Source organism: Rhizobium sp. Root708 (assembly GCF_001429725.1).
In the GTDB taxonomy this organism is placed as follows: Bacteria; Pseudomonadota; Alphaproteobacteria; order Rhizobiales; family Rhizobiaceae; genus Rhizobium.
Genome location: NZ_LMHV01000008.1, coordinates 57,672 through 115,342, shown reverse-complemented (window position 1 = coordinate 115,342; position 57,671 = coordinate 57,672). Strand labels below are relative to the sequence as shown.

The window sequence follows — 57,671 nt, the reverse complement described above, 5'->3', positions numbered from 1 at the left end:
GATATCTTTTCGAATGAACCCTTGATCGGCGGCCGCCGTTAACAGGCTGTCGGCGGCGGTCCGTAGAACACCGCTGCCCTCGGCAAAAAGGGACGCGTTGGACGCCATCAGGATCTTGAGGCTGTTTGCCATGCCGCGCTTTGCGGCGATGTAATCGACAAACCGGCGCATCCACTCTTCGAGCGCGACGTCTGGCCTCCTGTCCGCGGCCAACTCCTGTGCTGCGGCCGCGAGGCTCTCCAGCTCGCGGCGATAGACAACCTCGACCAGGTGTTCGCGTGTTGGAAAATGCCGATAGAGCGTGCCGATGCCGACCCCCGCCCGCCGGGCGATGTCCTCGAGAGAAGCTTCCACACCACTGTTCGCGAAAGCAGCTGCCGCAGTCTCGACGAGCTTTTCGCGGTTGCGCCGCGCATCCGCGCGCAAAGGTGCTGCTCCTCCTGCTTCCGGCCGGGCTGACGGCAAAACAAGCTCCAAACGCATTCGGCCCTTGACGCAAGGCGACAAGTGACTAGATTAAACGGAGGCGCCTCCGTTTGTGCGGCGCCTTACATTTCTTAATCCAGGTGGGGAAAAATGTCATGTCGAAACGCGGCCCGACACCGCACCCGTTGCGTCAGATAGCGCAGCTGGTTCCGATGACCACCTTTCAACACTCCCAGTATCCATTCTCGTGACGACGGCAGGAGCTCAAATCATGACACAACCCGTCCATCTCTCTCTCGATATCAACGCGCAGCGGCATGAACTCGACGTCGAGCCGCGCGTCACCCTGCTCGACGCGCTACGTGAAGAACTCGGCCTGACCGGCACCAAAAAGGGCTGTGACCACGGACAATGCGGGGCCTGCACCGTTCACATCGACGGCAAGCGCGTACTCGCCTGTCTGACGCTGGCCGCCCAAGCGGAGGGCAAAGCGATTACGACGATCGAGGGTCTTTCAACGAGCGGCGGCGAACTCCATCCGGTGCAGCAGGCCTTCCTCGACCATGATGCCTTTCAATGCGGCTACTGCACGCCGGGCCAGATCATGTCGGCCGTTGCATGCATCCGCGAAGGGCGCACGGGCTCGGACGAGGAGATCCGCGAATACATGGCCGGCAATCTCTGTCGGTGCGGAGCCTACAACCATATCGTCGCGGCGGTGCGCGACGCTGCGGAGGCGCCGCGATGAAGCATTTCGATTATATCCGGGCCGCGTCGCTCGACGATGCTCGCCAGCGCGCCATGCAGTCCGGCGCGATGTTGCTCGCCGGCGGAACGACGCTTCTTGATCTCGCCAAGTGCGGTGTCGCAGAGCCGGAGGTCGTGGTTGACATCAGCCACATTTCGGGGCTGTCGCAGATCTCCGCCGATGAAAACGGCGTCACGATCGGCGCGCTCGCGCGGATGGAGGAGGTTGCCGGCAGCCCAGGCATCAAGACTGATTATCCGGCGGTTTCGCAGTCTCTCTCCCTGGCGGCATCGCCGCAGTTGCGCAACATGGCGACGATCGGCGGCAATCTCCTGCAGAGGACCCGCTGTCCCTATTTTCGGGATCCCGGAACCTTCGACGCCTGCAACAAGCGAAACCCGGGCTCCGGCTGCTCGGCGATCGGGGGGGTGACGCGCAATCATGCCGTGCTCGGAACAAGTCCAGCCTGCATCGCATCCTACCCGGGAGATCTTGCCGTCGCTCTGGTCGCGCTCGACGCGACCGTCTGCCTCGGTGAACGCAGGGTAAGCGCTGACGACTTCTTCCTGCTCCCCGGCGATACCCCCGAACGAGAAACGGTGTTGGAGCGGGGCGAGATGGTGACGGCCATCCTTATCCCGTCGTCACCGGTCGCCAAGAACTCGACCTATCTCAAGATCCGTGACCGGCAATCCTACGAGTTCGCCGCGGCAAGCGCTGCCGTAGGATTGGAACTGGAGGCGGATCGCAGGACGATCAAGGACATTCGCGTTGCCCTCGGTGGTGTTGCCACCAGGCCCTGGCGTGCGCGGTCGGTCGAAGAGGCGCTGATCGGGAAGACAATCGACGTTGCCACAGTCGAGACGGCGAGCCGCCTTGCGGTGGAAGGCGCGGTCTCTTCCGGGGGCAACCAGTACAAGATCGAACTGGCACCGCGCGTCGTGACGCGTGCCATTCTGACGATGGGAGGTCTCCTATGACCATCATAGAACCACGGGGCAAGCGTGGCGACGCTTCCGACGGCACGATCGGCGGTCGACTGTCGCGCTTTGACGGAAAGCTGAAGATCACCGGTGGGGCAACCTACGCATTGGAACAGCCGGTTGAAGGGCTGGCCTATGCCGTGTTGGTGCAAAGCCGCATCGCTGCGGGACGCGTTGCCGGGATCGACATCGGCAAGGCGCAGGCGGCACCCGGCGTGCTGATGGTCATGACGCCAGATGTCGACCTCGGCTTGATGGTCGCGTCCGACTGGTACGGAAACAGGCCCGACAATCAACCGTTCCGGCCTCTGTCGCGTGAAATCAGCTTCAACGGTCAGGCTGTCGCGGCTGTCGTGGCGGAAACTCTCGAGCAGGCGACGGAGGCGGCACGGCTCGTCGAGATCAGCTATGAGGCCGGCATAGCGATCGTCGATCTCGATGACCCCAATGTCGGTGAAGCGAAGCCGCTTGACGCACTTGCTGTAAGCTGGGGCGATGCCGAGGCGGCGCTTGCGGAGTCAGCAGTACGTGTGGAAGGGCAATATCGAACGCCGCGCGAATATCACGTGGCGATCGAGCCGCATGGCCTGACCGCTCAATGGGATGGCGACCAGCTCACCGTTTGGGAGCCGAGCCAGTGGACCCACGGAATGGCCCGGACCTATGCCGAATGGTATGGATTGCCCGTCGAGAATGTGCGGATCGTCTCTCCATTCATCGGCGGCGGCTTCGGCTCCAAGGCGACAGCCTATGCCTACGGGGCTGTCGCAACGGCGGCGGCCCGCATGCTCGGGAGGCCGGTCAAGCTTGCCGTGGCGCGCTCGCAAAGCTTTACAGCATTCGGCGGCCGCGCCGCGACGCGCCAGACGATCGCTCTTGGCGCCGATGCCGATGGCAAGCTGCAATCGATCGTGCAATCCGGGGTGAGCGAGACTGCGACCTACGCGGATTTCCCGGAGCAGACGAATGCGGCCACGCCGCTGATGTATGCCGTCAAGAACTTCAGCGCGAAGCATGGGTTGGTTGCGGTCAACACCGTCGTCCCGGGCGCTCTTCGTGCGCCTGGCAAAAATCCAAGCACTTTCGGACTTGAATGCGCGATGGATGAGCTCGCTTATGCGACCGGCATCGATCCCGTCGAGCTTCGGCTTCGCAATTACGCAGAGCGCGATCCGCAATCCGGCAAGCCTTGGTCGACGCGTCGGCTGAGGGAGGCGCTCGCCGAGGGAGGCGAGGCTTTCGGATGGCCGCGGCGCAGCCTCGCGCCACGTTCGATGCGCGATGGCCGACGCCTGATCGGTTGGGGCGTGGCTTGCGGCACTTTCCCGGTTCTGCGTGCTTCCAGCGAGGCGCTGATCCGGATACTCGCGGACGGCACGGTCGATGTCGTCAGCGGTGCCATCGATATGGGCCAAGGCACTTATACCATCCTTGCCCAGACGGCAGCCGAGGTGCTCGGCGTGCCCGTGGAGCAGGTGAACGTGCATCTTGGTGACTCGTCTCTGCCGGGGGCGACCGTTGCCGGCGGTTCGATGCTGGCCGGTGCCATCACCGGCGCGGTTCACAAAGCGGCATCGGCGGCGCGTGACGAGCTTATCCAGCTTGCCCTGAACGATGGCGCATCGCCGTTTCGCGATACGGGTGCCAATACGCTTGTCGTTGCGGAGGGGCGTCTCTCCATACCGCGCGATGGCGGCTTGTCTCTCTCAATCGCTGAACTCATGACGGCGCTCGGTCGCGACAATCTCGAAGTACGGCGCAATACGCTACCGGAGGGAGAACAGGGTCCCGACAGCCATCGCAAGGCATGGACCACCATGGGCAGCATAAAAGGGCCAACGGCGGGCGAGTATTCCATGCACAGTTGGTGCGCGCATTTCGTTGAAGTGCAGGTGGACGAGGACTTCGGAACGGTCCGCGTCGCCCGCGTCGTGTCGGCCTTCGATTGCGGGAGGATCTACAATCCGAAGCTTGCCGAAAGCCAATGGCGCGGCGGCATCATCATGGGGATCGGGCAGGCGCTGCTCGAAGAAGGGATTGTCGACCGCCGCAATGGCCGCGTGATGAACAACAATCTCGGTGACTACCTCGTCGCAACAAACGCCGATATTCCGCCAATCGAGGTTATTTCGGTTGGTGTTCCCGACGCCAACGCCTCCGTGCTCGGCGGAAAGGGTGTCGGCGAGGTCGGCATCGTGGGTGTCGCGCCAGCCATCGCCAACGCCGTTTTTCACGCGACCGGCAAGCGGGTGCGCGATCTGCCGATCACCCTGGAGAAGCTGCTCTGATGCACTGGGCGCCCGTGACCCTCGCGGGCGTCCTATTCATCAAGGTTTGAATATGACAGGGCGGGCGTTCTGGAACGTCGGACGGCCGCGCCGGCATCCCCAGAGTGGACGTGCGTTCTCCCTGATGGCGTCCTCGGGCGTACGGCAGTCGAGAAGGATAATGTCGGCGCTCTGACCCTGCCGGATACCATGTGGCTTGCCCATCAGCTGGGCGGCTGACGACCCGATCATATCGAAAACGAGCCGCAGGTCGGCTGCGCGTGAGATCTGCAAAACATTGGCGTAAAGATTAGCCATTCGGACCAACGATGCGTCGCCATAAGGCGTGAAGGGGTTCAGAATGTTGTTGCTGGCGATCGAGGTGACGACGCCGTGATGGGCAAGGACGTGCGCCGGTGCCACGCCGCGCGGGACCAGCCGGTCATGATCTCTGCCGTTCAGAAAAAGGTCCGTCGACGGCAGGACCGTGACCGCGATGCCGGCTTCCGCCAGCCGCTCAGCCAGCGCAACCACGCCGTCGGGAGCAAGCGCGGATATGCTCGTCATATGCCCAAGCGAGACACGCCCCTGCCAACCACGAGCTATCGTTTCCTCCACGACGGCCGAGAGATTGCTTCTCTCGGGATAAAGGTCGAAGTCGAGATGAAAGTCCGCGGCGACGTCGTGCTTCTCCGCGAGATCGAAGATCATCGCGATGTGCCCACGCGGATCGCGATCGATGTATGGCGCCCCTCCAACGAGGTCGGCGCCATTGGATAGAGCATGATCGATCATCGACAGCGTCTCCGGCTCGTTCGTCAGGCCGTCCTGAGCAAAAGCGCAAATCTCGATATCGATCGCAAAGGCATAGTCCCGGCGGATGCGCTTGATGGCCTCAAAGGACCGCAGCTCGGCACGCGGGTCGATTTCAACGAATGTCCGCATTCGCATCGTGCCGTTGGTGATCGCCTTCTTGACGACTTCAGCGGCGCGATCATAGACATCCCGCTCCGAAAAGGCCGCCTTCGCCCGGGCCGTTTCCTGCACGGCTTCCGCCAGCGTGCCGTGACAGATCGTGCAGCGACCGAGAATGCCGGCCTTATCAAGGTGAATGTGGCTTTCGACCAGCCCGCCGCAGGCGAGTGCTCCCTGCGCGTCCACGGTCTCGACAGTGTCACAGCGAAGGTTCGTCTCGACGGCGGCAATCGTGCCTTCACGGATCGCAATGTCGAAAAGCCGATCGCTGCCGTCGAGACGGGCGTTGCGGATCAGCAGGTCAATGCCGTGCTCGTTCATTCAGATGCCGATTGCTCCACCGTCGCTTCGTGGGTCATGCGCGCCATCGATCATGCCATCGGCGCGGATGCGGATGACGCCGGCTTGGCCAGCCAGTTGACTGAGCACATCAATCATCGCCACTTCATGACCGAGCGAGGTAAGGGCAGCAGCAACGTCCTCTCCCACGTTCTTCTCGATCTTCAGGCTGTCCCGACTGTCGGAGAACGTTCGTCCGAGCAGGAAACGCGGATGCGACAATGCTTCGAGCGGGCCGAAATCGTGGTCTAGCAGCAGGCTCAGCAGCAATGCCAACGTTTGCGGTTGGCCATCGGCGCCCTGTGTGCCGTAGAGGAGATGCGGACGCCCGTCCTTGAGCGCGATGCCGGGGTTCAGCGTATAAAACGGCCGCTTGCCGGCTTGCAGGCAATTCGGGCTCATCGGGTCAAGGCTGAAGGCGGCACCCCGGTTCTGCCAAAGGATGCCGGTGTCACCGACAACGACGCCACTACCCCAGTCATAGTAGATGCTCTGCAACATCGCCACGCTGCGGCCCTCGCGGTCCGTTGCCGCCAGGAAGGCGGTGTCGGCGCGCGAGAGCGGTTGCGGCCAGGCCAGTGCACGTCGGGGGTCGATGGCGCCTGCCTTCTCGCCGAGACGAGCGGCCGAAAGCAATGCTGCAACATCGATCTGCATCGAAGCGGGGTCTGCAATGGCTGGCCGGTCCATGAAAGCTTGTTTTACCGCTTCGACCACGTGGTGATAAAAATCGGCACTGCGTGGATCGAATTTATTTATCCCGACGCGTGCAAGGATGCCCATGATGGAGAGGGTGGTAACGCCCTGCGTCGGTGGCGGTGGCGCGAATAGCGTCACGTCTCGATAATCGAGGGCGACGGGCTGCTCGACCTGCGTGGCGGTGTCCGCCAGATCTTCAAGCGTCAGCGGGGATCCAACGGCTGCGAACCCGGCGGCAAGACGTCGTGCGAGATCTCCGTCGTAAAATGTACGTGCACCCTGATCGGCTATGTCACGGAGCGTGCGGGCGAGATTTGGTTGACGTTGTATCCCTTGGCCGACGAAAGCCTCCGCAAAACCGGGCCAACTGTCGCGTTCTCCGTTGCGGAACCGATGCCAGAACGCCTGCGAAGGACTGACCGGGAACCCTTCATCAGCGAGAATGATCGCGTCTTCCAACAGCGCTGCGAGGCTTCCCTGACCTTGCCAGTTCTGTGCCGAGTAGTTCAGCACCTGTTGCCAACTGTCGACGAGGCATGCCGTCGTCAGCGTCGATTGCGGGCCGCGTGTCGGGATCGACGCTACGTCGCCGGTGGCAGCTCGCGCCGCCTGCCCGATTCCAAGGAAGGCCTTCGTGTTGCCGGAGCGATCAGCAACCAGCCAGACAGCGTCCCCGCCGAGGCCGCAAAAGTGCGGATAGACGACGCTCAACGCAGCGCCGGCCGCGACGATTGCTTCAATAGCGTTACCGCCGGCCTCAAGCACCTTGGCGCCGGCGCGCGCCGAGAGCCAATGTGGGGAGGTAACCATGCCCGCCCCCGCGATTGCCGCGGAGGACGGGGTTTGCGTGCTAGCGTCCATCATTGTCTGATAACGGCTGCGTTCTCAGCGACCAGCCGCCCCCCCTTGAACACCTTGCGAGGCTTCGGAACGGCAACAACGGCTTCCGGAACATGCACGGCCTGGAGCGTGACGAAATCCGCCTTAGCCCCAACGGCTATGCCATATCCTTCCAGCCGAAGCGCGCGGGCACCCGAATAGGTCACAGTATCGAAAGCGGCTTCCAGTTCGTCATCGGTGTAGAAGCCCGAGCGATATCCGATCATCATCGCACGCCCGAGCATGTCGCCATCTCCATATGGCCACCAGGAATCGCGAATGTTGTCGCTTCCGCTGAAGACGGTAACGCCGGCGTTGCGCAGCAGCGCGACCGGCGGAAAATTGTGGTTTCCGGGTGCATTGGTCATGATTGCGACGCCACTTTTGGCAATCAGTTCCGCGGCCTTGCGTGCCTGGTCCGGCGCCAGGTCGCCGAGACCGTAGGCGTGGCTGATCGCAACGTGCCCGGCCATCCCAAGCGCCTTTGTTCGACGGCAGATCTCCTCGATCGTGAAAAGACCGAGCGTGCCGGCGTCATGCAGATGGATGTCGATATCGACCCCATGTTTTTCGGCCACGCCGAAGACCACATCGAGGTGTGCGGAAGCGTCGCGATCGAAACTCGCCGGATCAAGTCCGCCGACAAGATCAGCCCCGAGCTTGATCGCTTCGTCCAACAGTTCCGGTGTGCCCGGACTTTTCAGGATGCCGCTTTGCGGAAAGGCAACGAGCTGAATGTCGATCAGATCGCGGTACTCCTCGCGAACCGCAAGAATCGTCTCAAGCGATTTCAGTCCAACGGAGCCATCCACCATCACGTGGCTGCGCATCTGCGTCGAACCGTTTGCAATGCATAGATCGAGTTGATTGCGCGCACGCACGGCCATTGGCGCGGACCGGGCCATGTTCTCGGCCTGAAATGCCGCGCGCTCATGCACGTCAAAGCCATTGGTACAGGGCTTGTGCGGTATCCAGGCGTCACCATAGAAGCTGGTGTCGAGGTGGATGTGCCCCTCGACGAAACCCGGCACGATGAGCGCCTTGTCGAGATCGACCGCCTGGCCTAATGCGGTGGCGGAGCCGGCCGGGACGATCGCGGTAAAACTTCCTTCCGTGACAACCAGATCGACGTGCGATCCGTCGGCGAGTCTTGCGTTGGTGAAAATTGTCTCGCGGGTCATCTCTTTTCCTTCATTGCGTCGCACTGCTGGGAACGACGACGCATACCGCTGCCATATGCAAGCTCGATTGCGGTTGACGCATCGTTGCGCACGGCAAGCGGTTCTGGTTTCAGCATTGCAAGATGGATGCCAAACGCCGCTGTCGCCGAGATTGCGCGATCGGATGGCCGTAAACGGCCCTTTTGCGCGAACAAGGCACGCTTGGACGCTCATCGTTGCAAGACGAGGAGATAGATCATGTCTACAAGATAGGCAATATTATGTATACAAGATGCAAAAAGCGGCAGTTAGTTGCTGCCGCCACCATATCGGGAGAGGACCGTCGCTAGATCAGGCGCGTCCTTGCCCTTGTCGTCCAGCAACGCCCTCGCTTCAACCGAGGCCAAGTGCTCGTCCATCAATCCTTCGGCGCGCGTGATATCTCCATCTCGCAATGCGAAAACAAGATTGGAGTGCTCGCTGATGGCACAGGCGCTGGAATGCGGCCTGCCGTAGAGTGAGAGGATCAGGGAGCAGCGGGACACTAGTTCCAGCAAATAGCGTTCCAGCAAACTATTGCCGGCGAGCGCTGCCAATTTGAGATGGAACTCACCCGCGAGCCGCATCGATAGCCTGATGTCGCCGGTTGCCTGCGCGCGTTCTTCCTCCTGGATATGGCTGCGCAAGGCGTTCTCAATGCTGGGAGACCATCTGGAGGTTACGGTCTTGATGACCTCACGCTCGAGGGCGCGTCGGACCGCGAACACCTCGCGGGCTTCGTCCAGGCTCGGCTGTGCCACGGTTGCCGTGCGCTTGTGAAATGTATCTACCAAACCCTGCGCCTGAAGTTTAGCGAGAACGGCTCGCACAAGGGTGCGGCTCATGGCAAAGTGCCGCCCGATCTCGTCTTCCGGGAGCTTTGTGCCAGCCTTCAGCGCCTGTTCGATGATGGCACGTCGAAGTGCGAGATAGGCGGCTTCGACGCGGTCGGAATTTGAGGACATGTCATTGCCTGCTTCGGGTATACGTCAGTTTGTGTTTCTGCATACCATGAAGCGGCATGGCGGCCCAGATGTCGCGCCTGGTCTGAACCCGGCAGTTATCTCTGTTCGAGCTTGCTCAGGCTGGACGATGCCACGGCGAGAACGATGATCGTGCCGACGAGAATTTCACGCACGTAGGAATCGACGCTCATCTGGGTGAGGCCGTTATCGAGCACACCGAGAATGAGTACCCCGAAAAACGTCGCAAGCACGCGCGGCTCACCCTCTTCACTCATCGTCATGCCCAGGAACACGGCGGCAATTGCCGAGAGCATCAGGCCGCTGCCCTGTGTCGGATTGGCTGACGCGACACGGCTGGCATACATCAGGCCGGCTGCCGCCGCCCCGAGCCCGGTCAGCCCAAAAGCCGAGAAGCGGAGGAAGCGGACTCTCACTCCCGCCAACCGGGCAGCTTCGGTGTTGCCGCCGATCGCGTACAGCCGGCGACCGTAGACCGTGTGCTCGAGGAGAAGCCACACGACGAGCAAAACGATCAGCGCGAGAAATGTCAGATAGGGCAGAGAAACCCATTGCTCACCGGCGGGAAACAGCGGAATCCCGCTGCGGGCAAAGCCGCTGAAACTTGACGGAATATCGGTGCCGAAGATGGTTTTGCCGCCGCTGATCAGGAATGCGAAGCCGGAGAATATCGTAAGCGTTCCCAAGGTCGCGACAAAGGGGAGAATGCCGACGTAGCTGACAAGCGCACCATTGATCAGGCCACCGAGCACGCCGACGCCGAGGGCCAGGATGATAGCGGCCGGCACCGGTACGCCGGCCTTGAAGGCAAGCGCCGCGACGATCCCGGAAAGACTGGCCATCGAGCCGACAGACAGATCGAAGTCACCCATCGCCATCACGATCGTCATGGTGAAGGCGGTAACGGCAAGCATGGAAACCTGCTGCGATATGTTCAGCCAGTTGCGCGCCGTCATGAACGTATCGGGGATGTTTATCCAGAAGAACAGGATGACGGCGATGATGCCGATCAGGGTTCCATATCTGCGAATAGTGCGGATCACTTTAATGTCCTCGGGAAAATCAGGCGGGTTCGCCGAACGAGAGCGCCAGCAATCTCGTCTGGGTGAGGCCATCGGTTGGCACGATGGCGACTTGGCGTCCTTCGCGCATGACAAGAATGCGATCGGTCATCCCGATCAGTTCCGACAAGTCGGAGGAAGCGAGCAGAATGCCAACGCCGCTCGCAGCGAGTTCTCTGACGAGCGTGTGAATATCGAATTTTGCCGCGACGTCGACGCCGCGTGTCGGTTCGTCCAACAGGAGGACACGCGGGGCGCCGAGAATGGCGCGCGCCAGCACGACCTTTTGCTGGTTGCCACCGGAAAGCTGGAAGACGGGCTGCTTGGCGCCAGTGGACTTGAGTTTCACGCGTGAGGCAATATCGGCGGATTTCTTGAGTTCGGCGCGGCGGTTGCGCAGGATGCCTGCCCGGCTAAGCGTTCTGAGATGGGCAAGAACCGTATTGTCGGCTACTGAGCCTCGCGGCAGCAGACCTTCACGCCGCCGTTCACGCGGGACATAGGCAATTCCATCTGCCCAGCGCGTGGCTGGCGTGCCGCCCGCAAGAGGCCGGCCGTCAAGTTCGATGCCGCCGCCGGTGCGCTTGTCCGCTCCGATCACAAGGCGCAGGATGTCGCTCTGGCCGGCGCCCGACAGACCGGTGATGCCGAGAATCTCGCCGGCATGCAGGTCAAACGAGATATCGTGAGCAGACGACGAACTCGCGGCAGCAAGGCGTAACGCGGTACCCGATGTCGCGGTGGCTTGGCGCGGGGGATAGGCGTCGGCGATCTGGCGGCCCGTCATCATCTCGATCATCTCGGCCTTGGAGATGCCGGAGATGGCACGGGTGGCCACGGTTTCTCCATCGCGCAACACGCTCACCCTGTCGGCGATTCGCATCACTTCGTCCATCCTGTGGGAGACATAGACGATGCTGCGTCCTCTTGCCGTCAGTCCGGCAATGACTTTGAACAGTCGTTCAGACTCCTCGCTAGTGAGCGCTGCGGTCGGCTCGTCCATGACGTAAACTCGCGCGGCTTCACCATCCTCGTCCAGGAAGGCCGCAGCGATCTTGACCAGTATCTGGTCGCCGAGCGAGAGACGCGCCATCTTTCGATTGGGAACGATGTGGCCGATATCCAATGCGTCGAGGGCCTTGGATGCTTGCCTGTTGAGTTCTCGCCAGTCGGCAAAAATGCCGAACCTGCGGGGATACGGCCTGCCCAGGAAAAGGTTCTCGGCGACCGACAGCTCGGGAATGACGCTCAATTCTTGATGGATGAAGCGAAGCCCGAGACGGCGTGATTGGGAGGGATGCTCGATCGAGACCTCTGCGCCATCCACAAAAATCGCGCCGCCGTCGGGCCTTGTCGCGCCGGCTAGGATGCGGATCAGTGTGGATTTGCCCGCGCCGTTCTCACCCATCAACGCATGGACCTCGCCACGGGCAATGGCGAGGGATCCGTCCTTCAAAGCAGGGACACCCGCATAGCTCTTGGAAAGCTTGCGGGTCTCGAGAACTGGAGCGTTCATTCCTTGGCGTTTGCCGAGGTAACGAGCTTCGTCGGTACGTAGATCACGCTCTGCTTGATCTTTTCGCCGGCCAAGTGGCGCTTCACCGCGTCTGCGGTGGCGCGGCCGATGCCCTTGAAATCCTGAGCCATCGAGGCTTCGAAATTGCTTCCCTTGGCGATCGCGTCGCGGGCCTGCGGGTTTGCGTCGATACCGGTGATCACGATGCCTTCATCCTGGCGACCGGCTGCTTCGATTGCCTGCAATGCACCGAGAGCAGGCTGGTCCCAAGCGGCCCATACCGCCGAGATCGATCCCTTTTCGGGATGGGCTGTCAGGATGGCTTCCATCTTGGCGCGCGAGTCGGCGATGCCGCCGTCCGAGACGTCAGGCGTCACGCGCTCGACGACCTTGATGTCAGGATTGTTCTTGAAGATCGTGTCCGCGATCACGCCGCGCGCCTGAACCGGCGGAAAGGCGTCGAAAACGAACATCACGACGTTGCCCTTGCCATTGATACGGTTCGCCGTGTAGGCGGCGGTATCGGCGGCCATCGCGTAACCGTTCGAGGTAACGTTCGTCACCAAAAGCGGGCTGGCTCCAGCGTCCATCCCGAAGACCGGTATTCCATCAGACTTGGCGGTTTCAAGGCCGGCGGCAACCTGCGCCGGATCGACGTTGATGACGATCGCGTCAACCTTCTGCGTGCTCACATCCTCGATGCGGCTGATCGCTGCGGCGACATCGCCTTTCGTGTCGATGACGTTCACGTCCCAACCGTTGGCCTTCGCTTCTTCCTGGAACGCCTCGACGTAAAACTGCGTGCCCGGTTGAGAGAGATAAGGCGTGATCACGGCGATCTTGCCAGCCGCGTTGGCTGCGTCAGCCATGAAGAGTGCAGCAAGAGCTCCCGCCACAGCACCGATTTTCGAAATGGAAGTCATCCAGGTCCCCGCCCATATCTTTTGATTTCTCTAATAGGTGCGGGACGTTAGCCGAGCTCGATGTTCATTTCAATAGAGTGACACAGTCGGCTTGTCGCAGATTGTCATCGACATCTTGCGCAGCTAAGGATGGGCCATTTCAGACGGTGCGGACGGAGACAGTTGTGAGCGGGCCAATGCTGATCGGTATCGACGTGGGAACGACGGCCGTAAAGGCTGCGCGCTTCGACATGCGTGGCAATGTCGAACGCAGCTACGCCAGGCATTACCCAACAAGGCGCCAGGCGCCCCACGCCGTCGAACAGGACCCCGACGACTGGATGGTGCACGTCCAGGCAGCGTTGCAGGAATTGAGCGACGGGCTTGCGCCCGGACAATTGCAGGCGATCGGTCTGTGTTCCCACGTCAATAGCCACGTGTTCGTCGCCGCTGACGGCGAGGTGCTGATGCCTGCAATCATCTGGCAGGATGGTCGTTGTGCCGAGGTGGCAGCTGAACTCGATGCGCAGGTCACCGAGCAGGACAAGATCAAGTGGTGGGGAGCACCGCTGCCTGTTGACGCCAGCCATGTCCTTTCGCGGATGGAATGGGTGAAACGCTACCGCCCCGACGTTTGGCAAAAAACCCGCTGGGTGATGTCGCCAAAGGATTACTGCATCCTGCAGCTGACCGGAAAAGCTGTCGCCGACCCGATGACGTCTTTCGGCGTCGTTGATCGGGATCTGCGATACATCGATAGCCTGATTGGCCTCGTTGACGGAGCAGCCGAACGTCTGGCGCCGATCTCCGCGTTCACATCGATCGCTGGACGCATCAAGCCGGGGATGCCGGCCTCGGGTACCCCGATGGCCGTTGCGACCATGGATGCGTGGTCCGGATTGTTTGGATGCGGCGCGATCCGGGAGGGGGACGGCTTCTATCTCAGCGGGACCAGCGAGGTCCTCGGCATCATTTCAGGGGAAAGGAACCCGGAGCCGGGTGTCATTGCCTTTCCTCGCTGCGAAGCGATAACGCTCCATGCCGCGCCGACCCAGGCCGGTGGCGCATCCATGGCATGGCTTTCAACCTTGCTCGGACGATCGCCAACCGAACTCTCGGCTTTGGCGGCGCAGGTGGACAGGCACCAGATGATGCCGGTGTTTCTTCCGCACTTGCAGGGCGAACGGGCGCCCGTATGGAATATCCACGCGCGCGCGTCCTTCTCCGGTATAGATTCGGCCATGGGACCGGCGGAGTTCACTGTTTCCATGATGGAGGGGGTAGCATTTTCGGTGCGAATGGCGCTCGACAGTCTGCAGCGATCGGCGGGTGTCGTGCCTCAGATTCTGAGTTCTGCGGGCGGTGGCATGGGATCGGATGTCTGGTGCCAGATCCGGGCGGATGTTCTCGGGAAACCCCTGCATCGACGCAAGAATCTGGATGCCGGTGTCCTAGGCGCCGCGGTCCTTGCCGGCGCCGCTGCCTCGGTGTTTCCGTCGTTGGCCGATGCAGCCGCTCAACTTGTCGTGACCGAACGCACATTCGAGCCGAACCCGTCGCTCGCTGAGCGCTATGCCTACGGCTACGAAAAGTATCGCGAACTTTACCGCCAGCTTGAAGCGTTCAACCGCGATCTGGTCTTGCGATCGCAGTAGCAAGGGCCGATCGCCATCAGCTAGTTTGTGCGTGCGAAGGTTCGCGACGCTTTAGGAGCGCTGCACGGATCAAGTCCGCCTTGCTTGGCGCGGCGATGACCACGGAGGCCCCGGCCGACTCCGGCGCTTCCTTGCCCTCCCGCTTCAGGAGCGTCAGGAAACTCTCCTGCGCGGCGAGGCGATCCTGGTCCGAAATTTCCCCGACGGGCCGTCCATCGACGTCGTGGCGCATCGCATCGGGCTGGGCGCTGGCAAGATAATAGCGCTTGGAATGCAGGTAGCTGCCCATCGCTTTCCGCAGGATTGTGGTGCCCATGCCCGGCTTCAGCAACGGCCGTATCTCGTGCCAGATTCCGACAGCAAGTGGACGAACCGGGTCGCCCGGTGCCTTGGGCAGGATCTCAAGCGGACTGACGAGCAGCGCATTGATCGCATCTGCGCGTCGGACATCGATGTCGCCGGCCGCGATCGGCCCACGGCTGTTTGTCCAGAGTTTTGCCATTACAATCTCCTTGGGAGGGATTTGTTTATCGTCGTTTTATGAAGCGATTTTGACGACATCGTGTGCTGTTCCAATGGCTGCGAGAGCAGAGTGCTATAAGGCGAAGATCAAAACATGGGGATGACAGGCAGGCGTTGCCACAATCAATCTGCCGATCATGTATGCTGTGGTCATCGCAGACCAGCAAGAGACTCGCATGGCAGGCATGAGTTCGGCGCCGCAGCTCGATATGTTCGAAGCCGCGAATGAGGTATCCCTGAAGGTCAATCGGGCCGCTCGAGGTCGTCAGGAGCGGGCCGGTAGCTTGAGCGAGGACGAGATGGTTCGTCACCTCGAGAAGACGGGCCAGTTTCGCATTCTCAGAAAGCTTGTACCGCGCACCATCGCGCCGGTCAGAAGGCCGGAGTTCCCACGGGTTGGCGTGATCGTCGATACGGAGACGACCGGCCTTAGTCATCGGCAGGATCAGGTCATCGAGATCGGTGCTGTCAGCTTCACTTATGACGACGCCGGCCGCATCGGCGATGTCATCGGCCTTTACGGTGGGCTGCAGCAGCCGGACAGTTCTATTCCTCCTGAGATAACCCGCCTGACCGGAATTTCCGATACGATGGTCGAGGGGCAGGCGATCGACCTCGATCTTCTCGATCAGCTGATTGAACCGGCCGATCTCGTCATCGCGCACAATGCACGCTTTGATCGTCCGTTCTGCGAAGCGCTTTCACCCATCTTCAAAGACAAGCCTTGGGCATGCTCTGTATCGGAGATCGACTGGAGCGGACGAAGCTTCGAAGGCACGAAGCTTGGCTATCTGATTGGGCAGGCGGGCTATTTCCATGACGGGCATCGTGCGGTTGACGACTGTTTTGCCTTGCTCGCCGTTCTCGATACACAGGACGGCGAAGAGGAACTTCCCTTTGCGGAACTTTACCAGACCAGTCAGCGATCGCGCGCCCGAGTCTTTGCCGAACACAGCCCCTTCGAGATGAAGGATAACCTCAAGGCGAGAGGTTATCGCTGGTCGGACGGCAGCGATGGTCGCCCGAAGTCGTGGTGGATCGAGGTAGACGAGGAAAGCCTCGCCGACGAGCTCGACTATCTGAGGTCCGAGATCTATCGATGGCACGAGGCTGATCCGCCGGTGAAGCGCCTCACCGCCTTCGACCGCTTCCGGGCGTAAAGCGGTTCACCTGCTACTTCGTGAGCCTGATTTTACGGCCATCAGCGATCGCGCGGATATTCAGATAGTTCTCCACCTGAGGCTTGCTGGCCGTCAGGGGAATATGCCTCGTTTCGGTTATGGCGAGAACGGCGCATCCCGCGGCTTCTCCGGCCGAGATCCCGACATCGGCGTCCTCGAATACCAGGCAACGCGCCGGGCTCACGGACAGCAACTTCGTTGCCGCGAGATAGCAGTCCGGTGCGGGCTTCCCGACTGAAATGTCTTCCGCTGAAATCATCAGGTGCGGGTTCGGCAGGCCTGCTGCTGCAATCCGTCGAAGCGCCAGCGCTTTGGGAGCGGAGGTCACGACCGCCCAGCGCTCCGGAGGAAGCTGCGAAAGAAACTCCCGCGCGCCCGGAATGGGAACGACGCCGTCCACGTCGACGATCTCCATCGCCGTTATCTCTGCCCCTTCCGCGTCCGGATCAATACCCGGCAGGTTTAGGTCCCGGACCGTGTCGTTTGCTCTGCGGCCGTGATAATTCGGCGTCGGGATACCGTGCTTTTGGGCCCAGTTGCCCCAGACGCGCTCCGAAGGAGCGGCGGAATTCAGGATGGTGCCGTCCATGTCGAACAGAAACGCTTCGAACGACGTCGCAAAAAGCCCGTCCATTTGTCCTCGCATGATTTGGTTTGAGCTTCGTTTGGCATTGTCCCGCGGCTTATGCAACCGCGCTGCCTGAAGCGCTGGAAGCGTCAGCCGCCCCCAGTGGAATTACATGGATCACCCTCACGCGCTCACGAACAGAGGCGCAATCTGGATGACCGTGTTTGCCGAGCTACCGGTGTCGATGATCTCGAAGACTGCATCGAGCATGCCTTGCACATCCTGCCGCACCATCTCGATGTCGCCGCCGAGCAGCGCCGCGAAGGGGTCCCAGTCGAAGCAGCCGATGACGGGCGTGCGGTTGTCGTAGTGATGCGACGTCTTGATCCAGCGCATGACGCCTTCCAGCGAGATGGTGGAGTTGACGAACATGCCTCGCGGCAGCTCTCTTTCCGAGGCGGCGAGGGCGGCGAGCGAACTCTCGGCTTTCTCCGGGGCATAACCGCAGGCGAGGATGTGACGCTCGTCGACCGCGATTCCGAGATCTTCGTGAGCCGCACGAAATCCACGTACACGCTCCAGCGTATTGTGATCGCTCCCGCGTCCACCGACGAAAAGCAGCGGCGAGGTTGAACCAAACTTGCGCTGGTAGCTCAACAGCACGCGCCGCGTCAGTTCGCGGGAGCCACCAAAATTATCGGATATGACGGAGACGGCTTTAGCGCCCGGCAGGTCGAGATTGAGGCTGTGTGCTCCGGCCGCGTTGCAGATGTCGGTGATACGATCGGGGTCGGTGGCACCGGTCGAGATTAGCCATTCCACCTGATAGGAGAGCATGGTTCTCGCAGCCTCGACTTCCAGTTCCGGATCGCGGCGTGTGCAGGTAATGATTGGAAACAGGCCGCGCGAACGTGCCATGTTCTCGAAGGTCTCGACGATCGAGCCAAAATAGCGGTTATCGTACTTCGGCACGATCATCCCGATGATCTTCGATCTGTCGCGCCGCAGCAGGCTGGCCTGCATGTTCAGCGCATAGCCCTGTTCTTCCGCAATTTTCGTGATCTTGTCAGCCAACTGGACGCTGATACGGCGCTTTTTCCAGTTGCCGTTCAGAACCGCGCTGACGGCGCTGGCGGATGTGCCGGCCAACTCCGCCAGATCGTAGATCGTCGTCTTTTTTGTCTGCCTGTCCTGATTCACGAATTTCTCCTTATTGCACCAGCTTGACATCAATCGAGAGAAGTGACAATTGTTGCTTCATCGATTGAGCAATGTTGCGCAATCGATGAAGTTGGTTGACCGTGGAGGGTCGACCGGGGAGGCATCCAGGTGCAGGCCACGAATCGACCATGCTGCTTACCCGGCATCGGAAGAGGTCTGTGTGCGCATCGCCGACGAAAGGCGGGCGCGGACTTGGGCATAAACCGGAGAGCATCTCTCAGCACGGGTTTGCGCTCACTAAGGAGGAGACAATGAGAATTCATTCCATGCTTTTGCTGTCGGCTGCCGCGGCGGCCATGTTTGCGGGATCGGCCCTTGCCGACGACGCTGCGACGGTCGCGTTCCTGATGCCCGACCAGGCCTCGACGCGCTATGAGCAGCACGATTATCCGGGCTTCAAGGCGGAGATGGCGAAGCTGTGCGCCGGCTGCACCGTGATTTACCAGAACGCCAATGCCGACGCGGCTCTACAGCAGCAACAGTTCAACTCGGTCATCGCACAGGGCGCCAAGGTGATCGTGCTCGATCCAGTCGACTCCGCAGCTGCCGCTGGTCTGGTGGAGATCGCCCATTCGCAGGACGTGAAGGTCGTCGCTTACGACCGCCCGATCCCCGACAAGGCCGCCGACTACTACGTTTCCTTCGATAACGAAGGTATCGGCTACGCCATTGCCAAGTCTCTCGTCGATCATCTGAAGGCTGGCGGCGTTGCCGAAGGGGCCGGCGTCCTCGAGGTCAACGGTTCTCCAACCGATGCCGCAGCGGGTCTGATCCGCGACGGGATCCATCGTGGGTTGAAGGATTCCGGCTACAAGACGCTTGCCGAATTCGACACTCCTGAATGGGCACCGCCGAAAGCACAGGAATGGGCTGCCGGGCAGATCACGCGATTTGGCGCCGATATCAAGGGCGTCGTTGCGGCGAACGACGGTACGGGTGGCGGCGTTATCGCGGCGTTCAAGGCTGCCGGCGTGAAGCCGGTGCCGCCGGTGACCGGCAACGACGCGACGATCGCAGCACTTCAGCTGGTCATCTCCGGGGACCAGTACAACACGATTTCGAAGCCTTCGGAAATCGTGGCTGCGGCAGCCGCCAAGGTTGCGGTCCAGCTGGCCAAGGGCGAAACGCCAGCACCGAAGACCACGCTCTACAATACGCCCTCGGAACTGTTCGTCCCGGCCGTCGTGACGGCCGAGAACATCAAGGCTGAAATCTTCGACAAGAAGATCCAGACGCCGGAGGAAATCTGCACCGGCGAATACGCCGACGGTTGCAAGAAACTCGGCATTACCAAGTAATACCTCCCAAGGTACTGGGCCGGAACCATCCCGGCCCGGTACACCCTCACTGCTCAGAAGAGTGCAAAGCCATGGTAAGAGAACAAAGTTCACTTCCGGAGAAAGGTAGCCCGATCCTCCGGCTGCGGCATGTTTCGAAAAATTTCGGCGCTGTCTCGGCGCTCACCGATATCGAGCTAGACGTTCACGCTGGTGAAGTCGTGGCTCTCGTGGGCGACAACGGAGCTGGGAAATCCACGCTCGTGAAGGTTCTTGCTGGCGTCCATCAGCCAAGCTCCGGATCCATCGAATTCTGCGGGCAAGAAGTTTCACTCGACAATCCAAGCCGTGCGCTCGAACTCGGAATCGCGACGGTGTTTCAGGACCTGGCGCTTTGCGAGAACCTCGACGTCGTCGCCAATCTGTTTCTTGGTCATGAGATGTCGCCATGGAACCTCGACGAGGTCGCCATGGAGGTGCGGGCATGGACACTGCTGAGGGAGCTTGCGGCGCGCATTCCTTCCGTGCGCGAGCCTATCGCTTCCCTTTCGGGCGGCCAGCGGCAGACCGTCGCGATCGCCCGGTCGCTTCTGCTTGACCCGAAGATCATCATGCTCGACGAGCCAACGGCAGCCCTTGGCGTCGCCCAGACGGCTGAGGTCCTCAACCTTATCGAGCGCGTTCGAGAGCGAGGCCTGGGCGTCATCATCATCAGTCACAACATGGAGGACGTGCGCGCCGTTGCCGACCGCGTCGTCGTCCTGCGGCTGGGGCGCAACAATGGCGTCTTCAGTCCTGATGCATCGAACCAGGAACTTGTGGCCGCGATCACCGGCGCGACGGAGAACTCGGTTTCCCGTCGTCTTGATCGCAAATCGAACCAGAACAACGAGATAGGCGGGAGACCCGCATGAGCCAGAAAATGCCCAAGGATTTGCCGAGCCAGGCGAAGGCTGGCCAGACGCTCGACCGAAGCGATGAGCGCGTCAAGCACAATGACAGTATCGGCGGCGTGGTCAGCGCCTTCGCGGATCGCGTTCGTGCCGGTGACCTCGGCATGCTGCCGGTTGCCGTCGGACTGGTCGTTATTTCGACGGTCTTCAGCGTTCTAAATCCGATCTTTCTTGCCCCGAACAATCTCGTCAACCTGCTCTTCGATTGCGCCACTGTCGGCATCATATCGCTGGGGATCGTGTGTGTTCTGCTTCTGGGCGAGATCGATCTTTCGGTAGGCTCGATGAGCGGTCTGGCATCGGCCATGGTCGGGGTGCTGTGGGTGAACTCCGGTTTGCCGATTGCCGTTGCTATTGTTGCCGCTCTGGCAACCGGTGCGGTCGTTGGCGCGCTCTACGCGGCCCTTTACAATCGTCTCGGCATGCCGAGCTTCGTTGCAACGCTGGCCGGCCTCCTGGCTTTGCTCGGTCTGCAGCTTTACATCCTCGGCCCGACCGGCAGCATCAACCTCCCCTATGCGTCGCCGCTCGTGCGCTTCGGCCAGATCATGGTCATGCCCGATTGGCTTTCCTATGTGTTCGCGCTGCTGCCCGGTCTGCTGATGATCACCGTCGGTGCCGTCGTTGCGCGCCGGCGCAAGGCAGTCAACCTGTCCTCGCAGCCGCTCGGCCTTCTCACCGCGAAAGCCGCAGTCCTCACCCTCGCGCTTGAGTTTGCGGCCTACTACCTCAATCTCGGCCGCGGCGTGCCGTGGATGTTCGGTCTCTTTGTCGCGCTCGCCGTTGTTCTCAACTACGCGCTGACCCGGACAAAGTGGGGCCGCTCCATGTTCGCAGTCGGCGGAAACCGCGAGGCGGCTCGCCGTTCCGGCATCAATGTCCGTCGGATCTACATGAGCGCTTTCGTTCTCTGCTCTACGCTGGCAACGCTCGGTGGCATTCTCTCAGCCTCACGGCTTGCCTCGTCCAGCCAGCAGGCAGGCACGGGAGACGTGAACCTCAACGCCATCGCAGCAGCCGTCATCGGCGGAACCAGCCTTTTCGGTGGCCGGGGAAGTGCATACTCCGCACTGCTCGGCATCATCGTCATCCAGGCTATTTCCAACGGCCTGACGCTCTTAAATCTCAGCTCGTCCCTGCGCTACATGATCACCGGTGCTGTTCTTGCGATCGCGGTTATCGTCGACTCGCTGGCCCGCCGCTCTCGCGTCAGCCACGGCCGCGCCTGAAAAACGAACTGGAGAATTACTCATGGCAGACATCATGAAGGGCAAGGTTGCCGCGATAACCGGCGCCGCATCGGGCATCGGTCTGGAGTGCGCCCGCACTCTGATCGCCGAGGGCGCGACGGTGGTTCTGATCGATCGTGCGAAGGACAGGCTCGAGGCGCTCTGCAACGAACTTGGCGAACGCGCCAAACCGCTGGTCGTTGATCTGCTCAACGGTGCGGAAGTCTCCGGCATGCTGCCGTCGATACTGGAGCTGGCGGGTCGCCTGGACATCTTCCACGCGAACGCAGGCGCCTACATCGGCGGCGCTGTAGCGGAAGGCGATCCCGACGCGTGGGATCGGATGCTGAACCTCAACATCAATGCCGCGTTCCGCTCCGTTCATGCGGTTCTCCCGCATATGATCGCGCATAAGACCGGTGACATCCTCTTCACGAGTTCGATCGCCGGTGTTGTTCCAGTGGTGTGGGAGCCGATCTATACGGCCTCGAAGTTTGCGGTGCAGGCATTCGTGCATTCTACCCGCCGCCAGGTCGCCCAGCACGGCGTGCGCGTCGGCGCGGTTCTTCCCGGACCGGTCGTAACGGCGCTGCTCGACGATTGGCCGAAAGCGAAGATGGAAGAAGCACTTGCCAATGGCAGCCTGATGCAGCCAAAGGAAGTCGCGGAAGCGGTTCTGTTCATGTTGTCACGTCCGCGAAACGTGACGATTCGCGATCTGGTGATCCTTCCAAACAGCGTCGATCTCTGATCGGCGCTCTGGCTTAAAGTACCTCTGAAGACCGGAATCTATAAGGCCACGATCATGACCAACGCTCAGAACACGGCGGCGGCTGCCGCGCCACGCTATGTCATCGGTGTCGATGTCGGAACCGGCAGCGCGCGGGCCGGTTTGTTTGATCTGGACGGCCGTATGCTTGCAGCGGCCAAGCAGGACATCGATTTGTTCCGCGAGGCTGGTGCCATGGTCGAGCAATCGAGCGCGCAGATCTGGGATGCCGTCTGCACGACCGTACGAAGCGTTGTCGAGACGGCAGCAGTCGATCCCGCAAACGTGGTTGGATTGGGGTTCGATGCGACGTGTTCGCTTGTTGTCCTCGGAGATGGGGGGCGTCCGCTGCCGGTCGGGCCGTCCGATGATCCCAGCCGCGACATCATCGTCTGGATGGATCATCGCGCCGTCCCTCAGGCGGAGCGAATAAACGAACTCGGTCATGACGTGCTCCGCTATGTCGGCGGGCGGATCTCACCTGAGATGGAGACGCCAAAGCTGCTCTGGCTCAAGGAGAACAGGCCCTACGTCTTCGATGCCGCGTGGCAGTTCTTCGACCTTGCCGATTTCCTGACCTGGCGGGCAACGGGTGACCTCAGCCGCTCTACGTGCACGGTCACCTGCAAGTGGACCTATGTTGCCCACGAGCGGCGATGGGATCCGAGCTACTTCGCCAAGATCGGTCTCGGCGAACTGGCCGATGAAGGGTTCAGCCGGATTGGTACCAATATCGCCGATCCAGGGACGCCCTTGGGCAACGGATTGACCGAGGCGGCAGCGCAAGCGATGGGCCTGACAGCCGGAACTGCGGTGGCGGCCGGAATGATAGACGCCCACGCCGGCGGTGTCGGTACCGTTGGGATCGGCGGCAAGCCGCAGGATAATCTTGCCTATGTTTTCGGAACGTCGTCCTGCACGATGACCTCCACGGACGAACCTGTCTTCGTGCCGGGCGTATGGGGACCGTACTACTCCGCGATGGTGCCGGGCATGTGGCTGAACGAAGGAGGCCAGAGCGCAGCAGGGGCCGCGATCGACCAGTTGCTCTCCTTCCATCCCGCGGCGGCGGACGCGGCAGCCAAGGCAAGCCAACTGAAGATTCCTTTGCCGGTTCTGATTGCCGATGCCGCCATGTCGGGATCGGATGGCGCGTCAGCTGTCGTGCGGCTCGCCACCGGCCTCCATGTCGTCCCGGAATTTCTAGGCAATCGGTCGCCGTTTGCGGATCCGAACGCACGCGCGGTCATCGCCGGGCTCGATATGGAGCGCGATTTCGACAGCCTGGTTGCACTCTACATCGCCGGACTTTGCGGCATCGGCTACGGCCTGCGCCAGATCATCGATACACAGGCGGCCAATGGCGCTGACATCCAGCAGGTCGTCATCAGTGGCGGTGCGGGCCAACATCATCTGGTGCGCCAGATTCTGGCTGATGCGTGCGGCAAGCCCGTTGTTGGAACAGCAAGTGAGGAACCGGTGCTTCTTGGATCGGCTATTCTTGGAGCCGTCGCAGCTGGTGCGTTTCAGCATATCCCTGCTGCAATGCAAAGTCTGAGTGCGGAGGCACAGAGATATGAGCCTGCCCCGGAAACCGCGGCACTGCATGCCGACCGCTATCAGGCCTTCAAGGATCTGCAACTAGTGGCTCGTCGCATACGCGACATCTGACGGTTGCTGTTCTTCGCAGGACCTACGAGCGACTGCAATTATACTTCAGTTTTGGCTTGAAGCCTCTCCCTTGGCGTGTATCTTGGTGCCAAGGGGACATCTATGCTCGTAAACATCGAAAGACTTGATCGAGCTCTCGATACCGTGCTGGAAGCGGCAGTCGACACAAGCTTGTGGCCTAAGATCATCGAGGATGTAAGGCAGGCAACGTCGGCTTTCGGCGTCAACATTCTTCCGATGACCGGAATATTTCCGGGCGGAATGATTTCAACCGAGAGCCTCGGCCCAGCGCTTGAGGGCTATTTTGACGGTGGTTGGAACCATAACGAGTGGCGGGTGCGCGGGTTGCCGAGGCTTCGTCGAAGCGGATCCGTTCTCGAGCAGACATACTCGTCGCGCGAGGATTTTGCGAACCGGGACTATTATCGTGCTCAGTCAAAATACGGCATCGGTCGAACCTGCATCGTGGATTTTGGCGTTGATGACAACATCCTGTGCTTCACCCTGCACCGCCGTCTCGACGAGGAACCGTTTGGTGAGGCCGAGGAGAAAGTCTTTCAGGCTATGCGCGAGCGTCTGACGGCTGCCAACCGCATAATGCAGGCGTTGGAATGCTCACGGATCGACGGCATGGCCGACGCGTTTGAGATCGGCAGGATGCCCGCCATCTTCTTTGACCGGAAGGGAAAGGTCACCCGGGTGAACAGCGTTGCCCAAGCTTTGCTCGGCCCTGATCTCCAGATCAGCAATGGGCGCCTTGTGTGCCGATCGCCTGTTGAAACCGCTCGCCTTCAGCGGCGGATGGAGGCTGTGACGTCTGCACTATGGCTGTCGCGGCCGTCGGATCCGGTCGCGGTGACCCGGCAGGACAAACATCCGTTCGGGATCCGCGTGCAGCGCCTCGGCACCGGACTGGGCGACGTCTTCGCGGATACAGTTGGCGTTTGCCTGATCGAAGACTTCAATCAGGCGGGTGACCTCGATCAGCTTGCGCTGATGAGCAATTTCAAACTGACGAGCAGGCAGGCCGAAATCGCCCTGCTTTTGACCCATGGTCGCTCGTTGCAGTCCATTGCTGAGGAGAAAGGCATCTCGTACGAGACCGCCAAGACGCATCTTCGTGCGATTTTTGACCGAACGGGAACCCGGCGGCAGAGCGAGCTTGTGGCGCTGCTGTCCCGTCGCCGCTTCTGAAAGATGCGATCGGAGGAGATGGGTCAGTCGTCATCGCCCGCCGGAACGACGATTCCGGAATATAGGACGGGAATACCGCTGCGATCGCTGAAGCTGCGCCCGAAGCATACCACCGCAGCATAGATGCCGTTCTTCTGCTGGGCGCGATAGGATTCCTGTAGCGGCAACTGCGACAGGATCGTGTCACGAATAACCTTCGCAAGCCGAGGCCGATCATCCGGGTGAACGCGTTCCAGATAATCTTCTACCGGTAGCCCATGGGCTGTTTCCTTGGCGCTCAGCCCAAAGAGCGTTGCCAGGGCGGAATCGCCGTAAACGAGGTTCTTGCTGAGATCCCAAGCGAATATCCCAGCCTCAACCGGAGAGATGGAAAGTATTTCCGCCATGAAGTTTGAGCGATCCGCAATGAAATCACTCCTCCCAATAGAAAAATTCTTCCGTTAATTTAGTAGTGCTTGTTTTAGAGACTTCAAGAGTATTATTTCGGTACTCGTTCGCTTCGGTGTTATTCACTGTCTGATTTCCCCAGATTGAGGATGCGCGGCCGAGTACCGGCAGTCATGTCAATGCATTGGCTACCGATGCGGATGCCGAAACGAAACCAATCGTTCAGAAAATATCGGAAACGCGCCTTAGCTTGTCGAGCACTCGTAGAGAAGGCTGTCCGACTCTCGGTCGACACCCGCGAGGCTCACTTCGTAGCCCCAGAGATGGCGGATGTGCCTGAGCGTCTCGTCGCGGCTTGCCTCGTCCAGCAGGATTCCGTCGGACACGGTGTGCTTCAGCCGCAATTGGCGATCGCCGAGCAAGTCGACGTCAACGACCTGGATATCTGGTTGGCGGCCGCCGACATCATAGCTGCGGGCGAGTGCCTTGCGCACGGCGGCATAGCCTCTCTCGTCGTGGATGGAAGAGACCTCGCAATACTTGTCCGTTGCGACATCCGACAGCAGGAACAGCCGGAACTTGCGAATGAGGTTGGGGCTCAAATACTGCAGCACGAAAGACTCGTCGCGATGGTTGGCCCAGGCGTCGAGGAGGGTTTCGCGCCAGTCACCGTTGCCGGCGAAGGAGGGGAACCATTCCTTGTCCTCCGACGTCGGGTTCATGCAAATCCGTTCGATGTCCTGCATCATCGCAAAACCGAGTGCGTAAGGATTGATACCGGGAAAGCGCGGATCGTCGAAATCGGGTTGGAAGACAACGTTCGAGTGGCTCTTGAGCAGTTCCAGCATGTTGCCTTCGCTCAGTCTGCCTTGGTCGAACAACCTGTTGATGATGGTGTAGTGCACGAAGGTAGCGCAGCCCTCGTTCATCACCTTGGTCTGCCGCTGGGGATAGAAATATTGCGCAATGACGCGCACGATGCGCAGAATTTCGCGCTGCCATGGCTCGAGGATCAGGCTATGCTTCTCGATGAAATAGAGGAGGTTCTCTTCCGGAAGGTTCAGCACTTTCTTGCGCTCGGAAGCGTTGCGCTCGTCCTCTTCCGCATCCCTGCTTTCGGAGGAAAGCGGCAGTGTTCTCCAGAGATCGCTGTAAGTCTGCTCTTCGTATTCCAGGCGCTCTCGGGCCCTTTCCCGGACCTTCTCCGACGATAATCTCGGTGGACGTCGGTACCGGAAAACTCCGTGATCCATCAGGGCATGGGCAGAATCAAGTATGGCTTCGACCGCTTCGGTGCCGTGCCGCTCCTCGCACTTGGCAATGTACTTCTTGGCGAAGTCCATATAGCCGAGGATCGCGCCGGCATCGGTCCATTGGCGGAACAGATAATTGTTTTTGAAGAAGTGGTTATGGCCGAAGGAGGCATGGGCGGTGACCAGCGCCTGCATCGCCATCGTATTCTCTTCCATCAGGTAGGTGATGCAGGGATTGGAATTGATAACCAGCTCATAGGCCAGCCCGCGTTGACCTCTCCGATAGAGGTTGTCCTCGAATATGAACCTCTTTCCGAAGGACCAGTGCTGGTACATCAGCGGCATGCCGACGGAGGAATAGGCGTCGAGCATCTGTTCGGATGAGATGATTTCCAGCTGGTTCGGATAGACGTCGAGCCCCATTTCGTCGAGAGCAACCGTTTCGATCGCGTCATAGGCTCGCGAAAGCGTGCTGAAATTCCAGTCCGATCCGGTGAACAGCAGGGATGAGGTCGCGCGTTTCGCCATATGCCGTTCCCTAGCTCCGAGCCCGTACGGCTGCTTGCCGGGTGAAAAGCTTGCGAAACACCGGATAGATATTCGCAGGTCTGGCAATGCGCGCCATCTGGAAGTTCGGAATTTCCCCGTCGACGGTGCGATATGCGCGCCAGAGCGAAGTTCCGTTGTCCGTCGATCCGAATATTTCCGTTTCGCGTTCGTCGATGATTTCGACATAGGCGTAATACTGGCAGAGCCGCATCACCTCCTGGCGGAGGAGGGCCGCGCAACGGTCGGAATCACCGCTCGTGTTGTCCCCGTCCGAGGCCTGGGCCGCGTAGATGTTCCATAGGTCAGCAGGGTAGCGTTCGTCGATGATCCGCAGCATCTCCTCGAGTGCCGTCGAAACGACCGTGCCGCCGCTCTGCTTGCTGTAGAAAAACGTCTCTTCGTCGACCTCCCGCGCTTCGTCGGTGTGGCGAATAAAGATGATGTCTATCCGTTTGTAGCGCCGCTTGAGAAAGAGGTGGAGCAGGACGAAGAACCGCTTGGCAAGGTCCTTTTCCCGTTCGCCCATCGATGCGGAAACGTCCATCAGGCAAAACATCACGGCGTTGGCATTGGGCACGGGTTGCCGCTCGAAGCGGTTGAACCTGACATCCACAGGATCGACATAGGAAATGCGCTTGCGACGCTTTTCAAGCAATGTCAGCTCTTCGCGCAGAGCCCTCAGTCGTATGTTGCTCTGGGCCGATATCGGCCGTTCGAGCTCGAGTATTGCTATCTCGTCCGCAACGGTGCGAATCTGCTTTTCACTCGGCCGTTGCAACGCGATGCGCCGGCCGAAGCTATTGCGCATTGTTCGCGCGATATTGATGTTTGTCGGCGTTCCGGCGGTCGTGAAGCCAACGCGGTGGGGCTTGAAGGTGACGGTTTCCTTCAGGTTCAGCTTCACCATGTCAGGAAGCTCGAGATCCTCGAAAAACAAGTCGAGAACTTCTTCCCTGGACAGAATGAAGTGGAACTCGTCTTCGCTCTCTCCCCGACCGGCTCCCTGTCCGGTTCCGCCGGCTCCGCCTTCCGGTTTTGTCAGGCGATCGCCAGCGGAATAATCACGGTTGCCCGGCAATACGTGCTGGCGCTTTCCGCTTCCAAACGACGGGCGAAAAGTCGGTTCGCCGGCGCCGCGCGTCGGCATGGGAACGCCGTGCGCCGCATCGACGTCCACTATCTTGTCCGACTTTACCTGGTCCTTGATCGCACGCTTCAGTTCCTCACGCGCACGCTTTAGAAAACGCTGCCGGTTCCCGAGGCTCTTGTCCTTCGGATTGAGCCGGCGATCGATGAAATTTGGCATGTGCCAACCCCTCGCTTCGTCATCGTCAACCGGCCTTGTTTACTCGCATGTACCAGTCAACGAGGCGGCGTACCTGGCGTACGGTGTAACCGCGCTCCGTCATACGCTGGACGAATTCGGCATGCTGCTTCTCAGTCGTGGTGTCCTTCTTCGAGCCGAAGCTGATGACAGGAAGCAGATCTTCGACCTGCCCGAACATACGTTTCTCTATGACTTCGCGAAGCTTTTCGTAGCTCGTCCACGAGGGGTTGCGTCCGTTGTTTCGGGCGCGTGCGCGCAGGGTGAATTTGACCACCTCGTTGCGGAAGTCCTTGGGATTGGCGATACCCGCCGGCTTTTCGATCTGGGAAAGTTCGCTGTCGAGGATTTCGCGGTTGAGAATCTGCCCGGTGTCGGGGTCCTTGAAATCCTGATCCTCCAGCCAGGCATCCGCGTAGGCGATATAGCGATCGAACAGGTTCTGACCGTACTCGCTGTAGGATTCCAGGTAGGCTTTCTGAATTTCATGGCCGATGAATTCCGCATAGCGGGCGGCGATCTCGGTCTTGATGAAGTCGAGGTACGAAGCTTCCGTTTCCTTCGGGAACTGCTCTCGCTTGATCGCCTGCTCGAGAATGTACATCAAGTGCACGGGGTCGGCCGCAACCTCCTTCGTATCGTAGTTGAAGGTCTCCGACAGCACCTTGAAAGCAAAGCGGGTGCTGATACCCGTCATACCCTCATCAACGCCGGCGGCGTCGCGATACTCCTGCACCGACTTTGCCTTGGGATCGGTATCCTTGAGGTTCTCGCCGTCATAGACCCGCATCTTCGTATGGAGCGGCGAGTTTTCGTGCCGTGCCAGCCGGGTCGAAACAGTGAAGCGGCTGAGGTTTTCAAGAACCTCCGGCGCGCACGCGCTCTTGGAAAGCTCGCTTTCACGCAACAGCTTCTCATAGATGAGGCGTTCTTCCGTCACCCGAAGGCAGTAGGGGACTTTCACGACCAGGATGCGGTCAAGAAAGGCCTCGTTGTTACGGTTGTTCTTGAACTGTTGCCACTCAGATTCGTTGGAGTGAGCGACGACGATGCCTTGATAAGGGAAGGCGCCGAAATTCTCGGTGCCGTTGTAGCTGCCCTCCTGCGTGGCGGTCAGCAACGGGTGAAGCACCTTGATCGGCGCCTTGAACATTTCAACGAATTCCAGCAGGCCCTGCGTCGTCCGGTTCAGGCCACCGCTGTAGGAATAAGCGTCGGGGTCGGCCTGGCTGTAATTTTCGAGCTGACGGATATCCACCTTGCCGACGAGGGCGGATATGTCCTGATTGTTTTCGTCGCCCGGTTCCGTCTTGGCGATGGCGATCTGCCGCAGTCGCGAGGGCATAAGCTTGACGACGCTGAAACGGGAGATGTCGCCACCCAACTCATCGAGCCGTTTTGTCGCCCAGGGGGAGATCAGGCCTGTCAGTCGCCGCCGCGCGATGCCGTATTTGTCCTCGAGCAGATCCGCCATGCGATCGGGTTGGAAGAGACCGAGAGGCGACTCGAAGATCGGGCTGACTTGCCCGTCGATTGCGAGGGTATAGATCGGGGAGTGCTCCATCAGCCTCTTCAGCCGTTCCGCTAGCGACGACTTGCCGCCGCCGACCGGTCCAAGGAGATAGAGGATCTGTTTGCGCTCTTCGAGGCCCTGTGCCGCATAGCGGAAATAGCCGACGATGCGCTCGATCGTGTCCTCCATGCCGTAGAAATCGGCAAATGAGGGATAAATCTTCACTGTCCTATTGGAGAAAATGCGCCCTAAGCGCTCGTCGGCGCTGGTATCGACCAGTCTGGGCTCACCAATGGCCTCGACCATACGTTCCTGAGCCGTGGCGTACATTCGCTTGTCGTCACGGCAAGCAAGGAGATATTCCTGAAGGCTGAATTGTTCCTGAGCGGCGCTCGTATAAATCTCGGCGAAAAGATCGAACACGTCGCTTTCGCTTTTTTGCATAATAGGCTCTCCCGCGGCCGGTTGGGTTAAACGGGATCGCTGCATGTCGGCTCGCGTATTATGAACGCGTCAGACCCTCTATTGTTCCAAATGCTTACACGAAATCCGGGACAGTCTGATGCCGATAGTCGCGATCTTCGTCAGGTGCCCATTATGCAGTGCGTCGCGGAGATCGCCAAGGGCGCAAAAGGAATTCCACGCATTTAATTGGCCGTTAACTAATTTAGGTATGAAAAATTCACAGGGTTAATTCCATATACAACTAAGCCTAATCGTCGGAGGGCTTCCCGCTTCGGGTCTCCAGGCGATATCGGCTTGCCGGATAAATGAGCCGGGCGGTCGAGACGACGTGTTGACCCGACCATGTTCTGCGTCTGATCGACAGGCAGGGCTCGCTCCGGAGAATCGTCAGCAGTTTGCACTCCCACGCCTGCGGCATAACGGCTTCCACCACGTGCTCCGAGCCGCTGAGCGGCGCGGCTGACGTCAGATAAGCATTTGGCGTCAAGGAAGAGAAGTCTTGGATAAGATAGTCGGGAGCGGCGGCCGGATTGACGAAGCGGTCCTCGATCTGCACCGGAACGCCGTTCTCGCTGTGTACGACGAGGGAATGGAAAACCGGCGCGGCGATCTCGAGATCAAGCGCATCGGCCACCTCAGGGGAGGCCATTTCCGACGCTAATACGATCACGGATGCATCGTGGAGGTGGCCGCGCTCGGCAATCTCGTCGGCTATGTTGCGGACCTCGAAGAGCGCGGAATAGCCTTTGCGCTCCGCCACGAATGATCCAACCCCTTGGATTCTGACCAGTTCGCCTTCGTTCGCGAGTTCGCGAAGTGCGCGATTGGCGGTCATCTTGCTGACGCCGAGCTCGCTAACCAGTTCATTTTCCGAAGGAACTCGAAATTTCGGCGGCCATTCGCCACTGTGGATTCGATCAAGAATCATTTGCTTGACGCCAGCGTAAAGCGGTGCGGTATCGTGCTGCACCAGCTCTTGCTTCATCTTGCCTGGGTGCTTCATCGCCTGTTCCTTTTGCAGTCGAAGAATCTGCCCGACCGCGACTTTCCTCTTGCATATCATAAAATATTTCATATGGTACCATATACAACCTCGAGATCAATGCATTTCACTTTGGATCGAGCAAGCCGACAGAAGATCGGCCGTAAGAACAATAACGTGTGCCCCCAGGCCAGTTTTACCTCAGAGGAGAGGCTTCGATGAAATCCCATATGCTGTTTGTTTATGCTGCTTTGGCGCTCTCGACCGCCGCGGCGCCCGTCGCCGCCAAGGATTGGAAGAGCGCGACCATCACGCTTGAAGGCGCCTATGCGCCTTGGAACATGACCAATGCCGACGGAACGCTCGGCGGATTCGAACCGGAACTTGCCAAGGTTTTGTGCGAGCGCGCCAAGATCGAGTGCAAGCTCGTCGCGTCCGACTGGGATGGTATGATCCCGGCGCTGAACGCCGGTAAATTTGACGTGATCATGGATGCTCTGTCGATTACCGAAGATCGCAAGAAGGTGATCGGCTTCACGATCCCCTATGCTGCGACACCGGCCGCTTTCGCGACTGCCAAGGACAGCCCGCTTGCCAACGCGGCAGGCACCGGCGCAACGATCAAGATGACGGCCGGCCAGACCGGCGTTAAGGAAGTCGATGCGCTGAAGGAAGCTTTCAAGGGCAAGACGATCGGCATTCAGGCGGCAACCGTCTACGCCAAGTTCGTCTACGACAATTTTGGCGATATCGCCGAGATTCGTGAATACAAGACCGGTGCGGATCGCGATCTCGACCTGCAGAACGGCCGTATCGATCTTGGCTTCGACGACGCCGTGTATTTTGCCAATGCATTCCAGTCGGCCAACGACACGCTGGCCTTTACCGGCCCTGAAATCGTCGGTCCGATCTGGGGCGAGGGCGAAGGACTTGGTGTCCGTCAGGCCGATACCGACCTTCGCGACAAGTTCAACGAAGCGATCAAGTCCGCACTCGCTGACGGCACCGTGAAGACCTTGTCGATGAAGTGGTTCAAGGTCGACGTCAGCCCGCAGAACTGATTTCCGGCGGAGGCCGGACGTCCCGGTCTCCGGCTCAGGTGCCGGGGACCGCATGCTATTCTGACACTGCCGGGACAGCGGCAGGCGCGGGGAACGTGACATGGCAACACTGGAACTGATTGGATTCGGCTCGACCGGATGGGGCGCGCTGCTTCTGCTCGCCGCACTGATGACACTTTGCGTGACCGCGAGCGCGCTTGCGATCGGCGCCGTTCTTGGCGCGATGATTTCCGCCGCCAAGCTGTCGGGCAGGACATGGCTCGTCGCGCTCGGCAACGTCTACACAACCGTCTTTCGCGGCGTGCCGGAACTGCTGATTATCTACCTCATCTATTTTGGAGGATCGTCTGCCATCACCTCGATGGGCAAGGCGATGGGCTACGAAGGTTTCCTCGGGATGCCCTCGTTTCTCGCCGGTGCGCTGGCCGTCGGGATCATCTCCGGCGCCTACCAGGCGGAAGTCTTTCGCGGAGCGTACCTAGCCATTTCCAAAGGTGAGCTCGAGGCGGCATCGGCGATCGGCATGCCCAGCGGTCTTCGGTTTCGCCGCATCATCATCCCGCAGGTGCTGCGTTTCGCGATCCCCGGTCTCGGCAACGTCTGGCAGCTCAGTCTGAAGGACTCTGCGCTGATATCGGTAACGGGCCTGGCGGAACTGATGCGCACCAGTCAGGTGGCGGCCGGCTCCACCCGGCAGTATTTCCTGTTCTTCATCGTCGGCGGCATCCTCTATCTGATCCTGACCAGCCTTTCCGACCGGGTCTTCAACGGCGCCGAACGGCGCGCCAATCGGAGCATGCCGACAGCGGCCATGGGAAAGGCGTGAGGTAGGACGATGGATTTCGCTTTTCTCGCTCAAACATTGGGTACCCTGCTGAAGGCCGTTCCGACGACCTTGGCGCTGTTCTCGCTATCGATCTTCTTCGGCGGCCTGCTGGCGCTGCTGATTGTCTGGATGCGCGTCGGCGGGAACCCCGTCCTGTCGGCTATCGCCAAGGGCTACATCTTCATCTTCCGCGGCTCGCCGCTGCTGATCCAGATGTTCCTTGTCTTCTACGGCCTCGGCCAGTTCGGCTTCATCCGTTACTCGTTCCTATGGCCCTTCCTGCGCGAGCCGTTCGTTTGCGCGGTATTGTCGCTCGCGCTTTGCACCGCCGGTTACTCGGCGGAGCTCTTCCGTGGTGGCATTCGCGCCGTCTCCCCGCGCGAGATCGAGGCCGCCCGCTCGATCGGCATGTCCGGCGCGCTCCTCGTCCGTCGTATTCTGGCGCCGATCGCTTTCAGGCACGCGCTGCCCGCCTATTCCACCGAGATCGTCCTGATGATGAAGTCAACGGCGCTCGCAAGCCTGGTGACCGTGTGGGAAGTGACCGGTGTGGCGCAGCGATTGATCTCGCAGACCTACCGCACCATGGAAGTGTTTCTCTGCGCGGCCATCATCTACCTTGTTCTCAACTTCATCATCCTGCAGGCAATGTCCCTGCTCGAATACTCGCTCTCACGGCACCGCCGCGCGATTCCGCCGGCGCTGAAGGCCTGAGAACCGAACAGACACGATTGGAGCTTTCATGCCAGGCGTTACACGACTTTCCGTCCGCAACATCCGCAAGAGCTTCGGCACGCATGAGGTGCTTCGCGGCATCTCGCTCGATGCGCAGGATGGCGACGTCATTTCCCTGCTCGGCGCTTCGGGCTCGGGGAAGTCCACCTTCCTGCGGTGCATCAACCTGCTCGAGACTGCGACCGATGGCGAGATCTGGGTGGACGGAGAGCAGATCCGGATGATCCACAAGGGCGGCACGAGCCGTCCGGCGAGCCAGAAGCAGGTCGACCACATCCGCTCGGAACTCGGCATGGTCTTCCAGTCCTTCAATCTCTGGTCCCACATGACGATCCTGCAGAATGTCATCGAGGGGCCGGTCCATGTCCTGAAGCGTCCGCGTGCCGAGTGCATCGCCGAGGCAGAGGCGCTTCTGGAAAAGGTCGGCATCGCTGCCAAGCGGCACGCCTATCCCGCACATTTGTCCGGCGGCCAACAGCAGCGCGCCGCGATCGCCCGGGCGCTCGCCATGAAACCGAAGGTCATGCTTTTCGACGAACCGACCTCCGCGCTCGACCCGGAACTGGTCGGCGAGGTGTTGCGCGTCATGCGCGCACTGGCGGAAGAGGGGATGACCATGCTGGTGGTCACCCACGAGATGAGCTTTGCGCGCAACGTCTCCAACCGGGTGGTCTTCATGAAGGAAGGCCTGGTCGAAAGCAGCGGCTCGCCCGACGAGATGTTCGGCGGCGGCGCATCGCCTGCCTTCCGTCAGTTTATAGGCCACTTCGGAAGCGGACAATGACGGTCACGATCGATGCGCGGATCGGCTGGCGCGAGGTGGCGCGGGTGGCCGCTGGCGAGGTGCTTGTGCTCTCGGAGGGGGCATGGGCACGCGTCGATAATGCAAGCCGGATCGTCGACCGGATCGTTGAAACCGGCGTGCGCGCCTATGGCATCAATACCGGCGTCGGCGCGCTTTCGGATACGGTGGTCGATCGCCCCTCGCAGAGCCGGCTGTCGCGCAGCATCATCCTCAGCCATGCCTGCGGCGTCGGTGAACTGTTGGCGGCGCGCGAGGTTCGCGCCATCATCGCCGCCCAGATCGCAAATTTCGCACATGGTCATTCCGGCGTCCGCGCGGATATCATCCGCCATCTGGCGATGTTTCTGGAACGCGACTGCGTCCCGGATCTCCCATCAAAGGGTTCTGCCGGCTATCTGACCCATAACGCCCATACGGCGCTCGTCTTGATCGGCGAGGGAAGCGCATCGGTGGCGGGCAAACGTATGCCTGGCCGCGAGGCTCTGGATGCGATCGGTCTGTCCCCGCTCGTTCTCGGCGCGAAGGAGGGATTGAGCCTTGTCAATGGCACCGCCTGCGCCACAGGCTTGGCAAGTGTCGCACTGGCGCGCGCCAGTCGCTTGTTGGACTGGGCAGACGCGATCGCGGCCCTGACGCTGGAGGCCGCAGGTTGTCAAATGGCAGCCTTCGACGAAAACGTCCTGGCGCTTCGCCCATCGCGGGGCATCGCCTATGTCGGTGCTTCCCTGAGGCGTCGCCTCGACGGCAGCGGCTTGATCGCGGCGGCAGTCGGAAAACGCACACAGGATGCGCTGAGCCTGCGTTCCGTTCCGCATGCTCACGGCGCTGCGCGTGATGTCTTTGACAACGCATCCGAGGTCGTCGATCGTGAGCTCGCCTCGGTAACCGACAATCCAGCCGTTTCGGGCACCCCCGAAAATCCTGTGGTGTCATCCGAGGCGCACGCGGTGGCGCCGGCTCTTGCGCTGGCCTCGGATAGCCTGGCGATCGCGCTTGCGCAGATTTCGGCCATGAGCGAACGCCGCATGGACAGGCTCGTCAATCCGCTGGTGAGTGGCCTGCCGCCGTTCCTGGCGAGCGATGCCGGCAGCAATTCGGGTTTCATGATCGCACAATACACTGCCGCGGCACTCAGCAACGAGAACCGCCGTCTGGCAGCGCCGGCTTCCACGGATGGCGGTCTAACCTCGGGCCTGCAGGAGGATTTCCTTGCCCATCCGACCGCCGCTGCAAACAAGCTACTGTCAGTGATCGATAACGCCGAGTATATCCTCGCGATCGAGTTGATGGCGGCGGCCCAGGCGCATGATTTCCTGGCGTCAACGGCTGCGCGCGCCCCGGGCACGGATGCCATCCATCGTGCCGTGCGTCAGGCTGTTGCGCACTACGCCGACGATCGGCCGCTTGCCGGCGACATGGAAGCGCTTCGTTCTCTGATCAGAGACGAGGCACCGCCCGCTTTAGACTGAGGAGTTGGAATGACTGAGTTCGACGTTGCCGTGATCGGCCTCGGCGCCATGGGAAGTGCGGCACTCTCCTACCTTTCGGCGCGTGGCGCAAAGACGATCGGGATCGACGCCTATTTCCCGGCCCATACGCTGGGTTCGTCGCATGGAGACAGCCGTCTCATCCGGCTCGGCTACTTCGAGGATCCATCCTACGTGCCGCTCTTGAAGCGGGCCTATCGCAACTGGCGGGAGTTGGAGGCTCGGCTTCGCTCGGATATCCTGACGATCACCGGCGTTCTCCAGATCGGCGCCGAGAATAGCAAGATCGTTGCCGGAACGCGTGCGTCCTGCGTGATGCACGGATTGGCGCACGAGGTGCTCGACAAAAGCGAGATGGCGCTTCGGTTTCCCGCCTTTCAGTTGGACGATGGCGAAATCGCCATCCTTGATCCCCAGGGCGGCTATCTGAAACCCGAGGCTGCCGTGATGGGTTATCTCAAGCTGGCGGCCCAAGACGGCGCAGTCCTGCACTTTGGCGAACGGGTTACCGCCATCGAGCCGAGCGACAGCGGCGTAACGATCCGTTCGACCGTTGGTCAATACCGCGCCAAAAAGGTTGTGGTCGCCACGGGCTCCTGGATCGCCGAACTTGTTCCGCAATTGAAGGAGCATGCTGTTCCGATCCGACAGGTCGTCGCCTGGTATCAGCCACGCGACGGCTTTGCGACCGAACCGAGACGCATGCCGTGCTTCCTCCGCGACGAGGGAGCAGAAGGCTCCTATTTCGGCTTTCCGGCAATTGGCGTCGATGGCGTCAAGATCGGAAGGCATGCTCACTTCCGCGAGCCGATCGATCCTAACCAGCCCAATCCGCCCGTCAATGAAGCGGACACCGCGTTGCTCGACGGTTTCATCGCAAAGCGTGTGCCTGCCGCTGCCGGCCTGCGGGTCAATGCCATCACCTGCCGCTACACCATGCTGCCAAGCGAGGACTTCCTGCTCGATTTTGCGCCCGGCAATCCGAACGTGGTCGTCGCTTCGCCGTGCTCGGGGCACGGCTTTAAGTTCACAAGCGTGGTCGGTGAGATTCTTGCCGATCTCGCGCTCCAGGGCGGAACGAGCTTGCCGATCGGAGCCTTCTCGTTCGATGCCATGACACGCTTTTTGGCTCAACGCCAACAGCCGTAACAGGGCTGGAAAGGGGCAGAGATCAGCCCCTCTCGCCACCAGTCATACAGGTCTTCGAAATCCGCAAGCTTTTGACCTCGAAGGGTATCAATCCTTCGGCGGGTATATCCATCGCTTCCTCAAGGAGGCTGACAGGACCGTCGCTGCGCCAGCCGCGCACCATCGGATGCTCTCCGGCTACCTTGTTCCGTCGGCCTTGAACCCAACGAACGAGGACCCCATCGCGGGAAGCTGGGCAGGCGCCACGGAAAAGGTTGGATATCGATTGCGGGCGGTTCTGCCGCCAATGCGCGTCGTCGGCCATGCCTGCACTAACGTCGCGATCGCCGACGATGACGCTGCCGCCTTACTCAGTTCGAATGAATTGTCAGCGAGGATCATCTGTAATTTAGTATGTATTAATATATTGCAGGAGGGCGCCATGCGAATACTTCTCGCTATTGTACTGTGCTGTGTTGCATTCGATGTCTCTGCGTCGAGCCGTTACATTCGCGTTCCCGGTTTTGCCTTCAAGACCGATCCTAACTGTCATCGAACCAAGCCGGCCGATCGCTTTGATCCGGTTTGCGATGAACCGGTGCTTGGCTATAGGGATTTCTCGCCGTTCTTCCTTGTTGGCAGTGCGAGCTAAGTGCGTGAGTCCGAGGTCACAGGGTGGATAGATCCACGCTCGACCAGCGGGCACTCTATCTTCACGCGCTGTGCACTTCGGTGTGCGGAGATCCCGTCGTTCTGATCCAGCAAGGTGCCGACGGCCCAGCGAGCCATCTCGTCATGGGGAAGGAGAACCGTCGATAGCGGCGGAACCATGTAGGATGCCAGGTCTTCGTCGTCGAAACCGACGACGGAGATATCTTCGGGGACCCTCAGTCCTCGGCTCTTGATGGCGTCGTAGGCGCCGACCGCCATGCGGTCGTTGAAGCAGAAGATCGCGGTCGGTGGCTCCGCTGAATCCAGAAGTCGCGTCGTCAACTCGCGGCCGCCGTCGACGGTCCATCCGCCGGTAAGGATCAGGCCTTCGTCGATCGGCACGTCCCAGGTGGTCAGGGCCTGGCGGTATCCCTTTTCCCTATCCCGCGCCGCTTCGATCCATTCCTCACCTTTCAGATGGGCGATCCGCCGATGGCCGGCGCGGAGTAGCGCATCGGTTGCGGCGTGTCCGCCCGCGACGTCACCGGGGACGACTGACGGATGGCGGCGCTGCTTTTCATAGCAGTTCATGAGCACGGTCGGCATGTCGCTGAGACGATCGGGGGCGACGACCTGCCGGGTCGTCAGCGTCGTGTAAAGGATGCCGATCACGTTCAGCTCGAACAGCAGATCGAGGGCGGCATTTTCGAGCTTCGGATCCGAGCGGGTGCAGAAGGTTGCAACAACAACGTCCTGCAGTGCGGCCTCGTCGCGCGCGCCCTCGATGAAGGGCATGGCAAACGGTGTCGACATGACTTCGTCGATCAGCAAGCCGATCACCGGCCTGCGGTGCTCGGGAACGTTATGCCGCGGTCCTTTTCGATAACCGAGTTCCTCGGCGGCTTCCATGACGCGCGCGCGGGTGGCCTGCGACACCCGGGGATTGCTGACGCCATTCATCACCAGCGAAACCGTTGCCTGGGAGACGCCGGCCCGCTGCGCAACGTCGATCATCGTGGCACGCTTCGTCACTGTTTAACCCCGCTCCCTCATTCGGTCCGCCAACTGGAACTGATTGCAAACTATAAGGAATTGGGGTTCCCCACAACGTCCCTGCGGCTTGCTGTCCACGGCGTAAAAAACCGGCTTGCCTTTTAGTTATAAGGCCGATAATGCTTACTAATAATATAACTAATAATTTTACATGCAAGGAGGGATCATGCCAACTCAGAATGAGCCTGCGGCGGCCACGGGTCGGGAAACGATAACGCTTGATGGCGTCTGGGATTTCCAGTTTGGCGACAGCGATGCGTGGCGCAAGAGCGCCGTCCCCGCGGTCTGGCAGGCAGAGTTTGCGGATCTGCGAACAGCATTCGGCCGGGCGCGCTATAAGCGGACATTTGCCCTATCGCAGGAGTGGGCAGGCAAAAGGGTGATGCTGCGTTTCGGCGCGGTGAACTACTTCGCCGAGGTGCTGGTCAATGGACGGGTTGTCGGAACGCACGAAGGTGGCTATCTCCCGCTTTCCTTCATCATCCCGCACGATCTCCTTCGACCGGAAAATGAGCTGGAAGTCGTCGTTACGCTTCCAAGCGCCGATGCCAACCAGTATCCGCAGTTCCCCTTCTCGGAAATACCGCACGGCAAGCAGAGCTGGTACGGGCCATTGGGTGGCATCTGGCAGTCGGTCATTCTCGAGCAGTGCGGCGAGTGCCATATCGAGCACGTGAAGGTCGACGCCGATCTGGCCTCGGGTGTGGTCGCTTTTGATCTGGAACTGTCCGGCGACGGCGGCGGATATGAAGCGACCGTCGCGATCGTCGATCCCGATGGCGTCGAGGTGGCGCGGGTCTCGTCTTCGGGAACGTCACTGCGCGCCACGATCGCTGACATCAAGGCCTGGTCGCCAGATACGCCGGCGCTCTATCGCGCCGATCTCACCCTTTCCGCCGGTGGTGCGTCTGTCGATAGAACCTCCGTCACCTTCGGCTTTCGCACGTTCGAGGCGCGTGACGGCAGGCTCTACCTGAACGGTGCGCCGTTCTACATGCGTGCGGCGCTTGATCAGGATTACTATCCGGCCGACATCTGCACGCCGCCTTCGCTCGAATTCCTGGAAGATCAGGCGCGCAAGGCAAAGGCACTCGGCCTGAATACCTTGCGTATTCACATCAAGATTCCCGATCCCCGCTACTACGAGGTTGCGGACAGGCTCGGACTGGTGATCTGGACGGAAATTCCGAACGTCCAAATGTTCACGGAGGCTTCGGCTCGGCGCATGCGGGAGACGATGGCCGGGATTCTGCGCCGCGATGGTCACCATCCGTCGATTGTCGCGTGGACGATCATCAACGAGGACTGGGGCACACGCCTCGTCGAGAACGAGGATCATCGGCGCTGGCTGGCCGATACCTATGATTGGCTGAAGAAGCTCGATCCGACGCGCCTGGTATCCGACAATTCCGCATGTTTCCCGAACTTCCATGTGAAGTCGGATCTGAACGACTATCACTACTACCGTTCGGTGCCGGAGCGTCTGGGCGAGTGGGACGAACTCACCAAACAATTCGCCGGCAACGCGTCCTGGACCTACTCCAGCCTTGGGGATGCGCAATGGCGCGGCGATGAACCGCTCATCGTTTCCGAGTTCGGCGTGTGGGGCTTGCCGGATCCCTCCAAGCTGTTGCTCGATGACGGTAGCGAGCCGTTTTGGATGGAGACGGGCGCTACCTGGGGAGATGGCGTCGCTTATCCGCACGGCATCCAGACCCGGTTCAGCACCCTGCATCTCGATGGTGTCTTCAGCGATTTTGGTGCCTTCATCGAAGCGGTGCAGTGGTACCAGTTCGACAATCTCAAGTACCAGATCGAGGTCATGCGATCCTACCCCTCGATCGTGGGCTACGTCATCACGGAATTCACCGATGTTCATTGGGAGGCCAATGGTCTCCTCGACATGAACCGCAATCCGCGCGTGTTTCATGACACGTTTCCGCAGGTCAACGCCGATCTGGTTATCATCGCAAGGCCTGCAGCGTGGGCGGTCTATGCGGGCGATGTGCTTGACGTCGATGTCAGCGTAGCCACCGGCGGCAGCGAGATTCCGGATGGGGCAATCCTGAAATGGAGCTATGCCGAGCGTGGCGAACGTCCGTTGCCGGCTACCGGTCCAAATGGTCTGGCGAAAGCAGGTACCCTGAAGCTGCCGATACCGGATGCTGCAACGAACGAGCGGTTGCGGATTGTCTTTGAAGTGGTCTCGAACGGAGTTTCCATTTCGACGAACTTCCTCGACGTCTCGGTTTACGCAAAGCGGCACGCGACACGGCTGCCGAGCGTGACATCCAGGGACCCCGAACTGCTCGCCTTTGCGCAGGCAATCGGCTACCCGGTCGCGCAGGGCGAGGCGGCGGATATTCATCTCGCTCATGCTCTCGACAGCGATGACATCGAGAAAATGCGCGAAGGCGCGCGTTATCTGGTTATCGCCGATGGCTCCGTTGCAACCCATCGCAACCTTCGCGTCGACGTTCCCGAAGGCGAGCGCCCATATCGAGAAATGATTGTCGATGAGCGCAACATGCCTGTTGGTATCGACCAGCAATTGCCGGGCATTGGTCTGATTGCGCGCGACGGAACCATGTGGCGGGGCGACTGGATTGCGAACTTCAGCTGGATCAGGCGCAAGGGTGCGTTCGCATCCATCCCTGGTGGACCGCTCCTCGATCTTTCGTTCGAGAAAGTGGTTCCGCATCATGTGATGACCGGCTTCAGGACGTTCGAGTTCGCCGGACCCGTTCATGGCGGTGTCGTCATCGGTTGGCTTCACAAGCCCGCGGTCACTATCGCCGAACGGAGTGTCGGGCGCGGAGCGTTGCTCGCAACCACCTTCCGTTTGACGAGCAGCGCCCCGGGTTCGGACCCGGTGGCCGTTGCTCTGTTCGACGCAATGATCGCGACCATCGCTCAGCGTCGTTGAGGTGAAGCGTGGGGCGCGGAGGAGCGCCCCATCTCGGCCGGGCGTTGGAAATATCGGAGGAAAAGTGTGGCGCTTATTGAACTCAAGAACATCACGAAAAGCTACGGCGCGGTAAAGGTCATCGATGACCTGACACTGACGATCGACTCCAATGAATTCATGGTGTTTCTCGGACCGTCCGGTTGCGGGAAATCCACTTTGCTGCGGATGATTGCCGGTCTCGAGGGGATCGATCGCGGAGAAATCCTCATCGACGGACGGCGTATCGACCCTCTGCCTCCCGGTGAACGCGGGATCGCCATGGTCTTCCAGCACTACGCGCTCTACCCGCATATGAGCGTGCGTGACAACATGGCTTTCGGCCTGCGAAACATCGGCGTTCCCGAAGCCGACATCACGGAACGGGTGACGCGCGTAGCGCAGATACTGGTCCTCGACAATCTCCTGGATCGCAAGCCAAGCCAGTTGTCCGGCGGTCAGCGCCAGCGCGTCGCCATCGGCCGGGCGATCGTCAAGGAGCCAAAGGCATTTCTTTTCGACGAACCGCTTTCCAATCTCGATGCCGCCCTTCGCGTTCGCACGCGGGTCGAGTTGGCGCAGCTTCACAATCGCATGCGGTCGACCATGGTCTTCGTGACGCATGACCAGATCGAAGCGATGACGCTGGCGCATCGGATCGTGGTCATGAACAACCGGCGGATCGAGCAGGTCGGCACGCCGATGGAAATATACTCCAAGCCGGCAACGCGCTTTGTCGCGGAGTTCGTTGGCTCGCCCGCGATGAATTTCCTTCCTGTGACGATCGATGGTGATCGGCTACGGCTTGCGGACGGCACGGTTGTCGGTTCGAGCCCACGTATTGGAACTGCTTGCGGCGGAGCCGCGCTCACACTTGGCATTCGGGCGGAAGCCGTGGCGCTTGGGGCTCCCGGCGTCGGCGGTTTGGATGCCGCAGTCGAGGTTGTCGAGCGCCTTGGAGACCGGACGCTGGTCTATTCGAGGCTGAAGACCGGCGCACTCATCGTCGCGGAGGCAAAGGGCGACAGCGCTCTGACCGCCGGCAAGACGGTGTCGCTCGGCTTCGACAGAGCGGGAATGCACTTCTTCGACTCTGACGGCAAAGCCTGCCGGGAGATGTCGGATGCGTAGCGCGACCGCACATCAATCCGAGCTGAAGAACGGCATTTTCGTCGCACCGTTTCTACTGGTGTTCTCCTTCCTGCTTGTCATTCCCCTGCTATGGGGCGCCTGGCTCAGCTTGACCAAGGCCGATCTGTTCGGTCCAGGCAAATTCGTTGGGTTGGCCAACTACACCAGATTGTTTGCCGACAAAGTCTTCCTTGGATCGATCGTCAACACGCTCTATTTCGTGGTGCTGACGGTACCGGCCTTCGCCGTTTGCGGGCTCGCCCTGGCACTGGCGCTGAACCGCCAGACGCGATTTGCGACCGTCATGCGCGCCATTTTCTTCGCCTCGTCGGTGCTGTCGGTTACGGTCGTGACTCTGATCTGGCGCATCGTTTTCATCCCCGACATCGGCTTGCTGTCCAATATTTTCGGCTGGCTCGGATTGCCGCAGGTTGCCTTCCTGAGCAGCCCGAAACTGGCTATGCCGGCCATCGCCATCGCAACGCTCTGGTGGGGCATCGGGCTGCCGATGATGCTGTTTCTGGCGGCGCTGCAGCAGATACCCGGCGAGATCTACGAGGCTGCGGCTCTCGACAATGCGAAACGCTGGAAAACGCTCTGGCACATAACGCTGCCGGCCATTCGTCGGACGTTCGTGCTTGTCCTCATCGTTCAATGCGTGCTGCAATTCCAGCTGTTCGGCCAGGCTCAGCTGATGACGCAGGGCGGCCCGAACAACGCCTCCCGGCCTGTGGTTCTCTATGTCTACGAGGTCGCGTTCCGCCGCTTTGACGTCGGCATGGGTGCCGCAACATCGCAGGTCCTCTTCGCACTCATTCTGATGGCGGCTCTCGTCCAGTACGTCGTCGCACGCCGCAAGGAGGAGAGCCGATGACCGGCGGGAACATTGGAATGGTCAGACCGCGGATCGGCGATGTCCTGATAGTGCTGCTTGTCGTGCTTGCCGCCTTGATCATGATCCTGCCGATTGCCTGGGTGATCGCGTTGTCCTTCAAGCTCAATCAGGAGCTCAAGCTTGACACCAACGCCGTCTTCCACGCGCCTTACACGCTGAAGAACTATCTCGACGTTCTCGGCGGCTCGAACGTTTTCCGGTGGTTCCTGAACAGCGTGATCGTGTCTCTTGGAATGACGGTCGGGGTTCTGATCCTCTCGTCGCTCGCCGGATACGGATTTGCGCGGCTTCGCTTCCCGGGCCGGGATATCCTGTTCGTTCTCGTCCTGTTTGGCCTCGCCGTTCCCGAGCAGGCCGTGATTGTCGCACGTCACCAGATCTTCAGCATCTTGAAGCTGCACAACACCTATCCGGGTCTCATTCTGCCGGGCCTTGCGGCGCCATTCGGGGTGTTTCTGATGACGCAGTACTTTCGGGAGATACCGAAGGAGCTGGATGAGGCGGCACTTCTCGACAATGCCTCGCGCTTCTCGATCTTCTGGAAGGTCCTGTTGCCGCAGACCATTCCCGCGCAGGCAACACTCGGTGTCTTCACCTTTCTCGGAGCCTGGAACGATTACCTGTGGCCGCTGATCTCGGCGACGAAGAAGGAGATGTACACGATCACCACCGGGATCGCGTCGATGCAAACCAACTTCGCGCAAACCGAGGGACTTGGATTTCTCATGGCGCAGGCAGTGTTTGCCGGCCTGCCGACGCTTCTTGTCTACCTGTTCTTCCAGAAATACATCGTCGCTGCCGTCTCCGGCCGAGCAGCACGTTGAGGTAACCCGCAATTTGTTTTCGCACAGCAATAGGAGGAGATTGCAATGAAAACTGGCATGCGAAATATACTCTTGGCAGCGTCGCTTGCGCTGGCGACAGGACCGGCCCTGGCGGCCGATCCGGTCGAGATCACCGTCCAGCGGTTTTTCGGCACATGTGATGCCGACTGGGGCACGAACACCGATATCAGCAAGGCCATTGGCGAATGCGGTATCATCACGTCCCAGATCAACAAGTTCGCCGCCGACAATCCCGATATCAAGGTGAACGTGAACACGGTCGAATGGCCGGGCTATGATCAGCTGACCGCACAGTTGGCTTCAGGCGAGCCGCCGGATCTCGTTACCATCCACGAGTCCGTCCTGTCCGACTACCAGTCGAAAGGGCTGCTGCAGCCGCTCGATGAGGTTCTCAAGAGTGCCGGTGTCGATCCTGCCGGCTTCACGGCGGCCGGTCGCGAGGGTGTCACGAAGGATGGCCAGATCTTCGGTCTTCCGATCGACTCGCACACGATGCTCTGGCACATCAACATGAACTATTTCCGCAAGGCCGGCTTGGTCAACGCGGACGGCACGCCGATCCTGCCGAAGACCGCCGATGAGCTCCTGGCCCAGGCCAAGCAGTTCAAGGAGAAGGTGGGCAAGCCTTACCTCGTCCAGAGCATGGCCAACGAGAAGGGCGCCTTCTACCGCGCCATGTATATCTACCTGACGCAGATGAAGTCGGATTTCTTCGCGGATCCGACCCACCTGAAACTGAACACGCCTGAAGCAAAAAAGATCGTCCAGCTGTTCAAGGACATCTACGATCAGGATCTGACGACGAAGGATCAGGACTACGCAGCATCGCTTTCCGGTTTCACCAAGGGTGACGGCGGCGTTCTCCTGAACGGAACATGGGTGGTCGGCGACTTCGACGCGCTGTCCAAGGCACAGGGCAACGCCTTGTCGGACGGCTACACCGTCTATCCTTACCCGCCCGTCTTCGGCGGCACCCCGGCTTACTGGTCGGATGGCCATTCATGGGCCTTGACGAAGAAGGATCGCTCGCCTGAGCAAGCGGCAGCCATCCAGAAGTTCCTGAAGTTCATGGCGGACACCAACTTCGAGTGGGCGCGCACCGGCCATCTGCCGGCTCAGCAGGCGGTGATCGACTCCGCCCAGTTCAAGGCGCTGCCGCATGTCACGACGATCCTTGATATCGCCGCGACCGCCAAGCCACTCCCTGCGCAGGTCCGCCACCAGTTCGCCGTCAACGACATTATCGGCGAAGAGGTCGCGGCCGCGATCATGGGACAGAAGGACATCGATGCTGCCTTGGCTGATGCCGAGACACGAGTGAACGATCTGCTCGCCAACTAAGACAAGAGGCTCGGCGCCGCGGCGCCGAGCCTCTTCAATCACAGCAGGGGCGATCTCTAACGCTAGATGGCCTGTATACTTCCCAGCCGTAGGACTTTCGTTGCGAACGGCTCAAGCACGAACCCGATTCGATCTTCCGATGATGCCAAATCCAAGCCGGACGGTTCCACGCGCTGCTCTAGAGGCGTCAGATTGACGACATGCAGGGTGGATGCCGATTGTTCGTCGACGATGAAGGCCAGAACCGCGGACGGCACCGATGACGCGCATTCCGTCCAGGTCGCTCCACTCAACCTCGCCAGCTTTTGCACCGTATCGAAGAGCGGACGACGTTCGCCCTGGCGCGCGCGTTCGCCCGCTTCGGCGAATAGCCCGAAAGGTCCGGTCAATGCCGATAGGGTCAGGCATTCCAGATCCGCATCCAGCACGCGAATGGCATAGCCCAGCGCGAAAGCCTCAGCAAAACGTCCGTTATGTCTCGGGTCGCGGTTTGCCATCGGGATGCGCTCGCCACGCGGATTTTCCATCGTTCGGCTGCCATAGGGGTTCTGACGCATCGGAATGGTCGCTGGGCCGATCCTGTATGGCTTCGCGCCGTATATCGCGCGCACCGAGCGGGTTATGAACGGCAAGGCTTCAAGCGTCTGCATGACGCTGAGATCATCGGCTGCATGGACGATGGGATTGGTGCAATGGCTGACGAATGCGAGCCCTTCGCCAGGTACGCGCTTGCGATTGAGCTCGGTGAAATAGCTCAGCATTCCACCGCCGATGCGGATATCGCCAAAGGCGGCGTGGGCCGCCGCATAGACATCCTCGAGCGGCGGGCATTCCGGCCATTTGCTGCCGGGAGGGGTGGATTGGCGGTCGACCGACGGCGAGATCATGATTGCATCCGGCCTGAAACCGGCTTCCCGCATCTGCCGCGCGATCTCGTGGGTCTCCTCAGCTGGTGACTGTTTGCACGGCAAGGCGATCTCGAGCGTCGAGCGCCCGCCATGAACCGCGAGCAGAGCGGCAAAATCGCGGAGCGCACCGACACCGTGCCCGGCGGAGGGGTCGAAGTGGAAAAGTAGTTCCTGTGCGCCGGTCTCGGACAGGATCGCTCCAGCTTTGAGCGTGTTTGCAGCTTCCTCGGGCGTAATGACAAGACCGATCATCGGCATCTTACCGGCTCGCGAGCCAGGCTGAAGCCTGATCACTCCGCTGGTTTCTGAGGTCTGCGACGAAGTGGCAACGCGGCGATCCGTAACGCTGAGCGTGATCCTTTGTCGTACGGGTTCACCGGCGTCAATCTGGTACGGCCACGGCAACGCCAGAGGGCGAACGTAGGTCTTATAGGAGGCATCGGACCAATTGCGCTGATCCTCCATTTCGAAGGTGTCGCCCTCCATGCGGCATTCGGCCGTTACCTGGGGCACGACCGTGTGGGTAATGGCGCGCATATCCTTGAACGGTTGCCAAGGATCGATGAGCTCGGGAAACGTGGTCGTCTCGACCGCGCCATCGACGTGCTCCACAACCGCTGCCTCACCCGCAACGCCAACGATGGGGTGCAGGATGCAGAAACCGCAGCGGTTGGTCTCGAAACCGGTCGCTGTGTGGGCATCCGCCTCAAACGCGAGCCGATCTGCGGTGCCGACGATACGGACGCCGATCGTGAGCTCGGTTGCCTTCGGCCCGGCAAGGCCTGCCCGATAGGAGATCTCGAAGCGACCATCGCTCTCATTGATCGTCAGGTCGCTTATCTCAGGACTGTAGGTGCCCCAGTCGCGGTCACGAACGAGATAGGATATCGTCCGCAGCACCTCGGTGCCGTCGTAGCGGATATTGCGCAGATTGCCGCCGGCAAGATCTGCCTCGAGTTTGCCGGCGCGCAATCGAACCGGCGCTGGTTCAGCTTCATGAGTGCCGTAAAGCTGAAACGCATCTGATGTCATTTCAGCATAGCCCCGATGTCCACCGCCTCGCGTTTGGCGGCGCTGTCATAGGCAGCCTCCACGAGAGCAAATGTCTTCAGGTTGTCGGCTCCCGATGTCGAATGCTCGCGGCCCTGCTTCAATTGATCGATCCAGTGCTGCTGGATCGCGTAGACGCTTTCCTGAATATTGTGCCAAGGCCGCGACGCCCACGATAGCAGCTTGGGCGAGACGTCAAGCGAGCGCGTGCCTTGCGCATTCGTGATTTCGAGCTGATAGCCCTGCGTCAGCCGAATGGTTCCTTCCGTGCCATCGAGCTCGATCAACGTCTCAGGGAAGGGCTCCTTCGAAAGCCTGGTCGCATAGCTGACATCGACTACCGATGTTACGCCGCTCTCGTGATCGAGCAGGATGGTCGCGACGTCCTCGCCCTTGATCTTTGGATTGACCCGCTTCGTCCGGGCTGTGACGCTGAGAACATCTCCGAGGATGTAGCGCGCGATATCGAGCGTGTGTATGCCGAGGTCTTCGATGATGAACCTGTCCTGCTCGGCGAGGTAAGGCTGGCCGGAAAAGACGTCATAACCTGAGCGAAAGGTGAAGCGGCCCCAAAACGGTGTCCCGATCGCGTTCTCGTCGAGAGTCTTGCGAACTGCCTGGATAGGAGTCTGCCAACGGAAGTTCTCGTGGATCATCAACGGAACGCCGGCATCACGGCAAGCCGCAACCATTGCCTTGGCATCGGCAAGCGTCTTGGCAAAAGGTTTCTGGCAGATGGCCGCAATCTTGTGGCGTGCCGCCATCTCCACGAGCGGGCGGTGGCTCTGGACGGTCGTCGCGATGTCGACGAAATCGAAGCCGCCGTCCGCGAAGAGCGCTTCGGCATCACTGTACCGCCGTTCAATGCCGAACTGATCGCCGATGATCCTCAGGCGCTCGGGATCGCGATCGCAGATCGCGACGATCTCGGCACCTTCGACATCGTGCCAGGCATGCATCTGGTTGACCGCGAAGAAGCCGCAACCGATCAATGCACCTTTCAAGTCCGTCATCTTAGCCTGCCTTTGCCATCTGCATCAAAGTAACGCGCTGCTGAAGACGGCGCTGCGCCTGGTCGACAACAACAGCGATGATAATAACCAGCCCCTTGATGACCATCTGCCAGAAGGATGAGACACCCATCATCACCAGCCCGTCCGACAGGATGCCGATCACGAAGGCGCCGATGATCGTGCCGCCGATCGTTCCGCGACCGCCCGACATCGAGGTGCCACCGAGGACGGCTGCTGCGATCGCGTTGAGTTCGAAGCTCTCGCCGGTCGCCGGGTGCGCGGCCATCAGCTCCGACGAGATGATGACGCCGACGATCGCGGCGCAGAGGCCGGAAAACATGTAGACGAAGATCTTCACGATATCGACACGGATACCGGACATGCGGGCCGCGCGTTCGTTGCCGCCGACGGCAAAGATGTGACGTCCGATTGGCGTCGACCGCGCGACATAGGCTGCCACCAGTGCCAATGCGATCAGGATCCAGATCGAAACCGGCAATCCGAGGATGCGTCCCGCACCGAAGAAGTCGAAGCCGGTTGTCGCATATTCCCGGCGTCCTACGAGGTTCGGAAAGGTCTGCCCATCCGATGAAAGCAGTGCCAGGCCACGCGCGACATAGAGCGTGCCAAGCGTGGCGATGAAGGGCGCCACGTTGAGCTTGGTGATCAAAAGACCGTTGATCAGGCCGATGAACAGGCCGATTGCCAGCGTGATGAGCACGATCTCGAAAAGGTTGAAGTAGATCGTGTAGCCGACCGGCAGTTCGATCCCGTAGAGGATCAGGCCACCGGCCACCATGCCGCAAAGCCCGACGATCGAGCCGACCGAGAGATCGATGCCCCCGGTGATGATGACGAAAGTCATGCCCATCGCCAGGAAGGCATTGAGCGCGACGTGCTTCGACATCAGGATCATATTCGCCGTCGATGTGAAGTTCGGAGCGAAGATCGCGAAGAAGATGATAACGGCGAACAGCGCGATAAAGGTTCTGAGCTTCATCAGCGTCAGGAGAACAGAGCCGTTCGTGTTCGTCGGCGAAGAAGTGGTTGAGGTTGCCGCCGTCATGACGCGAGTTTCCCTTGATGTCCGTGTCCCTTGGCCGAAGCCGCGATAATAGCTTCTTCCGTCGCCTCGTCCCGGTTGAAAACAGCGACCAGCTGGCCGTTGCTCAAAACCGCGATGCGATCGGAAAGCGCCATGACCTCTTCGAGGTCTGACGTCGAAAACAGAATGGCGAGGCCGTTTGCAGCCAGCCGCCGCATGGTGCGGAAAACGTCGGCCTTGGCGCCGACGTCGATCCCGCGGCTCGGCTCGTCCATCAAAAGAACCTTCGGGTTGGTCATCAGCGCCTTGCCGATCACCACCTTCTGCTGATTGCCGCCCGACATCGAGGTCACCTCGAAATCGGGATTGGGCGCCTTGATCGCGAGATCCTTGATGGCGTCGCGAATGGCGGTCTTCTCCGCAGCCGCGTTGATATGGAAGAACCGGGCGAAGCGGTTGAGGCTTGCCAGCGACAGGTTGCTGGCGATCGAAAGAACCTGGACCAGTCCTTCGCGTTGCCTGTCTTCAGGGATCAGCGCCAGCCCCCGGCGGATGCGGCGAGTCACGTCACGCGCAGCGACCTCCTTGCCGTCGATGAAGATCTTGCCGGTGGAGTGCGCGTGGCGCCCCATCACGCATTCGAAGAATTCGCTGCGCCCGGCGCCCATCAGGCCGTAGATGCCGAGGATCTCGCCCGACTTGACCGACAGGGAGACGCGATCGACCGCAAGGCCGCCGGTCGAACGGGGAAGACTGATGTCTTCCGCACGAAACATTTCCTTGCCGACCGCATGGTCCACCGACTTAGCGAAGTCCTTGGCGTCGGAGCCGATCATCGAGCGCACGATCCAGCGCGTGTCGATGTCGCGGACCAACGCCTGGCCGGTGATCTGGCCGTCGCGCAGCACGGTGATGTAATCGCCGATCCGCATCAGCTCTTCCAGGCGATGCGAGATATAAACGATGGCGACGCCTTGCGCCTTCAGCTCAGCGATCACCTTGAACAGGATCTCGACTTCGGCCGCCGACAGCGCCGACGTCGGTTCATCCATGATCAGGATGCGTGCGTTCAGCGACATCGCCTTGGCGATCTCGACGAGCTGCTGCTGGCCGATAGGAAGGTCTTCCACCATCGTCCCGGCGTCGATGCCGGCATCCAGTCGCTTCAGGAATGCATTGGCCTTTTCGACCTGCGCCTTGTGGTCGATGCCGCGCAAACCGCGGGTGATCTCGCGCGTGGCGAAGATGTTTTCGGCCACCGACATGTTGGAGAAAAGATTGAGTTCCTGGAAAATCATGCCGATGCCGTGTGCCTGCGCATCAGCCGGGCTGTCGAAGGAAACCTGCTCGCCGTCGAGAATGATTTTGCCGAGTGTTGGCCGTTCGACGCCGGCGATGATCTTCATCAGGGTCGATTTACCGGCTCCGTTTTCACCGACAAGCACGTTGACCGCGCCGCGCCGCAATTCGAGATTGGCGCGCTTGACCGCGACGATACCCGAATAAACCTTCGAAACATCGTCGAGGCGAAGGATGATGTTGTTGTTGGGGGCTTCGCTCATGGCTATTGCCCCACCGTCAGTTCCGATGGCGTGACCAGCGGCAGCTGGCCGCCGCTTGGCACCGGGAAGGCGCCGAAGACCGTCACCGTCTTGCCCACAAGTCCATCGCGCGGCACGGCCGAAAGAAAGGCTTTGTTTGCCTTCTCATTGAAGGCCTTGCCGAACTGAGCCCATTCGATCTGGTTCTTGAATTCGTTGAAGTTGACGAAATCCAGCGTGTCGCGCAGCGCCGTGCCGCGAAGCGCGGGGCCGATCTGCACCTTGGCATCGGCCTTGCCGTCCCCATCGGCGTCGACATCGAGCGTTGCGGCGCGCGATTGCGTATCGGCTGCAATTACCTTGCCGGAGAATTTTACGGCATAGGTCCAAGGCGAGCTAGCCTGCTTCCTTGGATTTCCGTATTTTTCGCCAGCCTGATCCGGGCTCGACGCGGCCAGTGCCGCCACGTCCTTGAGCTCGCCGGCGCGCTTTTCGAAATAGGGAACAGCCTGCGATTGCCAGATCGCCTCGACCTTTGCATTCGGATCGAATGCGTCCTTTGCAGCCGCCTGTGCCTTTTCCTCGGCAGTCGGCGTCTTGATGATCTTGCAGCCAGGCAAAGCCGCCGCCACGAGAGCGGCGATCAGGGCGCCCCTGATCCTCAACATGCGATGAACCTCGAAGTTATGTGAAATAGACCACAGAGGGCCCGGTTTCCCGAACCCTCTGTGGCTGTTTTACGTCAATTACTTCGCCAGCGCGAAGGTCTCGAGCTTGGAAGCGTTGTCAGCGTTGATGAGGACGCAATCCATCAGCTGCTTTTCTTCCTTCGGCGAGGTCTTGTTCTTGATGTAGGCGTCAGCCTGTTCAACGGCCATCTGTGCCTGCGCGTAAGCCGGCTGCAGAACGGTTGCCTTGATGCCGCCTGCCTTGATGGAGTCGCGAACATCGTTGGAGCCGTCGAAGCCAACGACGATCACGTCCTTGCGGCCGGCGGCCTGCAGGGCGGCAATGGCGCCCATGGCCATCGTGTCGTTACCGGAAATTACGCCCTTGATGTCGGGGTTGGCCTGCAGGATGGTTTCCATCTTTGCGTAGGCTTCGGTCTGGCTCCAGTTGGCCGACTGCTTGGCAACGCTCTTCAGATCCGGATAGTCGTCGATGACATCATGATAGCCTTGCGAGCGGATGCCGGCATTGGTGTCGGATTCCTTGCCGACCAGCTCGACATAGTTGCCCTTCTCGCCCATCAGCTTGACGAACTCCTGAGCGCCGAGCTGCGCGCCCTGGTAATTGTTCGAGACGATCTGCGCGACAGCGACGCCCGTGGCGTTGATTTCGCGGTCGATGAGGAACGACGGAATGCCTGCGTCCTTGGCCTTCTTGACGGCTGCGACCGATGCATCGGCGCCGGCGTTGTCGAGAATGATCGCCTTGGCGCCGCGACCGATCGCGGTGTCGATCATTTCGGACTGCTTGTTGGCGTCGTCGTCATGCGTCATGACGAGGGCTTCGTAGCCGAGTTCCTTGGCCTTGGCTTCGGCACCAACGGCTTCAGCCTTGAAGAAAGGGTTGTCATGGGCCGGCGTGATGATGGCGATGAGGTCCGCCGAGAAGGCCGGAATGGCCGTGCTGAGTGCCAGCGCGCCGGCAAAAGCCGCCAGGGTGAGTTTACGTGTCAGTGTCATGTTTTCCTCCCGAGTGTGAATAAGCCCCGTCTCCCTTGGGGCGGTGATGGGCGAGGCTTTCGCCTCGCCGAGCAGATCAGGTAATGCGCCGGATGCTTTCGGCGATTTCCTGGGGTTCGAATACCTTTTTCCAGTCGTCGCGCATCAGGGCAGGGATGCCGAACTCGATGGCCTTGTTGCAGGCATCGGAGAATACGCCGTCGACTTCCTTGAAGATAACCGCGCCGAGCACGTTCATGTGGCCGAGCAGGAAGTCGCGGGCGGCCTCCGCGGGCACGCCGCGTGCCACGCATTCGTCCATGGCCTGACGCATGACGACGAGCAGCGAGGCGCAGACGGTTTCCGAAAGGCCGGGCTCGAGCATTGCCATCTGCTCCACGGTAACGCGGTGCGAGCGCATGACGGGAGCCCAGATGACCTTGGCGATTTCCTCGCCGAGCGCATAGGCGGCTTCCGGCCCCTGCATCAGGGCGGAGACGATGTGCTGCTTGGCAAAGAGACCACCGAAATGATCCTTCTTGGCCTGCATGTCCGTCTCGTCGTTGAAGATCGGCGGGTGGCAGGGGTGGGTGACGAAATAGGTGAGATTGTCTCGCTTTGGCAGGTGATCCGCGAAGGGGGCGGCCGCGTCGAGAGCGATGACCATGGTGCCTGGCGTCAGCTTGTCGACGATGCCAGCCGCAACCTTGCTGATCGCAGTATCGGGAACTGCGAGGATTACGACCTCGGCGCCATCGAGACCAGCGTCCGCGCTGACGCAGTCGATGCCGAGATCATTCTTCAGGCGTGCCTTGCCCGCGTCACTTAGTTCGACATGACGCACGTCGAAACGCGAACCTTTGAGATTCTTGGCAAGACGATAGCCCATTTTGCCACCGGCGCCGAAGAGGGCAATTTTAGTCATGTTTCCTCACCTTTTCTGTAGTCTGGATAGGAGCATAAACTGGTATGATGAGTCAATCACCATATCACTAGTGAAGCACGCATTCTTGGGGATTTCGCGATCCATCTCAGCTTCGCGCCCCATCGCGTATCTGTGAAAAATAACCGTCTGTACCGACTTGCCCGCCCTTCAGCGCGATCTGCAGCCCATTCGTGGGCTCATGGCTACTGTGGGCAAGGCAGAGCGGCGATCCCGGCGTCTGGGGGAGCGGCAGAAGGGTGGTCAACGCATCCACTCTCAGTTCCTGCAGGGCATGGCTCGACGTGTCGCCGCCTGCAATGACGGCCCGCTTCAGTCCCTCGCGCTCGATGAGGCTGCGCAATATGCGCCCGAGAGACTGGCCAAGGCGGTGGCGTGCGCCGGGGATCTTGTCGATATCGACACCGCGATCCGCGCTCGGACCGAGCGCCGTGTGCAGAATGACGCTGCGGCCGTCTGTCAGCGCGGACGCCCCTGCGGCAATTGCCGCTCGCGTCGCCCGCTCGCCATTTTCCGAAACCAGCGCGACCGGATCGAGGGCGATCCCGGCGAAGCCGTTGTCGAGAGCGGTACGGATCTGCCGCTCTGTCGTGGGCGACACGCTGCCGGAAACAACGGCCAGGCGATCGACGGCGCCGACCTCCGCAAAAGCAGTGCTTTCATTTGCGAGACCCTGCCGGCGCCAGGCCGCAAGAAGTGCGTATTCGACGCCGGAGGAACCGGCAACAAAGGCTCCGGCCTGCTGCGTGACACGCAGCATCTGGCGACCGGCGGCTTCCTGATTTTCGAGCGAACTGACGTCGATCAGAAGGATGCCCTGCTTCGCAGCCAGCTGGTCGATACGATCATCCGCATTAGGCGCAGTGGTCGCAACGAGGTCAGCGACAGCGACCGGGATGTTCGTCTGTGCTCCAAGGTGGAGCGCCAGATCCGCCTCGTGCATCGGCGTAACAGGATGGCGGCTCATGACGGGATGGCGGTCGATGCGAAAGATCTGGCCCTGATAGGCGGCAAACAGGTTCCCGAAGGCAGTGTAGCGCTTCAACTGCGGCGCGCCGACAATCACGGGCACGGTCGTCTGACCGAAAGTTTTACGACCGATCTCGATCGCCTTCCCGATGTTGCCGACTTTGGGGCTCGAGTCGAACGTCGAGCAAACCTTGTAGTGGCAGATGCTGGCTTCGAGCGACTTCAGCCACTCGAATGCGGGCGTCAGGTGCGCCTGCATCCATTCCGGCGTCTCGCTTCGACTTGTTCCGGCAATGCCAATGGCGCGGCAATCCTCGAAACGCCCGAGCATTTCGGGCGTCGGGATGTCGAGGAAGAGCACGGTTGGAATGCCGTTCGACGCCAAGGCTTCCATGACGTCGGTAGAGCCGGTGAAGTCGTCGCCATAATAGCTGAGAAGCGGATTGCCCATTGCCGTCACGCGCCCTTGCCGTCGCTGAACTTGGCAATCGATGCGGCAAGTTCAGGGTGCTCCTTGGCATAGGTTTCCAAGGGAATGTCGGCCACGGCAGCCTGCCAGGCCTGCTGTACCGCCCGAACGCCGGCCGCCGGGCCGCCGGGGTGGCTGACGATGCCGCCGCCGCAAAGATAAAGGAGATCGGTGGTGCGACCGGTCCGCTGATAGGTTTCCGGCGCCTGCCCGCCCCACTGACCGGAGCCGGCAACCGGCAGCGGGCAGTCGGTAGCGTCGAACAGCGGCGTAGTGACAGCCTTGAAGGACGACACGAAACTTTCGTCAGGCTCCCAATACTTGACCCTGATACCGTTGATCTGAAACTGGTCGACGCCGAGCAATCGCCAGAATTGCTGGTAGACCTTGAAGTCGAGGCCCGCACCCGGATCGCGCGTCAGGACGTCCCAACCGTTGCGATGGGCATGCAACACCAGGCTGGAGCGCTTGCGCAAAAAGCTCATCCCGCCGAAGCCGATCGAATTGATGTTGACGACGGCGCAGTTGCCGCCCGCTTTGGCGACCATGTCATGGTTGCGCATCATCTCGTCGGGGTCGGCGTGCGAGATGCCGAAGGCGTACATCACCTTCTTGCCGGTCTTCTGCTCGTGATCGAGAATCCTCGGCATGATTGCCGCAATCCGGTCCTTCAGCGGCGAATACACCGGGCTCATCAGCTTCTCGTCGTCCTTGATGAAGTCGACGCCGGATTCGATCAGTTCGCCGACAAGCTCCGCGGTCTCATGCGGACGCAGTCCGAGGGCCGGCTTTACGATCGTCCCGATGATCGGTCGCCCCACGACGCCGGTGAGGTGCCGGCTACCGGGAATGCCGAACTGCGGGCCGGGATGCGCGTGCCTGAAGGCATCGGGAAGTTTCATGTCCACGATGCGGATGCCGGTCATGCCCTTGATGGAGAACACGCCGCCGATGGCGATGGTCATGAGGGCGGAGAGGTCGGTTCCGATCGCATCCAGCGGAAAAGCGATGTCGACGTCAGCGCGGTTCAGGCGCGTGCCGGGCGCGACCTCGGGCCATGTCGGATGGTTGGCGTCTTCAAGCGGGCGAATAGCCAATACCCTTGCGGCCACGCGTGCCTTCAGCTCCTCGGTCTCACCGGGAACCGGCACGAAGGTCCCGGTCGACTGATCGCTTGCGATCTTGTTCGCCATGGCTTCGACGCTGCCTGGCGTCTCGATGCGGTAGGTCAGGGTAATCATCATGAAATGCCGGTTGCTCCTCTCGCCAGATCAAATTGTCATGGCGTCAACTCATTAACTGGTATAATGAGTATTCCAATTCATGGGAAGCAAAATTTTGGTGCGGATGAATTTTCGCTCCGTTGCTTTGTGAAGCAACGGAGACGATGGTAGGGAGGTGATATTTGAGCCAGCGAGACCTTATGACCCAACCCATCGAACAAATCGTCCGTCGGAAATTGTCCGACGAGGTG

The 57,671-nt window shown here is 60.4% G+C and carries 50 protein-coding genes (2 of these 50 cut by a window edge); 24 read left to right on the top strand and 26 right to left on the bottom strand.

Features of this window, described 5'->3' with window-relative positions; translation table 11 throughout:
• A protein-coding gene (locus ASE04_RS08645; RefSeq protein WP_443216852.1) for a TetR/AcrR family transcriptional regulator crosses the window boundary here: on the bottom strand, positions 1–465 show its 5' portion. The gene continues 159 nt to the left of window position 1, outside the view; 465 of the gene's 624 nt are visible here — the first part of the coding sequence; it begins with the start codon at positions 463–465; the stop codon falls past the left edge of the window.
• 232 nt (positions 466–697) lie between these two features.
• Here ASE04_RS08645 and ASE04_RS08640 point away from each other — a divergent pair, with 232 nt between their 5' ends.
• Genes ASE04_RS08640 through ASE04_RS08630 form a run of 3 tightly spaced genes read left to right on the top strand, consistent with a single transcriptional unit; the run spans position 698 to position 4,445 of the window.
• Positions 698–1,174 carry a (2Fe-2S)-binding protein gene (locus ASE04_RS08640; protein WP_056815100.1) on the top strand — a complete coding sequence of 159 codons (477 nt, stop codon included), beginning with the start codon at positions 698–700 and terminating at the stop codon, positions 1,172–1,174.
• A complete protein-coding gene (locus ASE04_RS08635) occupies positions 1,171–2,154 on the top strand; it encodes an FAD binding domain-containing protein (RefSeq protein WP_056815096.1) in 984 nt (327 codons plus the stop codon). Before ASE04_RS08640 ends, ASE04_RS08635 begins: the two co-directional genes overlap by 4 nt.
• The gene (locus tag ASE04_RS08630) at positions 2,151–4,445 is read left to right on the top strand and encodes a xanthine dehydrogenase family protein molybdopterin-binding subunit (RefSeq protein WP_056815093.1); all 2,295 of its coding nucleotides are present in this window, start codon (positions 2,151–2,153) and stop codon (positions 4,443–4,445) included. Before ASE04_RS08635 ends, ASE04_RS08630 begins: the two co-directional genes overlap by 4 nt.
• A 39-nt stretch (positions 4,446–4,484) precedes the next feature.
• Here ASE04_RS08630 and ASE04_RS08625 read toward each other — a convergent pair whose 3' ends face one another.
• The 7 genes from ASE04_RS08625 to ASE04_RS08590 form a co-directional block, all read right to left on the bottom strand.
• Positions 4,485–5,720, bottom strand: a complete 1,236-nt coding sequence (locus ASE04_RS08625; RefSeq protein ID WP_056815090.1) for an amidohydrolase family protein — start codon at positions 5,718–5,720, stop codon at positions 4,485–4,487.
• The gene (locus ASE04_RS08620) at positions 5,721–7,247 is read right to left on the bottom strand and encodes a gamma-glutamyltransferase family protein (RefSeq protein WP_244490365.1); all 1,527 of its coding nucleotides are present in this window, start codon (positions 7,245–7,247) and stop codon (positions 5,721–5,723) included.
• Between the two features lie 50 nt (positions 7,248–7,297).
• The gene (locus ASE04_RS08615) at positions 7,298–8,497 is read right to left on the bottom strand and encodes an amidohydrolase family protein (protein ID WP_056815085.1); all 1,200 of its coding nucleotides are present in this window, start codon (positions 8,495–8,497) and stop codon (positions 7,298–7,300) included.
• Positions 8,498–8,784: 287 nt separating this feature from the next.
• The gene (locus ASE04_RS08605) at positions 8,785–9,480 is read right to left on the bottom strand and encodes a GntR family transcriptional regulator (protein WP_056815080.1); all 696 of its coding nucleotides are present in this window, start codon (positions 9,478–9,480) and stop codon (positions 8,785–8,787) included.
• Between the two features lie 95 nt (positions 9,481–9,575).
• Complete coding sequence (locus ASE04_RS08600) at positions 9,576–10,541, bottom strand: ABC transporter permease (RefSeq protein ID WP_056815076.1); 966 nt, start codon at positions 10,539–10,541, stop codon at positions 9,576–9,578.
• Positions 10,542–10,560: 19 nt separating this feature from the next.
• Positions 10,561–12,075 carry a sugar ABC transporter ATP-binding protein gene (locus ASE04_RS08595; protein ID WP_056815073.1) on the bottom strand — a complete coding sequence of 505 codons (1,515 nt, stop codon included), beginning with the start codon at positions 12,073–12,075 and terminating at the stop codon, positions 10,561–10,563.
• Complete coding sequence (locus tag ASE04_RS08590; RefSeq protein WP_156408735.1) at positions 12,072–12,998, bottom strand: substrate-binding domain-containing protein; 927 nt, start codon at positions 12,996–12,998, stop codon at positions 12,072–12,074. Before ASE04_RS08590 ends, ASE04_RS08595 begins: the two co-directional genes overlap by 4 nt.
• Before the next feature lie 164 nt (positions 12,999–13,162).
• Here ASE04_RS08590 and ASE04_RS08585 point away from each other — a divergent pair, with 164 nt between their 5' ends.
• Positions 13,163–14,632: a xylulokinase gene (locus ASE04_RS08585; RefSeq protein ID WP_156408734.1), complete on the top strand. Its 1,470-nt coding sequence runs from the start codon at positions 13,163–13,165 to the stop codon at positions 14,630–14,632.
• Between the two features lie 16 nt (positions 14,633–14,648).
• Here ASE04_RS08585 and ASE04_RS08580 read toward each other — a convergent pair whose 3' ends face one another.
• Entirely contained in the window at positions 14,649–15,134 is a 486-nt protein-coding gene (locus ASE04_RS08580) for a ProQ/FINO family protein (protein ID WP_056815065.1), read from the bottom strand.
• A 196-nt stretch (positions 15,135–15,330) separates the two neighbouring features.
• Between ASE04_RS08580 and ASE04_RS08575 the strand changes: the two genes are divergently transcribed.
• Positions 15,331–16,314: a 3'-5' exonuclease gene (locus ASE04_RS08575; protein ID WP_244490364.1), complete on the top strand. Its 984-nt coding sequence runs from the start codon at positions 15,331–15,333 to the stop codon at positions 16,312–16,314.
• A gap of 13 nt (positions 16,315–16,327) precedes the next feature.
• Here the strand turns inward: ASE04_RS08575 and ASE04_RS08570 are convergent, their stop codons facing one another.
• Positions 16,328–16,969, bottom strand: coding sequence for an HAD-IA family hydrolase (locus tag ASE04_RS08570; protein ID WP_156408733.1), 642 nt, complete (start codon positions 16,967–16,969; stop codon positions 16,328–16,330).
• Positions 16,970–17,086: 117 nt separating this feature from the next.
• Complete coding sequence (locus ASE04_RS08565) at positions 17,087–18,103, bottom strand: LacI family DNA-binding transcriptional regulator (protein ID WP_056815059.1); 1,017 nt, start codon at positions 18,101–18,103, stop codon at positions 17,087–17,089.
• Between the two features lie 272 nt (positions 18,104–18,375).
• On the opposite strand from ASE04_RS08565, the gene ASE04_RS08560 reads away from it, so the two are divergent.
• The 6 genes from ASE04_RS08560 (at position 18,376) to ASE04_RS08535 (ending at position 25,217) form a co-directional block, all read left to right on the top strand.
• Positions 18,376–19,422: an ABC transporter substrate-binding protein gene (locus ASE04_RS08560; RefSeq protein WP_056815056.1), complete on the top strand. Its 1,047-nt coding sequence runs from the start codon at positions 18,376–18,378 to the stop codon at positions 19,420–19,422.
• A 71-nt stretch (positions 19,423–19,493) separates the two neighbouring features.
• Positions 19,494–20,315 carry an ATP-binding cassette domain-containing protein gene (locus ASE04_RS08555; protein WP_056815053.1) on the top strand — a complete coding sequence of 274 codons (822 nt, stop codon included), beginning with the start codon at positions 19,494–19,496 and terminating at the stop codon, positions 20,313–20,315.
• Positions 20,312–21,583: a sugar ABC transporter permease gene (locus ASE04_RS08550; protein ID WP_056815051.1), complete on the top strand. Its 1,272-nt coding sequence runs from the start codon at positions 20,312–20,314 to the stop codon at positions 21,581–21,583. The genes ASE04_RS08555 and ASE04_RS08550 overlap by 4 nt, the downstream gene beginning before the upstream one ends.
• Positions 21,584–21,605: 22 nt before the next feature.
• On the top strand, positions 21,606–22,334 hold the full coding sequence (locus ASE04_RS08545; RefSeq protein ID WP_056815049.1) for an SDR family oxidoreductase: 729 nt from the start codon (positions 21,606–21,608) through the stop codon (positions 22,332–22,334).
• A gap of 54 nt (positions 22,335–22,388) precedes the next feature.
• Entirely contained in the window at positions 22,389–24,023 is a 1,635-nt protein-coding gene (locus ASE04_RS08540; protein WP_056815037.1) for an FGGY-family carbohydrate kinase, read from the top strand.
• A 102-nt stretch (positions 24,024–24,125) separates the two neighbouring features.
• Entirely contained in the window at positions 24,126–25,217 is a 1,092-nt protein-coding gene (locus tag ASE04_RS08535; protein ID WP_056815035.1) for a helix-turn-helix transcriptional regulator, read from the top strand.
• 23 nt (positions 25,218–25,240) lie between these two features.
• On the opposite strand, the gene ASE04_RS08530 is transcribed toward ASE04_RS08535, so the two are convergent.
• The 5 genes from ASE04_RS08530 to hutC form a co-directional block, all read right to left on the bottom strand.
• Positions 25,241–25,603, bottom strand: coding sequence for a PAS domain-containing protein (locus ASE04_RS08530; protein WP_056815032.1), 363 nt, complete (start codon positions 25,601–25,603; stop codon positions 25,241–25,243).
• Positions 25,604–25,849: 246 nt separating this feature from the next.
• A complete protein-coding gene (locus tag ASE04_RS08525; protein ID WP_056815029.1) occupies positions 25,850–27,385 on the bottom strand; it encodes a SpoVR family protein in 1,536 nt (511 codons plus the stop codon).
• Between the two features lie 10 nt (positions 27,386–27,395).
• On the bottom strand, positions 27,396–28,712 hold the full coding sequence (locus tag ASE04_RS08520) for a YeaH/YhbH family protein (RefSeq protein ID WP_056815025.1): 1,317 nt from the start codon (positions 28,710–28,712) through the stop codon (positions 27,396–27,398).
• A 25-nt stretch (positions 28,713–28,737) separates the two neighbouring features.
• Entirely contained in the window at positions 28,738–30,687 is a 1,950-nt protein-coding gene (locus tag ASE04_RS08515) for a PrkA family serine protein kinase (protein ID WP_056815023.1), read from the bottom strand.
• Between the two features lie 268 nt (positions 30,688–30,955).
• A complete protein-coding gene (hutC, locus tag ASE04_RS08510) occupies positions 30,956–31,711 on the bottom strand; it encodes a histidine utilization repressor (protein ID WP_056815144.1) in 756 nt (251 codons plus the stop codon).
• Between the two features lie 197 nt (positions 31,712–31,908).
• Between hutC and ASE04_RS08505 the strand changes: the two genes are divergently transcribed.
• The 7 genes from ASE04_RS08505 to ASE04_RS31455 all read left to right on the top strand — a co-directional run bounded on the left by ASE04_RS08505 (position 31,909) and on the right by ASE04_RS31455 (position 38,384).
• Positions 31,909–32,751 (top strand): transporter substrate-binding domain-containing protein, encoded by an 843-nt coding sequence (locus ASE04_RS08505; RefSeq protein WP_056815020.1) that lies wholly within the window; start codon positions 31,909–31,911, stop codon positions 32,749–32,751.
• Between the two features lie 100 nt (positions 32,752–32,851).
• A complete protein-coding gene (locus tag ASE04_RS08500; protein WP_056815017.1) occupies positions 32,852–33,577 on the top strand; it encodes an ABC transporter permease in 726 nt (241 codons plus the stop codon).
• A gap of 9 nt (positions 33,578–33,586) precedes the next feature.
• A complete protein-coding gene (locus tag ASE04_RS08495; protein WP_056815015.1) occupies positions 33,587–34,291 on the top strand; it encodes an ABC transporter permease in 705 nt (234 codons plus the stop codon).
• Positions 34,292–34,319: 28 nt separating this feature from the next.
• Complete coding sequence (locus tag ASE04_RS08490) at positions 34,320–35,096, top strand: ABC transporter ATP-binding protein (protein WP_056815012.1); 777 nt, start codon at positions 34,320–34,322, stop codon at positions 35,094–35,096.
• Positions 35,093–36,586, top strand: coding sequence for an HAL/PAL/TAL family ammonia-lyase (locus ASE04_RS08485; RefSeq protein WP_056815007.1), 1,494 nt, complete (start codon positions 35,093–35,095; stop codon positions 36,584–36,586). Before ASE04_RS08490 ends, ASE04_RS08485 begins: the two co-directional genes overlap by 4 nt.
• Positions 36,587–36,595: 9 nt before the next feature.
• Positions 36,596–37,753 carry an N-methyl-L-tryptophan oxidase gene (solA, locus tag ASE04_RS08480; protein ID WP_056815004.1) on the top strand — a complete coding sequence of 386 codons (1,158 nt, stop codon included), beginning with the start codon at positions 36,596–36,598 and terminating at the stop codon, positions 37,751–37,753.
• A gap of 166 nt (positions 37,754–37,919) precedes the next feature.
• Entirely contained in the window at positions 37,920–38,384 is a 465-nt protein-coding gene (locus tag ASE04_RS31455; protein WP_244490363.1) for a hypothetical protein, read from the top strand.
• Here the strand turns inward: ASE04_RS31455 and ASE04_RS08465 are convergent.
• On the bottom strand, positions 38,381–39,415 hold the full coding sequence (locus tag ASE04_RS08465; RefSeq protein WP_056814981.1) for a LacI family DNA-binding transcriptional regulator: 1,035 nt from the start codon (positions 39,413–39,415) through the stop codon (positions 38,381–38,383). The two genes, ASE04_RS31455 and ASE04_RS08465, sit on opposite strands and share 4 nt — an antisense overlap.
• A 187-nt stretch (positions 39,416–39,602) precedes the next feature.
• Between ASE04_RS08465 and ASE04_RS08460 the strand changes: the two genes are divergently transcribed.
• From ASE04_RS08460 to ASE04_RS08440, 5 genes are all read left to right on the top strand, one after another.
• Positions 39,603–42,362, top strand: coding sequence for a glycoside hydrolase family 2 protein (locus ASE04_RS08460; RefSeq protein ID WP_056814978.1), 2,760 nt, complete (start codon positions 39,603–39,605; stop codon positions 42,360–42,362).
• Between the two features lie 66 nt (positions 42,363–42,428).
• Positions 42,429–43,511 (top strand): ABC transporter ATP-binding protein, encoded by a 1,083-nt coding sequence (locus tag ASE04_RS08455; protein WP_056814975.1) that lies wholly within the window; start codon positions 42,429–42,431, stop codon positions 43,509–43,511.
• Positions 43,504–44,385, top strand: a complete 882-nt coding sequence (locus ASE04_RS08450) for a carbohydrate ABC transporter permease (protein ID WP_056814972.1) — start codon at positions 43,504–43,506, stop codon at positions 44,383–44,385. The genes ASE04_RS08455 and ASE04_RS08450 overlap by 8 nt, the downstream gene beginning before the upstream one ends.
• Positions 44,382–45,230, top strand: a complete 849-nt coding sequence (locus ASE04_RS08445; protein WP_056814969.1) for a carbohydrate ABC transporter permease — start codon at positions 44,382–44,384, stop codon at positions 45,228–45,230. The genes ASE04_RS08450 and ASE04_RS08445 overlap by 4 nt, the downstream gene beginning before the upstream one ends.
• A gap of 45 nt (positions 45,231–45,275) precedes the next feature.
• Positions 45,276–46,592: an extracellular solute-binding protein gene (locus tag ASE04_RS08440; RefSeq protein ID WP_056814967.1), complete on the top strand. Its 1,317-nt coding sequence runs from the start codon at positions 45,276–45,278 to the stop codon at positions 46,590–46,592.
• Between the two features lie 62 nt (positions 46,593–46,654).
• On the opposite strand, the gene apnL is transcribed toward ASE04_RS08440, so the two are convergent.
• The 9 genes from apnL to oiaX form a co-directional block, all read right to left on the bottom strand.
• Positions 46,655–48,532: a D-apionate lactonase gene (gene apnL / locus ASE04_RS08435; protein WP_056814964.1), complete on the bottom strand. Its 1,878-nt coding sequence runs from the start codon at positions 48,530–48,532 to the stop codon at positions 46,655–46,657.
• The gene (locus tag ASE04_RS08430; protein ID WP_056814961.1) at positions 48,529–49,563 is read right to left on the bottom strand and encodes a Gfo/Idh/MocA family protein; all 1,035 of its coding nucleotides are present in this window, start codon (positions 49,561–49,563) and stop codon (positions 48,529–48,531) included. The genes apnL and ASE04_RS08430 overlap by 4 nt, the downstream gene beginning before the upstream one ends.
• Before the next feature lies 1 nt (position 49,564).
• Complete coding sequence (locus ASE04_RS08425; RefSeq protein ID WP_056814958.1) at positions 49,565–50,629, bottom strand: ABC transporter permease; 1,065 nt, start codon at positions 50,627–50,629, stop codon at positions 49,565–49,567.
• Positions 50,626–52,170 carry a sugar ABC transporter ATP-binding protein gene (locus ASE04_RS08420; protein WP_056814955.1) on the bottom strand — a complete coding sequence of 515 codons (1,545 nt, stop codon included), beginning with the start codon at positions 52,168–52,170 and terminating at the stop codon, positions 50,626–50,628. The genes ASE04_RS08425 and ASE04_RS08420 overlap by 4 nt, the downstream gene beginning before the upstream one ends.
• A 2-nt stretch (positions 52,171–52,172) precedes the next feature.
• Entirely contained in the window at positions 52,173–52,817 is a 645-nt protein-coding gene (locus ASE04_RS08415) for a DUF2291 family protein (protein ID WP_056814952.1), read from the bottom strand.
• Between the two features lie 78 nt (positions 52,818–52,895).
• Complete coding sequence (locus tag ASE04_RS08410; RefSeq protein ID WP_056814949.1) at positions 52,896–53,837, bottom strand: D-ribose ABC transporter substrate-binding protein; 942 nt, start codon at positions 53,835–53,837, stop codon at positions 52,896–52,898.
• Between the two features lie 76 nt (positions 53,838–53,913).
• Positions 53,914–54,741 carry a phosphogluconate dehydrogenase C-terminal domain-containing protein gene (locus ASE04_RS08405; RefSeq protein WP_056814946.1) on the bottom strand — a complete coding sequence of 276 codons (828 nt, stop codon included), beginning with the start codon at positions 54,739–54,741 and terminating at the stop codon, positions 53,914–53,916.
• A gap of 106 nt (positions 54,742–54,847) precedes the next feature.
• Positions 54,848–56,179 (bottom strand): four-carbon acid sugar kinase family protein, encoded by a 1,332-nt coding sequence (locus ASE04_RS08400; protein ID WP_056814943.1) that lies wholly within the window; start codon positions 56,177–56,179, stop codon positions 54,848–54,850.
• A gap of 5 nt (positions 56,180–56,184) precedes the next feature.
• Positions 56,185–57,441 (bottom strand): 3-oxo-isoapionate-4-phosphate decarboxylase OiaX, encoded by a 1,257-nt coding sequence (gene oiaX / locus ASE04_RS08395; protein WP_056814940.1) that lies wholly within the window; start codon positions 57,439–57,441, stop codon positions 56,185–56,187.
• 179 nt (positions 57,442–57,620) lie between these two features.
• Between oiaX and ASE04_RS08390 the strand changes: the two genes are divergently transcribed.
• Positions 57,621–57,671 carry the 5' end (the start) of a transcriptional regulator NanR gene (locus ASE04_RS08390; protein WP_056814937.1) on the top strand. Its footprint extends 654 nt past the window's final position, so 51 of the gene's 705 nt are visible here — the first part of the coding sequence; it begins with the start codon at positions 57,621–57,623; its stop codon lies beyond the right edge, outside the window.

Coding starts and splice junctions, on each gene's coding strand:
- ASE04_RS08640 (WP_056815100.1), top strand. CDS start 698: ATGACACAACCCGTCCATCTCTCTCTCGATATCAACGCGCAGCGGCAT.
- ASE04_RS08635 (WP_056815096.1), top strand. CDS start 1,171: ATGAAGCATTTCGATTATATCCGGGCCGCGTCGCTCGACGATGCTCGC.
- ASE04_RS08630 (WP_056815093.1), top strand. CDS start 2,151: ATGACCATCATAGAACCACGGGGCAAGCGTGGCGACGCTTCCGACGGC.
- ASE04_RS08625 (WP_056815090.1), bottom strand. CDS start 5,720: ATGAACGAGCACGGCATTGACCTGCTGATCCGCAACGCCCGTCTCGAC.
- ASE04_RS08620 (WP_244490365.1), bottom strand. CDS start 7,247: ATGGTTACCTCCCCACATTGGCTCTCGGCGCGCGCCGGCGCCAAGGTG.
- ASE04_RS08615 (WP_056815085.1), bottom strand. CDS start 8,497: ATGACCCGCGAGACAATTTTCACCAACGCAAGACTCGCCGACGGATCG.
- ASE04_RS08605 (WP_056815080.1), bottom strand. CDS start 9,480: ATGTCCTCAAATTCCGACCGCGTCGAAGCCGCCTATCTCGCACTTCGA.
- ASE04_RS08595 (WP_056815073.1), bottom strand. CDS start 12,075: ATGAACGCTCCAGTTCTCGAGACCCGCAAGCTTTCCAAGAGCTATGCG.
- ASE04_RS08590 (WP_156408735.1), bottom strand. CDS start 12,998: ATGACTTCCATTTCGAAAATCGGTGCTGTGGCGGGAGCTCTTGCTGCA.
- ASE04_RS08580 (WP_056815065.1), bottom strand. CDS start 15,134: ATGGCAAAACTCTGGACAAACAGCCGTGGGCCGATCGCGGCCGGCGAC.
- ASE04_RS08575 (WP_244490364.1), top strand. CDS start 15,331: ATGGCAGGCATGAGTTCGGCGCCGCAGCTCGATATGTTCGAAGCCGCG.
- ASE04_RS08570 (WP_156408733.1), bottom strand. CDS start 16,969: ATGGACGGGCTTTTTGCGACGTCGTTCGAAGCGTTTCTGTTCGACATG.
- ASE04_RS08560 (WP_056815056.1), top strand. CDS start 18,376: ATGAGAATTCATTCCATGCTTTTGCTGTCGGCTGCCGCGGCGGCCATG.
- ASE04_RS08555 (WP_056815053.1), top strand. CDS start 19,494: ATGGTAAGAGAACAAAGTTCACTTCCGGAGAAAGGTAGCCCGATCCTC.
- ASE04_RS08550 (WP_056815051.1), top strand. CDS start 20,312: ATGAGCCAGAAAATGCCCAAGGATTTGCCGAGCCAGGCGAAGGCTGGC.
- ASE04_RS08545 (WP_056815049.1), top strand. CDS start 21,606: ATGGCAGACATCATGAAGGGCAAGGTTGCCGCGATAACCGGCGCCGCA.
- ASE04_RS08540 (WP_056815037.1), top strand. CDS start 22,389: ATGACCAACGCTCAGAACACGGCGGCGGCTGCCGCGCCACGCTATGTC.
- ASE04_RS08535 (WP_056815035.1), top strand. CDS start 24,126: ATGCTCGTAAACATCGAAAGACTTGATCGAGCTCTCGATACCGTGCTG.
- ASE04_RS08530 (WP_056815032.1), bottom strand. CDS start 25,603: ATGGCGGAAATACTTTCCATCTCTCCGGTTGAGGCTGGGATATTCGCT.
- ASE04_RS08525 (WP_056815029.1), bottom strand. CDS start 27,385: ATGGCGAAACGCGCGACCTCATCCCTGCTGTTCACCGGATCGGACTGG.
- ASE04_RS08520 (WP_056815025.1), bottom strand. CDS start 28,712: ATGCCAAATTTCATCGATCGCCGGCTCAATCCGAAGGACAAGAGCCTC.
- ASE04_RS08515 (WP_056815023.1), bottom strand. CDS start 30,687: ATGCAAAAAAGCGAAAGCGACGTGTTCGATCTTTTCGCCGAGATTTAT.
- hutC (WP_056815144.1), bottom strand. CDS start 31,711: ATGAAGCACCCAGGCAAGATGAAGCAAGAGCTGGTGCAGCACGATACC.
- ASE04_RS08505 (WP_056815020.1), top strand. CDS start 31,909: ATGAAATCCCATATGCTGTTTGTTTATGCTGCTTTGGCGCTCTCGACC.
- ASE04_RS08500 (WP_056815017.1), top strand. CDS start 32,852: ATGGCAACACTGGAACTGATTGGATTCGGCTCGACCGGATGGGGCGCG.
- ASE04_RS08495 (WP_056815015.1), top strand. CDS start 33,587: ATGGATTTCGCTTTTCTCGCTCAAACATTGGGTACCCTGCTGAAGGCC.
- ASE04_RS08490 (WP_056815012.1), top strand. CDS start 34,320: ATGCCAGGCGTTACACGACTTTCCGTCCGCAACATCCGCAAGAGCTTC.
- ASE04_RS08485 (WP_056815007.1), top strand. CDS start 35,093: ATGACGGTCACGATCGATGCGCGGATCGGCTGGCGCGAGGTGGCGCGG.
- solA (WP_056815004.1), top strand. CDS start 36,596: ATGACTGAGTTCGACGTTGCCGTGATCGGCCTCGGCGCCATGGGAAGT.
- ASE04_RS31455 (WP_244490363.1), top strand. CDS start 37,920: ATGCTCTCCGGCTACCTTGTTCCGTCGGCCTTGAACCCAACGAACGAG.
- ASE04_RS08460 (WP_056814978.1), top strand. CDS start 39,603: ATGCCAACTCAGAATGAGCCTGCGGCGGCCACGGGTCGGGAAACGATA.
- ASE04_RS08450 (WP_056814972.1), top strand. CDS start 43,504: ATGCGTAGCGCGACCGCACATCAATCCGAGCTGAAGAACGGCATTTTC.
- ASE04_RS08445 (WP_056814969.1), top strand. CDS start 44,382: ATGACCGGCGGGAACATTGGAATGGTCAGACCGCGGATCGGCGATGTC.
- ASE04_RS08440 (WP_056814967.1), top strand. CDS start 45,276: ATGAAAACTGGCATGCGAAATATACTCTTGGCAGCGTCGCTTGCGCTG.
- apnL (WP_056814964.1), bottom strand. CDS start 48,532: ATGACATCAGATGCGTTTCAGCTTTACGGCACTCATGAAGCTGAACCA.
- ASE04_RS08430 (WP_056814961.1), bottom strand. CDS start 49,563: ATGACGGACTTGAAAGGTGCATTGATCGGTTGCGGCTTCTTCGCGGTC.
- ASE04_RS08425 (WP_056814958.1), bottom strand. CDS start 50,629: ATGACGGCGGCAACCTCAACCACTTCTTCGCCGACGAACACGAACGGC.
- ASE04_RS08420 (WP_056814955.1), bottom strand. CDS start 52,170: ATGAGCGAAGCCCCCAACAACAACATCATCCTTCGCCTCGACGATGTT.
- ASE04_RS08415 (WP_056814952.1), bottom strand. CDS start 52,817: ATGTTGAGGATCAGGGGCGCCCTGATCGCCGCTCTCGTGGCGGCGGCT.
- ASE04_RS08410 (WP_056814949.1), bottom strand. CDS start 53,837: ATGACACTGACACGTAAACTCACCCTGGCGGCTTTTGCCGGCGCGCTG.
- ASE04_RS08405 (WP_056814946.1), bottom strand. CDS start 54,741: ATGACTAAAATTGCCCTCTTCGGCGCCGGTGGCAAAATGGGCTATCGT.
- ASE04_RS08400 (WP_056814943.1), bottom strand. CDS start 56,179: ATGGGCAATCCGCTTCTCAGCTATTATGGCGACGACTTCACCGGCTCT.
- oiaX (WP_056814940.1), bottom strand. CDS start 57,441: ATGATGATTACCCTGACCTACCGCATCGAGACGCCAGGCAGCGTCGAA.